Annotated in this window: 42 protein-coding genes and 1 tRNA gene; 19 read left to right on the top strand and 24 right to left on the bottom strand. The window is 59.9% G+C overall.

All coding sequences use genetic code 11. The features are described from left to right. Position 1: 1 nt before the first annotated feature. A tRNA-Met gene (locus AB3X55_11020) sits at positions 2 to 78 on the bottom strand. A 186-nt stretch (positions 79 to 264) separates the two neighbouring features. Here AB3X55_11020 and AB3X55_11015 point away from each other — a divergent pair. Genes AB3X55_11015 through glpK form a run of 3 tightly spaced genes read left to right on the top strand, consistent with a single transcriptional unit; the run spans position 265 to position 2,938 of the window. Beyond that, the gene (locus tag AB3X55_11015) at positions 265 to 903 is read left to right on the top strand and encodes a MarC family protein (GenBank protein MEX0504116.1); all 639 of its coding nucleotides are present in this window, start codon (positions 265 to 267) and stop codon (positions 901 to 903) included. A 59-nt stretch (positions 904 to 962) separates the two neighbouring features. Further along, the gene (locus AB3X55_11010) at positions 963 to 1,424 is read left to right on the top strand and encodes a DUF2721 domain-containing protein (protein MEX0504115.1); all 462 of its coding nucleotides are present in this window, start codon (positions 963 to 965) and stop codon (positions 1,422 to 1,424) included. Between the two features lie 23 nt (positions 1,425 to 1,447). Next, the gene (gene glpK / locus AB3X55_11005) at positions 1,448 to 2,938 is read left to right on the top strand and encodes a glycerol kinase GlpK (GenBank protein MEX0504114.1); all 1,491 of its coding nucleotides are present in this window, start codon (positions 1,448 to 1,450) and stop codon (positions 2,936 to 2,938) included. On the opposite strand, the gene AB3X55_11000 is transcribed toward glpK, so the two are convergent. Next, positions 2,939 to 4,225, bottom strand: coding sequence for an O-antigen ligase family protein (locus tag AB3X55_11000; GenBank protein ID MEX0504113.1), 1,287 nt, complete (start codon positions 4,223 to 4,225; stop codon positions 2,939 to 2,941). It lies immediately after the preceding gene. A 222-nt stretch (positions 4,226 to 4,447) separates the two neighbouring features. On the opposite strand from AB3X55_11000, the gene AB3X55_10995 reads away from it, so the two are divergent. Further along, positions 4,448 to 6,565 carry a hypothetical protein gene (locus AB3X55_10995; protein ID MEX0504112.1) on the top strand — a complete coding sequence of 706 codons (2,118 nt, stop codon included), beginning with the start codon at positions 4,448 to 4,450 and terminating at the stop codon, positions 6,563 to 6,565. Here AB3X55_10995 and AB3X55_10990 read toward each other — a convergent pair. From AB3X55_10990 to epsC, 5 genes are all read right to left on the bottom strand, one after another. Next, on the bottom strand, positions 6,560 to 8,179 hold the full coding sequence (locus AB3X55_10990) for a long-chain-fatty-acid--CoA ligase (GenBank protein ID MEX0504111.1): 1,620 nt from the start codon (positions 8,177 to 8,179) through the stop codon (positions 6,560 to 6,562). The genes AB3X55_10995 and AB3X55_10990 overlap by 6 nt on opposite strands. A gap of 70 nt (positions 8,180 to 8,249) precedes the next feature. After that, positions 8,250 to 9,473 (bottom strand): tRNA 2-thiouridine(34) synthase MnmA, encoded by a 1,224-nt coding sequence (gene mnmA, locus AB3X55_10985; GenBank protein MEX0504110.1) that lies wholly within the window; start codon positions 9,471 to 9,473, stop codon positions 8,250 to 8,252. Positions 9,474 to 9,544: 71 nt separating this feature from the next. Next, the gene (locus tag AB3X55_10980; protein MEX0504109.1) at positions 9,545 to 9,859 is read right to left on the bottom strand and encodes a 2Fe-2S iron-sulfur cluster-binding protein; all 315 of its coding nucleotides are present in this window, start codon (positions 9,857 to 9,859) and stop codon (positions 9,545 to 9,547) included. 121 nt (positions 9,860 to 9,980) lie between these two features. Then, complete coding sequence (locus AB3X55_10975; GenBank protein ID MEX0504108.1) at positions 9,981 to 11,075, bottom strand: cysteine desulfurase family protein; 1,095 nt, start codon at positions 11,073 to 11,075, stop codon at positions 9,981 to 9,983. Between the two features lie 9 nt (positions 11,076 to 11,084). Beyond that, positions 11,085 to 11,849: a serine O-acetyltransferase EpsC gene (gene epsC / locus AB3X55_10970; protein MEX0504107.1), complete on the bottom strand. Its 765-nt coding sequence runs from the start codon at positions 11,847 to 11,849 to the stop codon at positions 11,085 to 11,087. Between the two features lie 129 nt (positions 11,850 to 11,978). Here epsC and AB3X55_10965 point away from each other — a divergent pair, with 129 nt between their 5' ends. Together AB3X55_10965 and tyrS are read left to right on the top strand one after the other, a co-directional pair. Continuing rightward, positions 11,979 to 12,641 (top strand): alpha/beta hydrolase, encoded by a 663-nt coding sequence (locus AB3X55_10965; protein ID MEX0504106.1) that lies wholly within the window; start codon positions 11,979 to 11,981, stop codon positions 12,639 to 12,641. 18 nt (positions 12,642 to 12,659) lie between these two features. Then, positions 12,660 to 13,904 (top strand): tyrosine--tRNA ligase, encoded by a 1,245-nt coding sequence (tyrS, locus tag AB3X55_10960; protein ID MEX0504105.1) that lies wholly within the window; start codon positions 12,660 to 12,662, stop codon positions 13,902 to 13,904. 15 nt (positions 13,905 to 13,919) lie between these two features. Here tyrS and AB3X55_10955 read toward each other — a convergent pair whose 3' ends face one another. After that, a complete protein-coding gene (locus tag AB3X55_10955; protein MEX0504104.1) occupies positions 13,920 to 17,966 on the bottom strand; it encodes a DUF3971 domain-containing protein in 4,047 nt (1,348 codons plus the stop codon). A gap of 204 nt (positions 17,967 to 18,170) precedes the next feature. Here AB3X55_10955 and AB3X55_10950 point away from each other — a divergent pair, with 204 nt between their 5' ends. Continuing rightward, entirely contained in the window at positions 18,171 to 18,629 is a 459-nt protein-coding gene (locus AB3X55_10950) for a peroxiredoxin (GenBank protein MEX0504103.1), read from the top strand. 9 nt (positions 18,630 to 18,638) lie between these two features. Here the strand turns inward: AB3X55_10950 and prfB are convergent, their stop codons facing one another. From prfB to AB3X55_10935, 3 genes are all read right to left on the bottom strand, one after another. Next, entirely contained in the window at positions 18,639 to 19,751 is a 1,113-nt protein-coding gene (gene prfB, locus AB3X55_10945) for a peptide chain release factor 2 (GenBank protein ID MEX0504102.1), read from the bottom strand. 136 nt (positions 19,752 to 19,887) lie between these two features. Further along, positions 19,888 to 22,425, bottom strand: a complete 2,538-nt coding sequence (locus AB3X55_10940; protein MEX0504101.1) for a penicillin-binding protein 1A — start codon at positions 22,423 to 22,425, stop codon at positions 19,888 to 19,890. 8 nt (positions 22,426 to 22,433) lie between these two features. Further along, the gene (locus AB3X55_10935) at positions 22,434 to 23,747 is read right to left on the bottom strand and encodes an N-acetylmuramoyl-L-alanine amidase (protein ID MEX0504100.1); all 1,314 of its coding nucleotides are present in this window, start codon (positions 23,745 to 23,747) and stop codon (positions 22,434 to 22,436) included. 497 nt (positions 23,748 to 24,244) lie between these two features. Between AB3X55_10935 and AB3X55_10930 the strand changes: the two genes are divergently transcribed. Next, positions 24,245 to 26,761 carry an Rne/Rng family ribonuclease gene (locus tag AB3X55_10930; protein ID MEX0504099.1) on the top strand — a complete coding sequence of 839 codons (2,517 nt, stop codon included), beginning with the start codon at positions 24,245 to 24,247 and terminating at the stop codon, positions 26,759 to 26,761. A gap of 14 nt (positions 26,762 to 26,775) precedes the next feature. Here the strand turns inward: AB3X55_10930 and AB3X55_10925 are convergent, their stop codons facing one another. Beyond that, entirely contained in the window at positions 26,776 to 28,110 is a 1,335-nt protein-coding gene (locus tag AB3X55_10925) for a pyridoxal phosphate-dependent aminotransferase (protein ID MEX0504098.1), read from the bottom strand. Here AB3X55_10925 and AB3X55_10920 point away from each other — a divergent pair. The 6 genes from AB3X55_10920 (at position 28,073) to aat (ending at position 33,317) form a co-directional block, all read left to right on the top strand. Then, complete coding sequence (locus AB3X55_10920) at positions 28,073 to 29,458, top strand: M48 family metalloprotease (protein MEX0504097.1); 1,386 nt, start codon at positions 28,073 to 28,075, stop codon at positions 29,456 to 29,458. The genes AB3X55_10925 and AB3X55_10920 overlap by 38 nt on opposite strands. Positions 29,459 to 29,543: 85 nt before the next feature. After that, the gene (locus AB3X55_10915) at positions 29,544 to 30,278 is read left to right on the top strand and encodes a DsbA family protein (protein ID MEX0504096.1); all 735 of its coding nucleotides are present in this window, start codon (positions 29,544 to 29,546) and stop codon (positions 30,276 to 30,278) included. Positions 30,279 to 30,321: 43 nt separating this feature from the next. Beyond that, on the top strand, positions 30,322 to 30,762 hold the full coding sequence (gene aroQ, locus AB3X55_10910) for a type II 3-dehydroquinate dehydratase (protein MEX0504095.1): 441 nt from the start codon (positions 30,322 to 30,324) through the stop codon (positions 30,760 to 30,762). Continuing rightward, the gene (accB, locus tag AB3X55_10905) at positions 30,763 to 31,248 is read left to right on the top strand and encodes an acetyl-CoA carboxylase biotin carboxyl carrier protein (protein MEX0504094.1); all 486 of its coding nucleotides are present in this window, start codon (positions 30,763 to 30,765) and stop codon (positions 31,246 to 31,248) included. Further along, positions 31,248 to 32,597: an acetyl-CoA carboxylase biotin carboxylase subunit gene (accC, locus tag AB3X55_10900; protein ID MEX0504093.1), complete on the top strand. Its 1,350-nt coding sequence runs from the start codon at positions 31,248 to 31,250 to the stop codon at positions 32,595 to 32,597. Before accB ends, accC begins: the two co-directional genes overlap by 1 nt. Positions 32,598 to 32,636: 39 nt before the next feature. Next, positions 32,637 to 33,317 (top strand): leucyl/phenylalanyl-tRNA--protein transferase, encoded by a 681-nt coding sequence (gene aat, locus AB3X55_10895; GenBank protein MEX0504092.1) that lies wholly within the window; start codon positions 32,637 to 32,639, stop codon positions 33,315 to 33,317. 6 nt (positions 33,318 to 33,323) lie between these two features. Here aat and AB3X55_10890 read toward each other — a convergent pair whose 3' ends face one another. The 3 genes from AB3X55_10890 to AB3X55_10880 all read right to left on the bottom strand — a co-directional run bounded on the left by AB3X55_10890 (position 33,324) and on the right by AB3X55_10880 (position 34,748). Next, positions 33,324 to 33,743 carry a DUF2155 domain-containing protein gene (locus AB3X55_10890; GenBank protein ID MEX0504091.1) on the bottom strand — a complete coding sequence of 140 codons (420 nt, stop codon included), beginning with the start codon at positions 33,741 to 33,743 and terminating at the stop codon, positions 33,324 to 33,326. Then, complete coding sequence (gene mlaD, locus AB3X55_10885; protein ID MEX0504090.1) at positions 33,730 to 34,182, bottom strand: outer membrane lipid asymmetry maintenance protein MlaD; 453 nt, start codon at positions 34,180 to 34,182, stop codon at positions 33,730 to 33,732. Before mlaD ends, AB3X55_10890 begins: the two co-directional genes overlap by 14 nt. 62 nt (positions 34,183 to 34,244) lie before the next feature. Next, positions 34,245 to 34,748 carry an NADH:ubiquinone oxidoreductase subunit NDUFA12 gene (locus tag AB3X55_10880; GenBank protein ID MEX0504089.1) on the bottom strand — a complete coding sequence of 168 codons (504 nt, stop codon included), beginning with the start codon at positions 34,746 to 34,748 and terminating at the stop codon, positions 34,245 to 34,247. Between the two features lie 243 nt (positions 34,749 to 34,991). Here AB3X55_10880 and AB3X55_10875 point away from each other — a divergent pair, with 243 nt between their 5' ends. The 4 genes from AB3X55_10875 (at position 34,992) to AB3X55_10860 (ending at position 41,138) form a co-directional block, all read left to right on the top strand. Continuing rightward, positions 34,992 to 38,627: a vitamin B12-dependent ribonucleotide reductase gene (locus AB3X55_10875; protein MEX0504088.1), complete on the top strand. Its 3,636-nt coding sequence runs from the start codon at positions 34,992 to 34,994 to the stop codon at positions 38,625 to 38,627. Positions 38,628 to 39,073: 446 nt separating this feature from the next. Beyond that, the gene (locus AB3X55_10870; protein ID MEX0504087.1) at positions 39,074 to 39,322 is read left to right on the top strand and encodes a hypothetical protein; all 249 of its coding nucleotides are present in this window, start codon (positions 39,074 to 39,076) and stop codon (positions 39,320 to 39,322) included. 110 nt (positions 39,323 to 39,432) lie between these two features. Then, positions 39,433 to 39,900, top strand: a complete 468-nt coding sequence (locus AB3X55_10865) for a RidA family protein (GenBank protein MEX0504086.1) — start codon at positions 39,433 to 39,435, stop codon at positions 39,898 to 39,900. 29 nt (positions 39,901 to 39,929) lie between these two features. Further along, positions 39,930 to 41,138 carry a GNAT family N-acetyltransferase gene (locus AB3X55_10860; protein ID MEX0504085.1) on the top strand — a complete coding sequence of 403 codons (1,209 nt, stop codon included), beginning with the start codon at positions 39,930 to 39,932 and terminating at the stop codon, positions 41,136 to 41,138. 12 nt (positions 41,139 to 41,150) lie between these two features. Here the strand turns inward: AB3X55_10860 and AB3X55_10855 are convergent, their stop codons facing one another. From AB3X55_10855 to clpS, 3 genes are all read right to left on the bottom strand, one after another. Continuing rightward, positions 41,151 to 41,420: a hypothetical protein gene (locus tag AB3X55_10855; protein MEX0504084.1), complete on the bottom strand. Its 270-nt coding sequence runs from the start codon at positions 41,418 to 41,420 to the stop codon at positions 41,151 to 41,153. Positions 41,421 to 41,602: 182 nt separating this feature from the next. Beyond that, positions 41,603 to 43,894, bottom strand: coding sequence for an ATP-dependent Clp protease ATP-binding subunit ClpA (gene clpA, locus AB3X55_10850; GenBank protein MEX0504083.1), 2,292 nt, complete (start codon positions 43,892 to 43,894; stop codon positions 41,603 to 41,605). Between the two features lie 5 nt (positions 43,895 to 43,899). After that, positions 43,900 to 44,223, bottom strand: a complete 324-nt coding sequence (gene clpS / locus AB3X55_10845; GenBank protein MEX0504082.1) for an ATP-dependent Clp protease adapter ClpS — start codon at positions 44,221 to 44,223, stop codon at positions 43,900 to 43,902. Between the two features lie 344 nt (positions 44,224 to 44,567). On the opposite strand from clpS, the gene AB3X55_10840 reads away from it, so the two are divergent. Further along, positions 44,568 to 45,941, top strand: coding sequence for a D-alanyl-D-alanine carboxypeptidase family protein (locus AB3X55_10840; protein MEX0504081.1), 1,374 nt, complete (start codon positions 44,568 to 44,570; stop codon positions 45,939 to 45,941). A 29-nt stretch (positions 45,942 to 45,970) separates the two neighbouring features. On the opposite strand, the gene AB3X55_10835 is transcribed toward AB3X55_10840, so the two are convergent. The 6 genes from AB3X55_10835 to AB3X55_10810 form a co-directional block, all read right to left on the bottom strand. Beyond that, the gene (locus AB3X55_10835; GenBank protein MEX0504080.1) at positions 45,971 to 46,396 is read right to left on the bottom strand and encodes a GFA family protein; all 426 of its coding nucleotides are present in this window, start codon (positions 46,394 to 46,396) and stop codon (positions 45,971 to 45,973) included. A 96-nt stretch (positions 46,397 to 46,492) separates the two neighbouring features. After that, positions 46,493 to 49,642: an error-prone DNA polymerase gene (locus tag AB3X55_10830; GenBank protein MEX0504079.1), complete on the bottom strand. Its 3,150-nt coding sequence runs from the start codon at positions 49,640 to 49,642 to the stop codon at positions 46,493 to 46,495. Continuing rightward, entirely contained in the window at positions 49,642 to 51,231 is a 1,590-nt protein-coding gene (locus AB3X55_10825; protein ID MEX0504078.1) for a DNA polymerase Y family protein, read from the bottom strand. Before AB3X55_10825 ends, AB3X55_10830 begins: the two co-directional genes overlap by 1 nt. A 19-nt stretch (positions 51,232 to 51,250) precedes the next feature. Continuing rightward, positions 51,251 to 52,342, bottom strand: a complete 1,092-nt coding sequence (locus tag AB3X55_10820; GenBank protein MEX0504077.1) for an ImuA family protein — start codon at positions 52,340 to 52,342, stop codon at positions 51,251 to 51,253. A 244-nt stretch (positions 52,343 to 52,586) separates the two neighbouring features. Continuing rightward, a complete protein-coding gene (locus AB3X55_10815) occupies positions 52,587 to 56,486 on the bottom strand; it encodes a triple tyrosine motif-containing protein (protein ID MEX0504076.1) in 3,900 nt (1,299 codons plus the stop codon). Positions 56,487 to 56,675: 189 nt separating this feature from the next. Beyond that, on the bottom strand, positions 56,676 to 57,376 hold a 701-nt coding region (locus AB3X55_10810), incomplete at its 5' end, for a hypothetical protein (protein ID MEX0504075.1).

The raw sequence follows: 57,376 nt of genomic DNA, 5'->3' as shown, positions 1-57,376 counted from the left end.
ATGGTAGCGGAGGAGGGACTCGAACCCCCGACACGCGGATTATGATTCCGCTGCTCTAACCAGCTGAGCTACTCCGCCCAAATAAGGCGCGCCGGGCGTGGCCCGCGCGACGCTCTGATATAGGGGAAATCACGGTCACCGGTCAAGCCCGTTCATCGTCGATACGGTCAAAATTCCGTGGGGACCATTCGGCGCATTTATCTCACATGTTTGTGAGCCGATCGGCACTGGACGCCGTCGCCTGCGCAGCCATATCATCGCGTCATGCTTGAAGCCTTCATCACCGCTTTCATCATCTATTTCGTTGTCATCGACCCGGTCGGCAACGCGCCGATCTTTCTTGCCGTCACCCAGCATCAGGATCGCGCCCGCAAGCTTCGCACCGCGCTCGAAGGCACCGCCGTCGCCACCGCCATCATGCTGTTCTTTGCGCTGTGTGGCGGCTGGATTTTGGCCTATCTGAATATCAGCGAGGCCGCCTTCCGCATTGCCGGCGGCATCATCCTGTTCCTGGTCGCCCTCGACATGCTGGCGGCAAAACGCCAGCAGCGAAAGCGCGAAGCCTCAACCGGCGATGACGCTTCGGTTGAGGCTGACAATGTCGCCATCTACCCCCTCGCCATCCCACTTCTGGCCGGACCATCCGCCATCATGTCGGTGATTGTCGTCACAAGCGGCTTTGCCAGTGGTGGGTTTGGGGCGGTTCTGACAGGCTATGCGGCGCTGCTGGCGGTGATGGTGGCGACAGGCACCATCCTCGGCCTGACCGTTCTTGCCGAAGGCTGGATGAACGAGAAAATCACCATGGTATTTTCGCGAATCACCGCCATCATCCTTGCCGGACTGTCAGTGCAATATATCATCGACGGGTTGGCCACCATCGGCCTGATAACACGCTCTTGACGTGCTAGTGGCTGACAAGCCGGGCCAGTGCGCTATGATGATGGCAGGAGGGCACAACCATGCAGCAGGACATTCTGATCATCGGCGTGTTGTTTCCGGCGATTCCGCTGATGATGGTCAATTTCGGCAATCGCTATACGGTGCTGGCGACCCTGATCCGGCATCTGCATGATGAAGTGATCCGCGACAATGTCTCGCCAACCGATGCCGAGCGGTTCCTGCTGCAGATCAATCGGCTTCGCGATCGATTGCGCCTGATCGGCATCACCCAGTCATGTGCCGCCATTGCGTTTGTTCTGGCCCTTGCCGCGATGATCGGTGCCTATTTCGGCCATATGGAGGCCGCCAGCTGGCTGTTCCTGGGCTCGATTTTCCTGATGATGGGATCGATGCTGCTCTTCACCCGGGAAATCCAGATCGCCAACACCGCGCTGGATGTTCACCTGTCAGATCTGGAATCGCATCAGGAATGGGAGCAGTATCTGAAACCCAAACGGCGCAAGGCAGCAGGGAAGACATAGGATCGCATGGGGACTGAGGAACGATGTCACAGCCAAGAACCATCATCGCCATTGATCAGGGCACCACAAGTTCGCGCGCCATCCTGTTTGACGAGGCAGGCACCATACTGGCTCAGAAATCCGCCGAATTCCCGCAACATTTCCCGGCTGATGGATGGGTCGAGCATGACCCGGAAGATATCTGGCAGACAACCATCGACGTGACCGCCGCAATGGTTGCCGCGGCCCGTGCGCGGGGCAACCTGCCGATCGCGGTTGGTATCACCAACCAGCGCGAGACAGCGATTATCTGGGACCGCGTCACCGGCAAACCCATCCACAACGCCATCGTCTGGCAGGACCGTCGCACCGCCGATATCTGCGCGGTGATGAAGCGCGCCGGCCATGAAACAATGGTAACCGAAAAGACGGGCCTGCTTCTCGACCCCTATTTCACGGCGACAAAGCTGTCCTGGATCCTTGACCGTGTCGAGGGCGCACGTGAGCGCGCCGAAGCTGGCGAGCTGTGTTATGGCACTGTTGACAGTTTCCTGATCTGGCGGCTGACCGGCGGCAAGGTTCACGCCACCGATGCCACCAATGCCAGCCGGACCAGCCTCTATAACATCCATGACAATGACTGGGATGACGATCTGCTGAAGCTGTTCGACCTGCCGCGCGCCGGCCTTCCCACCGTGATGGATTGCGCTGCCGAATTCGGCGTCTGTGACGAGGCGCTGTTTGATGCGGCGCTGCCAATCCGCGGTGTGGCCGGCGACCAGCAGGCCGCCGCCATCGGTCAGGGCTGCTTTACCCCCGGGGCGTTGAAATCAACCTATGGCACCGGCTGCTTTGTCATCATCAACACTGGTGACGAGGCGGTTGCCTCGAAAAACCGGCTTTTGACGACGATTGGCTATCGGCTTGGTGGGCGAACCACCTACGCGCTGGAAGGCTCGATCTTTGTCTCCGGCGCCATTGTGCAGTGGCTTCGCGACGGGATGAAGCTGATCGGCGCTGCCAGCGAAACCGAAGGCATCGCCAGCGCCATGGACGGCAATAACGGTGTTTATATGGTCCCTGCCCTGACCGGGCTTGGCGCGCCGCATTGGGCGCCGAACGCACGCGGCGCTGTCTATGGCATCACCCGCGATACCGGCCCGGCGGATTTTGTGCGCGCGGCGCTGGAATCGGTTGCCTATCAGACGAATGACCTGTTCACCGCGATTGCCGGTGACGGCATTCCGGTGTCGGCCGTGCGGGTCGATGGCGGCATGACCGAGAATGACTGGCTGATGCAGTTCCTGGCGGATATCATCAATCTGCCTGTCGACCGGCCTGTGGTGCGTGAGACAACCGCTCTCGGCGCGGCCATGCTGGCGCTGATGCAAAGTGATCCATCAATCACCCTTGATGATCTTGCCGCACGTTGGCAGCGCGATGCCGGGTTTCAGCCGGCGATGGATGCGGCAACGCGCAAAGACCTCGTCGCAGGCTGGAACGCAGCCATGAAGAGGACGTTGCTGGAAAGCTGACTAGCTGTCCGCAAGAGCCCGGTTTGAGCCGCCTATTTGCGAGCCGGCAATGGCGATGGCAATCGCGCTCCACATGAAGATGTTGTTCCACTGACCAAAGAAATCGGCCGTGGACGAGATCGGCCAGAACAGACCAAACGGCACAATCCACATCGTCGCGACAATCACATTTTCACGGTTTCGGATCGCCGGCACCGCACAGACCCAGATAATCGACCCAAGAAACAGAACGCCCGTCACCAGACCAAGGAGCCCTGCCTCACCAGCCATCTGGATATAGTAGTTATGTGGATGTGGATGGCAGTCGAAATCGGGCGATCCGGCAATTACATCATTACATAGGTAACGCAGATTCCCCGGCCCGATGCCAAGAATGGGGGCCTGATCAAAGGCCAGAACACCAGGCCCCATGGCCTTATAATACGCACTTTCAACATGGGTTGGCATTTGCTCAACAAATTTGTCGACATATCTGTTGCCTAGGTCAGGTCGTGTTTTCATCACCACGACAACAGCAATCAGTTCCACCGCAACAATCAGCAGAACACGCCAGATTTTCGGCTTCCAGACGATCGCCGCGATCATGCCCGAACAGGCGCGGATCAGGAAATTGATCCTCTCGCCCGTCATCACCGACAGGATTATCGATGCCAGAGCAACAATGGCGCCAAGACTGGCGAGTCTGCTCCTGTACGAAGTCGCGATCGCAACCGCAACAACAAAGGCAGGCAGGCCCACCTTGGCAAGGTAATTGCCGGGCACTAGATCCCCATAAGGCCAGGACAACCTGCCACCTTGCGGGCCGACAATCAGGATTTCCGCTGTCAGAATCCCGCACATGGCAACCATTGCGATGCCAGTTGTCAGGATCATGAGATATAAAAGCCGCTCATCCCGGCCCAGCCAGAACGCTGTCGCCATGGCGAATAGTGGAAACCGGAACCAGGCAAACGCCTCACCCAATGAATATACCGGCAGCGGCGACAATGCTGCGGCCAGAAGACAAACCGCCCAGAACGCGAACGCCGCCTGTACCCAGAATTTTTTAAGCCACCAGCCCTCTCTGCGAACAACAGACCGCACAGCAAAGGTCAGCGCCAGAACAGACAGCCATAGATCGGCAGGTGAACGTTCGATCAGCAGGATGAAAGGGCCAGCCAGCCAGAAGATATGCAGGTAACGTTCCCATCTTGGCAGTTCTGCCAGTGCGGCTCTGGCATCAGCAGTCAGTCTGGAGAGATGCGCGGTCACGCCGCCGGTCATTGTCGGTGAATTGTTACCTGACATGTTCACATCAACGCTCTTTTCCGTCTTTCATGAGACGACTCCGGTTAGCGGGTCACTAGACCCACCATGCGTTCTGACCACATTCTGAACGAATGTCATAACAGGCTTTTATTCTTAGTAAAGCGATTAGCTATTTCAGGATAACATGCTGCCATAATGCGGCAGATACACCGCCAGCATAGGCCAGATGATATTTTTTTAAGCAAGAATGGACATGTTCTTATGTTTCGATTGATTGGGGTTGCGGCGAGACATGCCCAGCAGTGGCACGAACGAACCGTGATCCCGCGCTGGCCTCGTCACCTGCCCCCGACAAGGTTTCTGCTGTTTCTTGTCATGGTATTTGGCGCAGTTGCCATTCTTCTGAACGTGCAGGTTCGTCACGCACAGCTTCAGACATGGGCCGGGTTGCACGGCGCTGACGGTGCCTCGCTGTTTTCAACGGCTGATGCACCCTATTTCCTGTATCACGCCGGCTTGATCAAAAAAGGTCTTGGCGTCGAAAGCTATGATGGAATCCGTTCCTATCCAAATCTTGCCAGAGATGAAACCGAGCCAAACACTGGATCACCATCATTTCGTTCACGGCCACTGCTTTCAGTCGCGGTCGCCCATATCGCCAGCAGCGCGGACCCAGCGCAGCTCATAGAATCCGGCAACAGGACCGTCCTGTTAACCTCGGCACTCACAGCGGTGATGATCATTGTGTGCTTTGGCGCTGCCGGCTATTGGATGGAAGGAAGCGTTGCCGGTCTTGGCGGCGGGCTGTCGCTGGCCTATCTCACACGGTCCTCAATCGGCCGGATCGACACGGATCAGCTGAATCTCGGCTTCATGTATCTGCTGTTCGGGCTGGTTGTCTTCGCCGGCAGGGCCAGTTCACGCTTCAGATGTCTGATCTGGTGCGGCATCGCGGGCATCACGGCACATTTGTTCATGTGGTGGTATGGCAAGCCGGAGCTGATCGTTATGGCCGCCATAGCCCTGGCATGGATGCTGCTGTGCCTGCAGAAAAATCTGGTCACCGCCATCACCGGTTCAGTTCTGTTTCTGGCCCTTGCCGATATCACGCTGTTCAATCCATTTGGCTCCACCTACCTGCAGAACGCCATATCATTCGAAAAATTTGTTTTTCCACATACCTTTCAAACCATTACAGAAATCAGACAGCTTTCCCTTCACGCCATCCTTGCCGCCATTTCAGGTTCAGTTGCGCTGGGGCTGGTCGGTCTTTGCGGGTTGGTGATGTTTGCCGTTCGCCACCCTGTGATGGCTGTTGCATTTGGACCGCTTGTTGCCTTTGGCTTGCTCAATTTTGTGATCGGCAACCGCGCGATCTTCTATTCGGCACCAATCCTATGGTTCGGCGTGGCCTTCTTGATGACCACCCTTGCACGGTTCATTGCCGCTCGCCTCGGCGGCGCAACAATGCGGCGTGACCATATCGCAGCAACAATTGGCTCCTGTATTGCGATGCTCATGGCCTGGGTCAATTCACCAACAAATTACGTACCGCAACCAAGCTTTCCCGGACCCGCTCTTGAAGGTCTCGCGTCCTTGAAAGACACCGCCGATCCTGACAACAGCGTTGTTGCGACATGGTGGGATTATGGGTACGCCTCGATGTTCCTGAACGAGTTGCCAACACTTCACGATGGCGGATCACAGACAACACCGACAACGCATTTTGTGGCGCGTGGACTTCTTGGCCCAACCTCGTCACAAAGCATCGGCACCCTCAAGTTCCTCAGCAGCAGAGGCCATAAAGGCATCGCAGCGCATGATAATATTGAAGAGATAGAGGCAGCGTTTCAGGCTGCCACCACGTCTGCCTCACCCGACCTTTATCTTGTTGTCACCGGCCAGATGGCAGGTTGGATGGGATCGATCTCGAAGATCGCCAACTGGGACATTGAACAGGGACAGCCGATCCCGCTTCCAGACAATCCTGAAGGTGCAGAGGTGCATTACAGGCCCATCAACTGCCGTTTCAATGCCTATCCCCGGCACCTCACCTGCGGCGGACGGCGCATTGATTTGGAGCGCGGCCTGATTGACGGGGCACCATTGCTGGCTGGCTGGACACATGCAAAGGACGGCGCAATCCTGCGCCGCCGCAGCTTCACGCATGACGCGAACCACGCCTTCCAGATCATCCAGAATGATGGCCGCATCACCGCCTATCTGCTGCATCGCCAGCTATATGAAAGCACCTTCAACAGGCTCTATTACCTCGGCGATATCGACCATCCGGCACTCAGCCTTCATTATGACGACTATCCGCATATCCGGATCTACCGGATCGATGGCAGACCGGTCACCGGGGCCGCAGACTCATGACAGGGCCGTGCGAATGGCTTTCTTGTCGATCTTGCCGACACTTGTCTTGGCAATCCGGTCAACAAACCTGATTTCATCCGGCATCGCCCATTTTGACAGGCTGCCTGCGGCAATGGCTGATTTGATGGCGGCGCTGATGCCGGCCGATACAGCCTGCCGATCCACCACATCATCCGCCACGACCAGCAGCATGGGCCGCTCGCCCCATTTCGGGTCAGGAACACCGATGGCTGCCACCTCGACAACGCCCTTCACCGCCGAGGACATGCTCTCAAGTTCCAGCGACGATATCCATTCACCACCGGATTTGATGACATCCTTCATCCGGTCGGTGATCATCAGGCTGCCAGCCGGATCAATATGCCCGACATCGCCTGTATGCATATAGCCGCCTCGCCATAATGCCTCTGTGGCTTCGGGGCTTTTCAGATAGGCCGCATTCAGCCACGGCGCACGAACAACCACTTCGCCGGTGCTGGCACCGTCACGCGGCTGCTCGGTCATGGCTTCATCCATGATTTTCAGATCGACAAGCGGCAAGGGCCGCCCGGTCATCACCCGCGCATCAAGACTGTCCGGGTCATCCGGGTCAATATGCGCAAAGGTCAGCACCGGACATGTCTCGGACAGCCCGTAACCGGCATAGATGTTGATCCCCCGTTCCATCGCCGCCGCCGCAACGCCTTGTGGCAGTGCCGAGCCGCCGGTTACCATCTTCAGCTTGCCAAGATCGGTATCGGCGGCTTCCGGCGCGCCAAGCATCATCTGCAGGATTGTCGGCACACAGTGGGTGAAGGTCACTTTTTCCGCGGCGATCAACCGCAACAGGTTCGCCGGCACATAGCGTCCCGGATAGACCTGTTTGATCCCAAGCAGTGCCGCTACATAGGGAAACCCCCAGGCATGAACATGGAACATCGGCGTCAGCGGCATGTAGACATCGCCGCGATGAAGACGGTTATCGGTCGCGACCGGACCAAACCCGGCAAGCACCCCCATGGTGTGCAGGACAAGCTGGCGGTGGGTATAGGCAACGGCCTTTGGCTCGCCGGTCGTGCCGGTTGTGTAAAAGGTGGTGGCGCGGGCTGCCTCGTCGAAATCGGGAAAGACAAAGCTGTCGGCAGCTGTCGCCAGCATCTCGTCATAGCTGGTGATGAAATCGAAAATCGTGTCCTGTGTCTGCTGTGGATCATCGCGTAGCAGGATCAGGCGGACTTTGCGGGTGACAAGCGGCATCACCTCGGCAAGCAATGGCAGGAAATCCGTATGGACGAGGATCACGTCATCTTCAGCATGATCGATGGTATAGGCGATCTGCGCCGGCGCCAGCCGGATATTGATCGTATGCAGGACCGCGCCAAGCATCGGCACCGCGAAAAACGCCTCGAAATAGCGGTGCGTGTCCCAATCCATTACCGCAACGACATCGCCCTGCTTCACGCCCTGCGCCGCCAGACCGGCACCAAATCGGCGCAGCCTGTCCTCAAGATCGGCATAGCTGTAGCGGGCCAGCCCGTCACTGACGATCTCGACATCTCGCGCGATTTGCAGCGGTGTGCGAAGCAGAGTTTTGATCAGCAGCGGAAAGTCTGCCGGTGATTGCGGATCGACCATGACCATCTTTCCCGACTTGTCTGTTCGGATCTCTCGGACGGTATCAGCGATGGCACCGGATGAACAGATCTCAGGCAAACGCGGCTGACGGTGCCTCGGCGATCCAGCCACCGCCAAGCACACGATCTGGCTGGGCGGGGTCATACAGCACTGCGGCCTGTCCGGCTGAAATGCCAAATTGTGGCTCATCAAGACGGATCGAGACCCGGTCACCCGTCACATCGCCAATTGTGGCCGGCAGGGACGGCGCGGTGTTGCGAAGCCGCGCCAACACCGCCATGCCAGCAGCCGGCGCGCCATCGCGCGATACCCAGCTGGTCTCGGTCAGACGAACCTCATGACAGGCCAGCGCGCTCTGCGGGCCTACGATCACCTGGCGGCTGGTGGCGTCAATCGCCACCACATAGAGCGGCCCTTCGGAATCATCGGCATCCTTTCGCCCTCCAATGCCAAGGCCGCGGCGCTGCCCGATGGTGTAGTCAATGACGCCGTTGTGATGCCCCAGAACGGTCCCATCAAGATGCACGATCTCACCGGCTTCGACAGCCCCGGGGCGCAGACGCCGCACCACGTCGCCATAGCGCCCATTCGGCACAAAACAGATGTCCTGGCTGTCCGGCTTGTCGGCAACGGCAAGGCCATGACGATGCGCCAGTTCGCGCGTTTCATCCTTGCTCATGCCGCCCAGCGGGAAGCGCAGGTAGTCAAGCTGGTCCGGCGTTGTGGCAAACAGGAAATAGCTCTGGTCCTTGCCAGGATCGATGCCACGGTGAAGTTCGGCCCCACTGGCCGCCTCGACACGGCGCACATAATGACCGGTGGCGAGACAGTCGGCGCCAAGTTCACGCGCTGTTGCCAGAAGATCGGTGAATTTCACCGTCTGGTTACAGCGCACGCAGGGAATGGGGGTCTCACCCCTCAGATAGCTGTCGGCAAAATCCTGCATCACCTGGTCGGCAAAGCGGTTTTCATAGTCGAGAACGTAATGCGGAATGCCAAGACGACCGGCAACACTGCGCGCGTCATGGATATCGGCACCGGCACAACAGGCACCCTTTGCCTGAATGGCAACACCATGATCATAGAGTTGCAGCGTGATGCCGATAACCTCATAGCCCTGCTCGTGAAGCAGCGCCGCCGTGACTGACGAATCGACACCGCCCGACATGGCCACAACGACGCGGGTGTCTGCCGGCGGTTTGGCAAAGCCAAGCGAGTTGAGCGCGGCGTCGTGCGAGGCGGCGGCTGCTCCAGTCGTCGATGCAGTTGTCGATGCGGGCGCGGCGGTTGTCATCATCCTTGTCTTTCCGGATTTCCCCAGAGCGGACACCCCCAGAGCAGAAATTTCCAGAGCGGATGTTACCGCTAGAAATCCTCAGGAATGGTCAGACGCACCCCGTTCAGTTCAGGGGACATCACAATCTGGCATCCAAGCCGCGAGGTTTCGGACAGTCCAAAGGCAAGATCAAGCATGTCTTCCTCATCCTCGCTTGGACCGCCGGTCTTTGCATACCATTCCGGATCGACAATCACATGGCAGGTCGCGCAGGACAGGCAGCCGCCACATGTGCCCTCAATACCAAGACCGGCATCACGGCCGGCTTCCATCGCGGTGACGCCCTCATCGACCTCGACATTATGTTCCTTGCCATCGGCGGTGATAAAAATAATCGTTGGCATGGTGCTACAAACTCCAGTTGTTCTTTTGCGATGTCACAGCGGGTGATGTCATTCGCCAGCAGCGGTGATCTGTTTGCATTCCTGTCGCCCGGAACCCATTACCCGGAACGGCTTCCAGCTTTTACAAGCCAAGCACCAGTTCCGCAAGCCTTTCAAAATCCGACTCTCCGGTGTCCCAGCCCCCTGAAATCCGGATGGCACGGCTGGCATCCTCGCCGGCATTCATCGCCTTCAGAACATGACTTTCGTGAACCTTGCCTGATGAACAGGCCGACCCGGCACTGATCGCCGCGCCGGCAAGATCAAACGCCATCACCAATGTCTCGGCGCTTTTCTCATTTATCGCCAGACAGCTGGTATTGCCGATCCGGTTCACACCGGCACCAAACAGGCGTACGTCGTTGCGACCTTTGATCAGGCGCGTCTCCAGCCTGTCACGCCACGCCGCCATAGCGCGGAAATGCGCCACATCGTCAAAGGCTGATTTTGCCGCCGCACCAAAGCCGACAATGCCGAGGACATTTTCCGTTCCCGACCGACGCCCCTGTTCCTGACCACCGCCACGAAGAAGGCTTGTCATCCGCAGACCGGGCCTGACCAGCAGCGCGCCAACGCCTGTCGGCCCGCCGATCTTGTGCGCCGACAGGCTGGCATAATCGAGGCCGGAGGCCGCAAAATCCAGATGCTGCTTGCCCAGCATCTGCACCATGTCGCTATGCACCGCAACGCCCGCCTCGCGCGCCAGCGCCACCACCTCGTCGATTGGCTGGATCACGCCTGTCTCGTTATTGGCATACATCACCGAAACCAGTGTGCGCCGGCGTCTGTCGTCCGGCAGATCCCCCAGCACCTGACCCAGATGGGCAAGATCAATCCGGCCATCTGAATCGACGCCGATCACAGTGGCGTCCGACGCCGCGCGCAGCACCGAATCATGCTCCACCGCACTGGTGATGACATGATCAAACACCGACAGGGCAAGATTGTTTGCTTCGGTTCCACCGCTGGTGAAAACAATGTCGGCACCGCGGCATCCGGTAAGCATCGCGACATCGGCACGGGCCTGTTCAACGGCCATGCGTGCCGCGCGGCCATACCCGTGAACCGAGGATGGATTGGCGGGCGGGCCCATCATCGCCTGCATTGCGGCAATGGCTTCGGGGCGAAGCGGTGCGGTGGCGTTATTGTCGAAATAGAGCTGCGGCTGGCGCGCCATGATGTCGGCTCAGCTTTTGCGTTCTGGCAGGTCGAGCCCGTCCGTATCGCCAATCGCCTTCTTGCCGGCCTTGTCATGGAGCTTGGTCGGAGACAGCCTGTCCTCCATGTCGTTCAGGCGGGCCCGCAGGGTCTGCACCTCGGCGACAAGCGCTTCGATGGTGCGCGCCCGCGGATCGACTTCATCCGGGTTTGACACGCCATAGGCGGCAAAAGGGCGTTCTTCGGCAACAGCTGACCGTTTGGCCGCCAGCTGCCGCGCCGGCACGCCGACAACAGTGGCACCGGCAGGCACATCGCGGGTGACAACCGAATTGCCGCCGACACGCGCGCCCTGATGAACTGTTAGATCACCGAGGATCTGCGCCCCCGAACCGACAATGACATCGTCTTCGAGCGTCGGATGCCGCTTTACCGATCTCTGGGCTTCGGCGTCAACCGCCGGCAGCACCCCCCCAAGAGTGACACCCTGATAGAGCGTCACGTTGCGACCAATGACAGCTGTTTCGCCAATCACGACGCCGGAACCATGATCCACGAAAAACCCGCATCCGATCGTGGCACCTGGATGAATCTCGATGCCGGTGAACCAGCGGGCAAACTGCATGATGAACCTGGCCGGGAATTTCACACCCGCGCGCCACAGCGGATTGGCAATCCGATAGGCAAGCATGACCTGGAAACTGGGATACAGAAACATCGCCGCGAGTCTGCCGCCGGCAGCGGGATCGCGTTCGAGGATGGCGGTAAGGTCGCGGTTCAGTTTTGCGAACATGGCTCCAGACTCCATGGTCGGTTTCTGTTGATACCTGAAAATCAGCACCGTACTGTGCAAGCCGGGTTGGCCTGCCGATCTGTTTAAGATATAAGCCGATTTCACAAAATCACAAGGTAACGGATAAATATGCCCGAGGTCATCATCAACGGACCCGAGGGACGCCTTGAATGCCGGTACATGCCAGCAGAGGCCCCCGACGCGCCAACCGCCCTGATTCTGCATCCCGAACCCGACAAGGGCGGCACCATGAACAACCGCGTGACCTACGCGCTCTACCAGCATTTCCAGTCTCGCGGATTTGCCGTCATGCGGTTCAATTTCCGCGGTGTCGGCAGAAGCCAGGGCACCTATGACAACGGGGATGGCGAGTTGTCTGATGCGGCCACGGCAATGGACTGGCTGCAGTCGCAGACCCCGGCATCAAGCCAGTGCTGGATTGCCGGCTTTTCCTTCGGGTCATGGATTGGCATGCAGCTGATGATGCGCCGCCCTGAAATTCAGGGTTTTATTGCCGTTACCCCGCCAGCCACCACACATGACTTCACGTTCCTTGCGCCCTGCCCGGCATCGGGCCTGATCGTACATGGCGAACAGGACACAGCCGTCCCACCGGAGACTGTCCACAAGCTTGTCGACAAGCTGTCGATCCAGAAAGGTGTCGAGATCAAGGTCGATATCGTTCCGGGCGCGAATCATTTCTTTACGGATCATCTCGATCCGCTGATCGAGCATGTGTCCGACTATCTTGACGAGGCGCTGCCAAAGACCCCGGAAGCGCAGCTTTTCTAGAGTACAGAGGGACGATAGATGACATACCGGTCGGATCTCATCACGCTGTTCTCGGAACGCGGCTACATCCACCAGGCGACAAATATCGAAGGGTTGGACGAACGGGCCACCCAGCAGATCATTCCTGCCTATATCGGGTTTGACTGCACCGCGGACAGCCTTCATGTCGGCTCGCTGGTGCAGATCATGATGCTGCGCGCGCTTCAGAAGACCGGCCACAAACCGATTGTCCTGATGGGTGGCGGCACCACCAAGGTTGGCGACCCCTCTGGCAAGGACACCGCACGGCCGCTTCTGTCCGAACATGATATCGAGCAGAACAAGAAGGGCATATTTCAGGTTTTTGAAAAATACCTGACCTTTGGTGATGGACCGACCGATGCGATCATGGTCGACAATGCCTCGTGGCTGGACAATCTTGCCTATATCCGGTTCCTGCGGGACTTCGGACCGCATTTTTCCGTCAACCGCATGCTGTCGATGGATTCGGTGAAGCTGCGCCTTGACCGTGAACAGCCACTGTCATTTCTGGAATTCAACTACGCCATTCTCCAGGCCTATGACTTTCTCGAGCTGCGGCGTCGGTACGGATGCCTGTTGCAGATGGGCGGCTCGGACCAGTGGGGCAACATCGTCAGCGGCATTGATCTGACACGCCGTGTCGACAGTCAGGAAATCTTTGGCCTGACATCGCCACTGATCACCACGGCGTCAGGCGCGAAGATGGGCAAATCAGCTGATGGTGCCATCTGGCTGAACGAGGACCGGCTGTCCACATTCAGTTTCTGGCAATTCTGGCGCAACACCGAGGATGCCGATGTGGCCCGGTTCCTGGCGCTTTTCACCGAACTCCCAATGGATGAGGTGGCGAGGCTTGGTGAACTCGAGGGCGCCGAGATCAATGAAGCCAAGATCATCCTTGCCAATGAGGCAACCAAGCTGTGCCACGGTGCCGACGCTGCCGGGGCGGCCATGGAAACCGCCCAGCAGACATTCGCCGGTGCCGGCGTCAGTGAAGGGCTTCCCCAGCAGACCGTATCCACCGACGAGGTGAATGGCATGGGTATGATTGCGGCGCTTGTAAAGGTCGGCTTTGCAACATCCAATGGCGAAGCGCGGCGGTTGATCCGGGGTGGCGGGGCGCGTCTGAATGATGTTGCCATCACCGACGAGGATCATCTGCTGACAGACGCCGATTTCACTGACGGACGTGCCAAGATTTCAGCTGGCAAGAAACGACACGCGCTGCTGGTTCTGTCCTAGCATCCGGCCACCGGGCTAGTTGCTGGCAGCGCCGTCCGCTGTGCTGTCGGTTTGCGGCCCCAGAATGCGTTCGCCTTCGCGACGTATCCATGACGGGCTGAACAGATCGCGAAGCACACCCGGAACGATTGACGCCGGCGTCACCGAGGTGTCCGGATCGTCGACGTCACCTTCCAGGCTGAACTGCGTGACAAAGAGACCGGATTTGTCAATTCCGGTCAGAATCTCGCCAACCAGCGGAATCACACCGACAATCTGGCTGAGGAAACTTGCCGGGACCAGATTGCCACTGACATCCATGACCCGCGTGGACCGGTCATATTTACCGACAAAGGCTACCGACACCGCCTGACCGCGACCGGTCACCTGCCTCAGGATCACCTCGCTGCCACGCTTTTCAATCTCGGCCTCGCCCCAGGCAAATCCGGTGCCCTCGCCCTCGACAAGATTATACAGTCCGATTGGTGCCAGTACCGAAAAGGCGCGGATGGCAGCCGGTGCCTCGACAACCGAAAAGTTGGTGATCCGGATATTGGTGTCGAAATTTTCATATCCGTCGATGAACCGCGTCTTCAGGACCATCTCACCAGACCGGATGGCATCGGTGATGCGCAGACCTTTCAGCGTGCCGCCCCCATTTTCCGACGCAAGCGTCAGTTCGGGAACTTCGCCATCCGCCGCCATATAGGTCAACCTTGTCTCGGCACCGCCCAGAACACCGGCACCCTTTACAAAGTCACCTCCCTTGCCAAAGCTCAGCTGCAGTTCACTTTCATTGATCAGCGGTGTGTTGTTGTAGTTGAGATTGCCCGCAAATGCCGCCTCACCGCCGCCACTGCCAGCCTTGTTGCCACTCAGGTGGCCACTCAGCGAAATGCCATCTCCGACAAAAATCTGGTCTGCAAGAATATCAAAGCTGACCGATCGACCCTCGCCAATGCCCCGATTGCGACGAAGCGGAACCAGATCGATCTGCACGGCTTCGGCCTCGATTGCCCAGTTTCCGTTCCCATCGCGCGACAGCGACATGGTGTTGATATCGTTGCCGGGCCATGTCAGGCGCTCGAACACCGCCCGTGTCAGCCCGTAGCTGTCGTCGCTGCGCTTGCCGAAATCAATCCGGCCAGTGGCCTCAAGACTGCCGGCGGCAAGATCGATATCCTCAATCGATACAAGCCTGCCGCCGCGCAGGATCAGCCGCGTTGTCACGCGCCCCGCTTCGGCAGGCAGCTTGACCCATGCCAACGCCGGCACATCTATCGAAGCCTCGGCAAGATCAAGCGCAAGCTCAACCTCGAAATCCGAAAGATCGCGCCCTGTGGCCAGCTCTATATGACCGCCAAGGGCACCGCCAATCTGCAGCCCCGACAGGCGCGAGGCCAGCGTCGCGATGCCAGTCGTATTCGGGGCGTCGGCCTTGACCTGTAAAAGATCCTCGTCGCGGTCATCCGTCACCGCGAAATCGACCGGCGCGCCGAAGAGGGTGGCGGTTCCCGAAATTTCGGTCCTCGCCCTGGAGAAGGACATCACCAAATCAGCGTCCTGCGCCGAACCGACCAGCGGCAGCCCGTCAAAATTACCATCCTGGACGATAATGTCGGTCTCGATCTCGATGTCGGATCGCTGCAGGGTCCGGCCGGATGGAAACCGCGCCTTCAGTTCGACATTGGCACGCCCGGACATGTCCAGCGTCGTCAGGTCAATCCCTTCACCGCCGTTGAAGCCAATGGCAAGCGCAGCCTGTTTCACCTGTGCAAGGCTGCTGTCGACCGTCGATACATCAAGCGTTGTCCATCCCTTGCCAGCAGCGCCACTTCGCTGATAGGCAATTTTCGACGGCAGACCAAACAGGGTTGCATCGCCGCGGATCAGGAACCGGGACCGGTCAGCCGCAAAGCTGATATTGGCGTCTCGCGCTTCCGCGCCCAGCGGCAGATTGCCAAAGGTGGCATCGGTGACGGTGCCTTCAACCGCAAGCTGGATGTCCTGCGGCGTCAGCTTGCGGCGCACCGGGAAGCTTGTTCGAAGCGCAAATTCGCTGTTCCCGACGGCCTCAAGTTCCGACAACTTCATACCACTGCCGGCAAAGCCCAGCCCCGATGCAACACGGATCACGTCGCCAACATCACCTGCCAGACGCAGATCGGTGCTTCCCATTGCCGGGTTTCCACCAACAACCGGGGCGATTTCAACCTTGCCGGTCGCCAGTTTCAGCCCCTCGACCCGACCCTCGGTCAGGATGATCTCACCACGATTATCGGCAATCGTGAGGCGGCCATCGATGTTGGTGAAGACCGGCAATTTGGGGCTCAGCCGAAGATCCGTGTCGCGCATCGTCACTGTTCCCTGAAGGCGCGTGATCTGTGGCCGCTCATCCGCGACCCCGCTGGCAATCTCCAGGCGGATATCCTCGACGCGTCCCCGCAGCATCTTCTGCCCGACCCAGGACCGTGTCTTGCTGGCAAGCCATTCCGGCCAGATGGCGTGAAAACTGCCAACATCCATGCCATTGGCCGCTATCTTCAGGTCGGTTCCCGAAATGCCCCATTTGCTGCTGAGGAACAGGGCGCCATCAATGCCGATGCTGCCGCCATCACCCAGAACAAGGCTGACATCCTCAAGCAGCACCCGGTCACCCTGCAATGTCACGCTCACCTGGGCGCGATCCAGCGGCAGAGACGTATCATGATCGACGATCTTCAGACTGCCGTCACTGACCCCGACCGACAGCGCAAACGCCTGGACCAGCCCGCGCGCACCAAGACGCAGCGCGACAGTGCCATCCGCAATGCCGGTCAGCTGTTCATATTGCTGCGTACCTACATCAACAGCCACACCGCGAACTGCCGACTTCAGATCAAGCTGCACGATTTGCAGGGCTGCCTCGGAACGCTGAAAGCCGCCACTTATTTCCAGTTCGAAATTCTCAAGCTGGCCGCCGGTGGCGCGTTGCATCAACGCCGCGCGTAATTCCGGTGCCAGCCTTTCGGGCCAGTCGTCATAAATCCGGTCAACCGGCCATCTGTTGCCGCGAAAGCGGAACGCCAGCTGCGGCATATCCGTGTGAAGATCGCGCAGATTGCCGGACAGGGCGATTGTCCGCCCGTCTGTCAGCGCCAGCTCTCCTTGCGCCAGTGACAACGCGCCGTCCCGATGATTGTAACCGATGACAACCGACGCCGTGTCGTATGCCAGCGCGGAGAAACCGACAACGGCAAGGTCAAGGCCCCCTTCGACAGCCACAATGTCCATGTCCGCCGCATCAAGATCCCCGGCCGTGATCGCCAGACTTGCCGTCCCGGATATCAGGCCGGCATCGGCAAGCAGCGTCGGCAGGACCGGCGACATGGTGGCAAGGCCCGTGGTGGCCAGTTCATTCATGGTTATGTCGATCCGGAAATCCTTGCGGGTCAGGTCACCGATAGCCGATATCGACAGATTGCCTGCCGACGCACCTTTCTCCAGACGATCCCCCTTGAACAGACCGACGAATGTGCCGTCTGCCGCAGCGGCAAATTCAGCCTCGATATTTTCAATACGTACGGGCTGAGCCTGCCCCTTATGGTCGCGCAGGGTCAGGCTGGCCGAAGCGATGGTGATCTGACGCCCCGGCAAGGTATCGTCTGCCCCGGCGGGAACAGGCGCGGCGATGCTTGCCGCCACCACACCAAGCGGTGATTTGCGCCAGCTTTCCGGATCCAGCGTCAGATCAAGGTCAAGGCCGCCAAGAACAATGTCCGACGGTGCCCAGATCAGAAGGGAGCGCGGTGTCAGCCCAACGCTGGAACGAGGAACGGTCAGTGAGCCACCGTCAAGCGTCAGGCCAACATTGTCTGCAGTGACTGTCAGTTGCAAGGATGACAGATCAAACCCCAGATCGACATCACCGACAACGACCTGTGCGCCGCCAAGTCGACGGCTCAGCTCGGTCTGCATCAATCCGGCCAGTCCACCGGCGCTGGAAATATAGATGAATGGCGCAGCGACAAGCGCCAGGACAGCAATCAGCAGAGACAGCAGCACCAACCGCAACACGCGGCGCGGCGGCTTTGCCTCGGTCATTTCTGGCTGTTCCTCTTGCACCATACCGGCCCTGTCAGCGCCCGTTTATCGAGGCGTTTGTAACATGTCGATCGTTGACTGTCTTGCGATCATTGAAACCCATCCCATCTACCAGACATGCACAGCTGTCCCGCCGCGATCAAAGCTGGCGGCACACGCAAACCGACATCAACCCGACCGACGACACACAGAAGGACCATCACCATGCTGGAACCAGGCCAAAAGGCACCTTCCTTTTCCATCCCGACAGATACCGGCACGTTCACAATGGCAGACAAGGCCGGCAAAAATGTGGTCGTCTTTTTCTTCCCCCGCGCCGACACCAGCGGCTGCACAAAGGAAGCTGTCGGTTTTTCAACGCTGTTGCCGGAATTCACCGCTGCCACCTGCGAGGTGATCGGGATTTCAAAGGACAACCCGACAAAACAGGCCAAATTCCGTGCCAAGCATGGATTGACCTGCGAGCTTGGCGCCGATGATGCGACAGATATTTGCGAGCAGTTCGGTGTCTGGGTCGAAAAATCGATGTATGGCCGCACCTATATGGGCATCCAGCGCGCCACCTTCCTGATCGATGGCTCGGGAACCATTGTCGATGTATGGCCCAAGGTAAAGGTGGCCGGCCACGCTGAAGAGGTGCTGGCGCGCGTCAACGCGCTGTAGCAGCCGCGCCTAGCCGGCGCGCTGCGCGCCGACCCTGGCGGCCAGGCTGGCTTCGACGAAGTCATCCAGATCCCCGTCAAGAACCGCCCCGGCATTGCCCTTTTCGATGTTGGTGCGAAGGTCTTTGACCATCTGATAGGGGTGCAGCACATAGGATCTGATCTGGTTACCCCAGCCGATATCGGTCTTCGCCGATGCCGCGTCATTCGCCGCCTCTTCGCGCTTCTGCAACTCCAGCTCATAGAGGCGCGCCTTCAGCATGTTGAGCGCGGTGGCGCGGTTGCGGTGCTGCGAGCGGTCATTCTGGCACTGCACGACGATGTTGGTCGGGATATGGGTGATCCGGATCGCCGAGTCTGTCTTGTTGACATGCTGTCCACCAGCGCCGGACGCCCGGTAGGTATCGACCCGCAGATCCTTGTCCTCGATCTCGATCTCGATATTGTCATCGACAACCGGATAGACCCACGCACTGGCAAAGCTGGTATGGCGGCGCGCCGAACTGTCATAGGGTGAAATCCTGACAAGCCTGTGAACACCTGACTCGGTCTTCAGCCAGCCATAGGCATTGTCGCCTTCAATACGCATGGTGACCGACTTGATGCCAGCTTCCTCGCCAGCGCTTTCTTCGATCATCTGCAGTTTGAACCCGCGACGCTCGCACCAGCGGCTATACATCCGCATCAGCATCGCGGCCCAGTCCTGGGCCTCGGTGCCGCCGGCCCCGGCATGGATTTCGAGGAAACAGTCATTGCCGTCAGCCTCGCCCGACAGCAGACTTTCAAGCTGCCGCTTTTCCGCGATCGTCACCAGTGCCGCCACCGCAGCTTCAGCCTCGGCAACAACCTCTGCATCACCTTCCATCTCGCCAAGCTCGATCAGGCCTGTCGCGTCATCAAGCTCCGACTGCAGCGAGCTGATGACCTCGATCTGGCGCTGCAGCCGGTTTTTCTCGCGCATGGCTTCCTGCGCGGCGGCCTGATCATTCCAGAAATCACCATCGGCGCTGAGCGCCTCAAGCTCGGCAAGACGCGCTGTCGCGACATCGAAATCGACATGCTTTCTCAGCAAATCGATGGCGGTGGTGATAATGTCGATCTGGGCTTGCGTTTCAGCTTGCATGTCCTGTCCATTCATTGCCGACCCATGCCAGAAGCGACCGGGCCGGAGCGGCTAGAAGTAGCGCGCCAGCCGGTGGCTGACAAGATTTAAGCCATTTGCGATATCCGGCCCCGGCCACCCTGGCGGGTCAGACGGCTCAGAACAGGCCTGGTGTCGTGATTTCGTCATCGGGGGCCGCACGCACAGAACTTCCCGGCACATCGATCAATGTGCCGCCGGGGCGCTGGCCTGGCTTGAACACCTCGAAAATGGCGTTCTCCTGGTTGGGAAGCGCGCGTTCACCGGTCTCGACATTCACCGGAATGATGGTGATACCGCTTGGGCGACGGAACGGAATGACGGGTTTGCCGGCCTGTGCAGCGGCAATGAAATCACCAAAGATCGGCACCGCGACGGTTGATCCCGTCTCGCTCTTGCCAAGCTGGCGCGGTGTGTCATAGCCGACAAACACCCCGACCGCGAGATCCGGTGTGAATCCGATGAACCAGCCATTGGTATTGTCATTTGTGGTTCCCGTCTTGCCGGCAATGGTCAGGTTCAGATCGGCAATACGTCGTCCTGTGCCGCGTTTGATAACCCCTTCCAGCATCGACACCATCTGAAAGGCGGATGCCGGCGATGTCAGCTGTTCGCGCGTATCGGCAAGCGTTGGAATATCCTGGCCTGCCCAGCCTGTATCGACACGGCACGCATCGCACTCCCGCGCGTCATGCCGGTAGATTGTCTGGCCGTGACGGTTCTGGATCCGGTCGATCAGACTTGGGGTGATCTTCTTGCCGCCATTGACAAGCATGCCATAGGCCGAGGTCAGCCTGAGCAATGTCGTCTCTCCGGCTCCCAGCGACATCGACAGCAATGGTGGCAGATCCTGGTTCAGCCCGAATTTCCGGGCGTAGGTCTGGATCTCCTCCATGCCAAGGCTCATCGCGAGGCGCGCTGTCATCAGGTTGCGCGATTTCTCGATGCCAACGCGCATGATCGACGGTCCGTAGAACCGGCGTGTATAGTTGGCCGGCTTCCATTTCGGCTTGCCGGCCCCCTGATCAACCACAAGCGGGGCGTCAAGAATACGGGTCGTCGGGTTATAGCCCTGATCCAGCGCCGCCAGATAGACAAAGGGCTTGAATGCCGATCCCGGCTGGCGGTTCGCCTGCACCGCCCTGTTGAATTCCGAGTCGCCGTAACTGTATCCGCCACTCATCGCCAGCAGCCGCCCGGTATGCGGGTCAAGGGCGACAATGGCCCCTTCGACAAGCGGCCGCTGCGACAGCGACATGTCGCCGGGCCCGGGTTCAAACCCGTCGCGGATCAAATCCGGTGTGGCTGTCGGCGGCTGCACCATCACGATATCCCCGGCGGCCAGCGCATCGCGCAGATCCTTCAGCGGCGGCGGCCTTACACCATCCTCGCGCCGCGGGGGATAGGCCCAGAAGGCCAGCTCAAAGGGAATGCGGGCCTGCCGCCCATCGACATAGATGTCGGCATGCCGGTTGGTGACCGCGGTTACCAGCGCGGCGAAATGATTGTCCGGCATTTTGCTCTGATGCCCGGCAAGGATCTCGTCGATGTCACCTTCGCCGGCATGGCTGCCAATCGGGCCGCGCCATCCCTGGCGTCGGTCAAGCGCCTCGAGGCCGCGTTCAAGCGCCATCCGCGCCGCCATCTGCAACTCCGGATCGAGCGTTGTGCGCACCGACAATCCGCCGGTGTAGAGCATCTCCTCGCCAAACATCGCGACCACCTCGCGCCGCACTTCCTCGGCAAAATAGGGCGCGTCGGTGGAATCAAATCCACCTTGCCGGGCGACTGTCAAAGGCACGGCAACAGCCTGTATCCGCTCGGCTTCGGTGATAAAGCCATTCTGCTGCATTTCACCGAGAACCCAGTCCCGGCGGATGGTGGCCGACCGGGTGCGACGTGTCGGATGATAATTCGACGGCGCCTTTGGCAGCGCCGCGAGATAGGCCATCTCTTCGAGTGTCAACTGATCAAGCGGCTTGTCGAAATAGTTCAGCGCCGCCGCCGCCACACCATAGCTTCCCTGGCCAAGATAGATTTCGTTCAGATACAGCGCCAGGATCTGATCCTTGGTAAAGGCCCGTTCCATCCGCAGGGACAGGATGGCCTCCTTGATCTTGCGGTCGATCGATACCTCATTGGTCAGCAGGAAATTCTTCGCCACCTGCTGGGTAATCGTCGACGCGCCAATCGGACGACGTCCGGTGCCGTAATTCATCACATTGGTTACAACGGCCCGAAGCAGGGCCCGCGGATCAACCCCGAAATGCGCGTAAAAGGCCTTGTCCTCGGCCGACAGAAACGCCTGGATAAGACGCGGTGGCATGGCTTCGACAGGCATGAAAACACGCTTCTCACGGGCATGTTCGGCGATCAGCGCGCCATTGCCGGCATGAATGCGGGTGGCAACCGGTGGTTCATATTCGGCCAGCTGATGATAATCGGGAAGACCCTTGCCATAGGTCCAGAAGACCCACAGCACACCCCCCGTCGCCGCAACCGTGCCAAGAAACAGCAGGCTGAACAGCACCGACACCAAGCCGATAAACCGTCTGTAGAAAGGCTTGCGACGCTTGGCTTGCACCGTATCGGTCAGGGCAATCGCCGCACCGTCATCATGGCTGCCTGCGGCATCATCCGGTCTGTTGTCGGTCACCTTTTCCGTCATTCCCGCGGACCATACTCATCAAGATAGGCGACAATCGCCTTGGCCAGTCTCTTTGCCAGTTTGGTACGATATTCGGCCGTCTTCAGATTTGCCTCGTCCCGCCGGTTCGTGATGAATCCCATTTCAACCAGAACCGAGGGCATGTCGGGAGCCTTTAACACGGCAAATCCGGCAAAACGATGGCCCCTTCTGTCGCCGCCCGGCATATCGCGGACCTGTTGCAGGATGGCGCTTGCCAGATAGGTCGACTGATTCATCGATTCACGTTGAAACATGCGCAGCAATTCATCGCCAACTTCCGGATCCTCGACAGCCAGATCCGGCCCCCCGATGAGGTCGGCCCGGTTTTCATTCCTTGCCAGCAATTCAGCTTCCTTGTCCGACGCCGTATCGGACAAGGTGAAGACGGAAATGCCATTCGCCTTGCTGGATGGCGCGGCATCGGCATGCAGTGAAATGAATATATCCGCCTGCTGCTGGCGTGCGAGATTGATCCGCTGGCGAAGCTTCAGATACCGGTCATCCGCCCGCGACAGGATTGGCCGGACCACCCCGGTCGCCTCCAGCTGCCGCGCCAGTTCCTTGGCAGCGGCAAGTGTGATCTGCTTTTCCGGCGTTCTGGTTGTGCCGATAGCGCCGGGATCCTTGCCGCCATGGCCGGCATCAATGAACACCGTCCATGCCGGTCCGCCGGACGGCTTGGCGGCCTTTGACGGTGCCTGTGACCTTGTCGGTTGCGATGATGCGGCGGGCGCTGCCGTCACCGATGGCGGCTTGCTGCCGGACACCGCTGATGAGGATGCATCGTCGTAATTGTGAAACCCCTCGCGCGCCAGCGTCTTTGCCGCCACCTGAAATCCTGTCAGCCCCGTATCGGCAAGGTCAAAGACAAGCCTGTGGCCACGTCCATTATCAGCCGCAAGCGCGAAGCGCCGAACCGGCGCGGCGGGGGCGCTCAACTCGACAACCACCCTGCCCGTCTGCGGGTCGGGCCTGCCAAAGCGATAGGCTGTTGCCGGCGCGCTGCCGACTTTGCCGCTTGTTGGTACACCGTCCACGCGCCAGCCGGCATCGGGGATGTCGACGACAAATCTATAGGGATCAGCCAGCAGGGTCAGGCGCGCCGGCACCGGCCTGTCGGTTTCGATCACCACACGAAGCGCCTGCTGGCCGTTTATCTCCACGCCACCGATCCGCAGGCCGGTGATGGCAGTGTCCGCAGCCTGAACAACGGATGACACCAGAAGCAGGGCGGTAAAAACCGCAAGGCCCAGCAGGCGTGAGATATGGCAGAAGCTGTTTAACGTCACTCTGGTCTCAGCTCCCGGTCGCGCGCTCAATGGCAGGTGCCCCGATGGCACCAGGGGGCATAATGTATCTTATTGGCATTTTGCTTTTTGGGTGTATATAGTCAACCTAGCAGTGAACGGATTCACTGGCGCGCGACCTTACCAGCACTGGAAACGCTGATCAGGTCCTCGAGAGCAAACACGGCGCCCAGTTACCCGGTCACATCGCGACAGAAGTATCCCTCGGGCTATACCGCCCCGAGCAGCTATGCCAGACCAGATCAAAAGTCCCGCGGCTGCCGGCTTGTGCGACAGGTGCCCGTACCAGTTTATGAACCTTTCGTGGGACCACACCATGACCTATCCAACCCCGCAAACCCTGTCGATGGCTTCATGCCGGACAGGAATTCTGCGTGAGGGTGGCCATGATATGCCCGCGATGCAACATTCCCCACATCGTCAGAAAGTGATGCGCTCTTTGCGATCTCTGGCAATTGGGGCCGAAAAGAGACCTATACATGACCAAGCGATTACTTATCGATGCCAGGCAGTCCGAAGAAACACGGGTTGTCCTGCTCAGCGGCACCCGGATTGAGGATTTTGACTACGAGACCGAAAACCGCAAGCAACTTAAAGGCAATGTGTATCTGGCGCGCGTGACGCGCGTCGAACCCTCGCTGCAGGCGGCGTTCGTCGAATATGGCGGCAATCGCCAGGGCTTTCTGGCCTTCAGCGAAATTCATCCCGATTATTATCGGATCCCGATCGAGGACCGCGAGGCCATCGTCCAGGCCGAACGTGACACCGACAGCGACGAGGATGGCGCGCAGGAATCCGACGGCGCGCCCGAAACCGTTGGCGGCGAGGATGCGGACGAAGAAGAGATCAGGCCACGCCGCCAGGTCCGCAGATACAAAATCCAGGAAGTTGTGTCGCGCAAGCAGATCATGCTGGTGCAGGTCGTCAAGGAGGAACGTGGCAACAAGGGCGCCGCGCTGACGACCTATCTGTCGCTGGCCGGTCGGTACTGTGTGCTGATGCCAAACTCGACACGCCGCGGCGGCGTCAGTCGCAAGATCACCAATGTCGCCGACCGAAAGCGACTGAAGACCATCGTTGGCGGGCTGGACGTTCAGGATGGCGTTGCCGTCATCGTGCGCACAGCCGGCGCCAAACGGACCAAGACCGAGATTGCCCGCGACTATGCCTATCTGTCGAAATTGTGGGATGACATCCGCACCACGACGATGGAATCGCAGGCTCCAAGCCTGATCCATGAGGAAGGCGATCTGGTGAAGCGCTCGATCCGCGACCTGTATACGAGCGAGGTTGACGAAGTGCTTGTCGAGGGCGAGGACGCCTATAAACAGGCCCGCGCCCAGATGAAGATGCTGATCCCAAGCCATGTGAAACGTGTGCAGAAATATGAAGACACCCTGCCGATCTTCCAGCGCTATCAGGTCGAACAGCAGATGGACACGATCCACAGCCCGCAGGTGACGTTGAAATCCGGCGGCTATCTTGTCATCAACCAGACCGAAGCGCTTGTCGCCATCGATGTCAATTCGGGACGGTCCACGCGCGAGCGCAATATCGAGGAAACCGCGCTGAAGACAAACCTCGAGGCAGCCGATGAACTGGCGCGCCAGCTTCGTCTTCGCGATCTGTCGGGCCTTATTGTCGTCGATTTCATCGACATGGAAGACAACAAGAACCAGCAGGCTGTCGAACGCCGGATGAAGGATGCGATGCGCAATGACCGGGCGCGGATCCAGATCGGATCAATCAGCCATTTCGGTCTGCTGGAAATGTCACGCCAGCGGTTGCGGATCAGTTTCAATGAATCGATCAGTTCGGTATGTCCGCATTGCGAAGGCTCCGGCAGGGTCAGATCAGTCGAAACTGCCGCATTGCAGATGCTGCGGGTAATCGAGGACGAAGCCTCCAAGGGCCGGATGGATGAACTTCGGATCACCATCAACAGCGATGTCGCGCTGTATATTCTGAACCACAAACGCGATGCGATCAGCGCCTTGGAAGCCCAGTTCGGAATGCGGATCGTGATCCTGGCCGGCGACAGAATGATCGCCACCGAACATGAAGCTGAGCGGATCGGCTTTCAGGGCAACAACAATAACAACAACAACCGGAAGGTGGTAAAGCCCGTCAAGAAGGACACTGCCCAGGCCGAAAGTGACGACGAGGACGCACCCGAGGGGTCCGACGAGGACACAACCGAGGATGATCAGCCGAAACGTCGCAAGCGGGGTCGTCGTGGTGGCCGCCGGCGGCGGCGGCGTGGTGGCGAGGCTGGCGACAATGCCGTCGAGGCGGGATCGCCGGACGAGGCTGCCGGCACTCCGGCCAATGATGACGACCCTGCGTCTGCAGACGGCGTAGATGCCGGATCCGATGCGTCGTCCGAGGATGGCGACAGCAACACAGGCGACAGCAACACCGGCGACAGCAACACCGGCGACAGCAAAACCGACGACAGCAACACCGGCGACAAGGCCCAGACCGAGACCAGAGGCAGGTCACGCGGCAGGTCGCGAGGACGCCGCAAGGCCAACGCCGTCGCGGTTGAGGCCGGGAATGGTGAAGACGCCGCCGCTGCCGCATCGGAAAACACATCTGATGACGCCGCGCCGGAAGACACCGATGCACAGGCCAAGCCAAAGCGGCGCACGCGCAAGAAGGCTGCCAAACCGGATGAGACGCCGGCCGAGGACATCGCGGCAGACGAGACAGACAGCGCCGCAACTGCGGAGTCGTCTCCGGCCAAGAAGACCACGCGCGCAAAAGCCGCAAAGTCGGCTGGCACCGCCAAGAAAAAGACCGCCAAGAAAGCTGCCAAGAAGGCGGCCAAGCCGAAGGCATCTGCGGCAAAGGCATCTGCCGACGAGACATCTGCCGACGAGAAACCGGTCATCGAGACACCGCGGGCGGCGATCAGCTCGGCCCCGCAGGATGTCATCGAGGTTGGCGAGGCCGACCCGTCAACCAAGCGCAAGGGATGGTGGAACCGCGGCTGACAAGGCCACCCTTTTTATTGCGATGCAAGAAACCCTGGAAGCCAGTCGTTGATCCTGCGGCTGGCTTCTTTCATATCTTCGGTGCTGCCGGCAAAGGACAGGCGAAGATGCCGGTGGCCCTGTTCCTGGTCGAAATCAACGCCCGGCGTGCAGGCCACATGCGCCTCGCGCAGCATGGCGTCTGCCAGCACCATCGAGTCCGGCGTTTTCATGCCAAGGTTGCTGATATCCGCATACAGGTAGAACGCGCCCTCCGACGGCGCCGGATTGCCAAGCAATTCATCCGGAAGACCACGGATCAGCACGTCGCGGTTCACTCTGTAACGTTCGACATGCCGGTCAAGCAGGGCATAATCGTCAAAGGCGGCCATCGCCCCTGCCTGCATCGGGCGTGGCGGGCTGATATAGAGATTCTGCGCCAGACGTTCGACCGTTTCCAGCAGATCCTGCGGAAATACCGCCCAGCCGACGCGCCAGCCTGTCATGCAGAAATATTTCGAGAAGGAATTCACGATGATCGCACTGTCACTGTATGACAGGGCCGTTCCCGGCCGCGCCCCGAAGGTCAACCCGTGATAGATCTCGTCCATGATCAGACGAACACCGTTCTGATGACACCATTCACAGACCGCCTTCACCTCGTCATCGGACATCACCACGCCGGTTGGATTGGCCGGACTGGCAAGCAGGATGCCGTCGGGAAGCGGTGCCCCGGTCGCCGCCAGCGCGTCAAGACTGGGAATCCAGCCATCATCGGCACGCGCCGGAAGCAGCATCGGCTCAATCCCCAAGGCCAGCATCAGATTGCGATATGCCGGATAGCCGGGCGTTGCCAGGGCGATGCGGTCACTCCGGTCGAAGGCGGCCAGAAACGCCAGCGCAAAGCCAAGCGATGATCCCGGGGTGACAACAACCCGATCCGGATCAGCCTCGACGCCGTAAAAATCCCTATAATGCGCCGCAATGCGGCGGCGCAGGGACAGATCGCCAAGCGCCAGCGAATAGCCGTGGGTCGAGGTCTGTGACAGGGCTGTTGTCAGCGCCCGGTTCACCGCGGCGGATGGTGGTGTCGACGGCTGACCCACCTCGAGATGGATCACATCCGCCCCGGTCGCCTCGACCTGGCTTGCGGCGTTCATGACGGCCATGGCCAGAAATGCGGGAACCGAATTTGTCGAGGTCGTCTTCAGCGGCATGTCGTGGCCATCCATACTGGCGTGAACGTGATGCAGCGTGATATCAGATACGCCGTCAAAGTGCCACAAATGTGCGATAATGACGGCACCAGTTGGAAGCGAAGGATGGAAACCCATGGTCAGCCTGTTCAGAACCGGAAGGGCAAACGCCATTGCCCGGCGTCTGAAAGGCCGTGCCGTCGATATGTTAACCATTGCTGTTGTGGCGACGGGACTTGCCATTCTGGGCAGCACCCCCGGATCGGCAGGCATGATCCGCGATACCGAGATCGAGGCCGGGCTGCGTGATCTTCTGGAACCACTTGAGGTTGCGGCGGGCTATCAGGCGGGCAGCGTCGATGTGCGTGTCATACTCGACCCCAGCTACAACGCATTCGTTGCCGGCAGGAAATTGATCTATTTTCATTCCGGGCTGATCGTCGACGCATCCTCGCCGCTTGAAGTCATCGGCGTGATGGCGCACGAGCTTGGCCACATCACGGAAGGCCATGTTCAACGGATCAGCGATGAACTGCAGCAGGCCAGTGGCGCTGCGGCGCTTGCCACAGTGGCAGCCATTGCCGTTGCCGCGGGTGGTGGCGGTGATGCCGCCGCCGGCGTTCTGATCGGGGGAAATGACCACGCCGCGCGCGGCTTTCTTGCCGCACGTCGCCGGGCCGAGGCTGTCGCCGATGAGATCGGCATGCAATTGCTGGAGGATACCGGCATGTCTGCGGTCGGCCTTCGCGATCTGATGCAGCGCCTTGCCCGTCAACGAAGTCTTCCCGAAAGCCGTCAATCATCCTATTACACCACGCATCCCGGTGCCGCAGAGCGGTTGCAGGCCTTTCAGGACCATGTAAACCAGTCACCGCATAGCGATAATGTGGCACCCCCGGATGCCGTCGCGCTGTTTGAACGTGTCAAAGCCAAGATGATTGCCTGGACCGAAACCCCGCAACGGGTAAAGTCACTGGCGGCCGATCAGGCTCCGGATGAAACTATTGCTTCCTATATGCGCGCCATCGCTGATTACCGCCGCGGCGATCTTCCATCAGCCCTGTCGACCATGGACGCCTTGATCGCCGTACAGCCTGACGATCCGTATTTCCACGAATTCCGGGGGGACATCCTGTTTGCGCTGGCCCGCCCCGGCGATGCCGCGATGGCCTATGAACAGGCGCTGCAACGCCGACCGGCAAGCGCGCTGATTCTGGTCAATCTGGGACGGGCGCTGATTGCGCGTGGCGGTGAAACCGATCTTCAGCGCGCCATTACAGCACTGAAGGCCGCCCAGGATGAGGAATCGGACTGGGCCTTTCTGCACCGTCAATATGGCATTGCGCTTGGCAGATCGGGACGTATTGCCGAAGCTGACCTCGCCCTTGCCAACGAAGCCATTCTCCTGAATGACGGCGCGCGAGCCACACAGCTTGCACGCCGCGTCATGGACATGGAAGGACTTGATCCGGTGTTGCACCGACGCGCCAGTGATATTGTCTTCCGCTATGGCAAGGACTAACCGCAGGAAAGCGTCCTTGGCGCTAGGCAAAGCTGTCGACGGTTGGTATATGTTGCCGCGACGCCACACCGGGAGCTGTATCGACATGATCCGTCATCTAGCCAGACTGACCGTCCGCCTCATGGCCGCGCTCTGCGTTACCTTCGCAGCCAGCCTGCCAGCCACAGCGGACATCAAGGATGTCGACCGCGCGACGCTGAACGAGATGATCGGCGACTATATTCGCGCCAATCCGGAAGTTGTTCGCGAAGCCCTGCTTGCGCTTGCCGAGCGGGAGGATGCGGCGCGGCGCGAACAGGCGATGTTCATTCTGAAAAGCGACGATGGCGATCCGTTCATCGGTAACCCGGACGCCAGCTTTGTGATCTATGAATTCAGCGATTACAATTGTGGCTATTGCAAGCGGGTTTTCAAACCGTTGCAGGACCTTGTGGCCGAGGATGGTGACATCAAGCTTGTCATCAAGGAATTCCCGATCCTGAGCGAGTCATCATTGCTGGCCGCGCAGGCCGGCATCGCAGCACAGGCCCAGGGCGTGTTCGAGGATTTCCACATCGCCATGATGACAGCCCGCGGCGCGATCTCGATGGACAGCATTCTGGCGGCGGCAAAATCGGCAGGTGCCGATCTGGACAGGCTGCAGGCAGATATGAAAGGGCCGGCGGTGGAAGCAATCATCACGCGAACCCGTGCCGCCGCGCAGCAGCTTGAAATCTCCGGCACACCGGGCCTTGTGATTGGCCGTCAGGTTATCCCGGGGGCGATCAGCCTCGATCAGATGCGTGATATCGTTGCCGCCGAACGCGCTGCGGACAGTTGAAACGCGCGCCACGCATAGCAGGAATTTTACAATGACGGATCCGATGAACATTCTGGTCATTAACGGGCCAAACCTGAACATGCTGGGCACGCGCGAGCCCGAGATCTATGGCTCCGACACGCTGGCCGACATGGAGGCAACATGCCGCGCGATCTGCGAGGCTGAAGGGGCTGGATTGGACTGGATGCGGTCAAACAGCGAAGCCGAAATCGTGACCACGATCCACCAGGCTGTCGGCACCGCCGACTGGATCGTGATCAACGCCGGCGCGCTGACCCATACCTCGGTCGCGCTGCGCGACGCGCTGGGACTGTTCCCAGGTCGGAAGATCGAGGTACACCTTTCTAATATTCACAAGCGCGAAAGCTTCCGGCATCATTCGATGATCTCGGCGGTGGTTGACGGCGTTGTGCTTGGCTTTGGTCGCATGTCATATGTCATGGCGATCAGGGGCATTCTGGAAATGACTAGGGAGACTGGATAGATGGCAAAGGGCCCAAAGACAGCGGGCACGGGTGATACGGCGCTCGTCAAGGCACTGGCGGATATTTTGGATGAGGCCGGGCTGGCTGAACTCGAATATGAAACGGCCGACCTTTCGGTCAGGCTTTCGCGGGTTGCCGGCGCGTCCGCTCCCGCCCCGGCCGTTGCGCCCGTCGCGCCCGTTGCCGCCCCGGCAGCAGCAGCACCCGCAGCTGCGCCAGCCGCCGCACCGGCTGCCGATCCGGCATCGCATCCGGGTGCCGTGACCTCGCCGATGGTTGGCACGGCCTATATCGCGCCGGAACCCGATGCGCCAGCCTTTGTCAGCGTTGGTGACGCCGTCAAGAAAGGCCAGACGATCCTGATCGTGGAAGCCATGAAGGTGATGAATCCGATCACCGCACCGGCGGACGGCAAGGTAACCCAGATCATGGTTCAGAACGGCCAGCCGGTTGAATTCGGCGAAGTGCTGGTCGTTATCGAGTGATGTTCAAGAAAATCCTCATAGCCAACCGGGGTGATGTGGCACTTCGCGTTCTGCGTGCCTGCCAGGAACTGCAAATCCCCAATGTCGTTGTGCATTCGACAGCCGACGCCGATTCGATGCCGGTCCGGCTTGCCGACGAATCCGTCTGTATCGGGCCGCCCTCGAGCGCCGATTCCTATCTCAACATTGCCTCGATCATCACGGCCGCCGGAATCACCGGCGCAGATGCCGTTCATCCCGGTGTCGGCTTTCTTGCCGAGAACGCCGATTTCGCCGAGATTGTTGCCGCACATGGCCTGACCTTTATCGGACCCGAACCGCGCCACATCAGATCAATGGGCGACAAGGTCGAGGCCAAGATCACGGCTGCCGAAGCCGGCTTGCCGCTTGTTCCCGGATCCCCCGGTGCGGTGCCGACGATTGACGAAGCGCGCCGTATCGGCGCCACTGTCGGATATCCATTGCTGGTCAAAGCCGCGTCAGGCGGCGGTGGTCGCGGGATGAAGGTGGCCGAAACCGAAGCCAATCTTGCCGAAGCCTTCAGTTCGGCCCGGTCCGAAGCCAAGGCGGCCTTTGGCGACGACACGGTCTATCTTGAACGCTATCTTGGCCAGCCGCGCCATATCGAAGTGCAGGTGATTGCCGACAGCCACGGCAATGTCGTGCATCTTGGCGAACGGGAATGTTCGATCCAGCGACGCCACCAGAAGCTGTTCGAGGAAGCGCCTTCACCGGCGCTCAGTCATGAACAGCGGGCGGAAATCGGTGGCATCGCGGCCGAAGCCACCCGCCGCATGGGCTATCTCGGCGTCGGGACGATGGAATTCCTTTATGAGAATGGCGAATTCTTCTTCATCGAGATGAATACCCGCCTGCAGGTTGAACATCCCATCACCGAAGCCATCACCGGTGTCGATCTTGTCCGCGAGCAGATCAGAATCGCCGCCGGCATGCCGTTGTCCTTCACGCAGGAAGACATCACATTCACCGGCCATGCCATCGAATGCCGGATCAATGCCGAACATCCGGAAACCTTCATGCCGACACCGGGGCGGGTCACCGCCTATCATGCTGCCGGCGGGCCCGGGATTCGCGTTGATTCCTGTCTTTATGCCGGCTATTCCGTACCCCCCTATTATGACAGCCTGATTGCGAAGCTGATCGTCTATGGCGATGACCGGGCGCACTGCCTGTCGCGACTGAAACGGGCCTTGCAGGAATTTGTGGTCGAGCCGATCCCGACGACGCTGACGCTGCATGGACGGCTTGTCGATGCGCCGGCAGTCATTGACGGCAGCTATAATATCCGGTGGCTTGAGGAGCATTTCCTGGGTGATGGGGACAGCTGACACCGCTTGCGGCCCCCACAACCATCAGGCGAGATGACAATGGCTGAACGCTTCGCCTTCTCACCCGAAACGCTGATCAAGGCCTATTCGCTCGGCGTCTTTCCGATGGCCGACAGTGCCGACAGCAAGGACATCAAATTCTACGACCCAGATGTGCGGGCGCTGATTCCCCTGGCCTGGCACGAAGGCGCGCGCCACGAATTCCATCTGCCGCGTCGCCTTGCCCGAACGGTGCGACAGCGGCGTTTCACGGTCACCATCGATACAGATTTCCCGGCAGTGATCGATCAATGTGCCGCGCTGGGGGATGGCCGCAGGGAAACCTGGATCAACCGCGACATCCGGCAACTCTATATCGCGCTTCATCGACTCGGCTTTGCACATTCGATCGAGGTGTGGCGGGATGAAAAGCTGGTTGGCGGGCTGTATGGTGTGGCGCTGCGGGCCGCCTTCTTCGGCGAATCGATGTTCTCGCGCCAGACAGATGCCTCGAAAGTTGCTCTGGTACATCTGGTCGCGCGGCTTCGTGCCGGTGGCTTCCACCTTCTCGACGCGCAATTCACGAATGACCATCTGCAGCAGTTCGGCATTCATGAGATCAGCCGCGACCAGTTCCAGCGCCGACTGCAGCGCGCCCTTGGTGCCGCCGCGACATTGCAGCTGGACACGCCAAGCGATGTTCTTGTGGCCAGGATGCTGGATCCGGAAGACGCGGACTGACCGCCGCTACGGATCGGATTTGCAGCTGAGCAGCGTCAGGTCATAAACCGGATGTTCCATCGCCGACACCGCCGGGCTGGACGCAAACATCCAGCCCGTGAACACAGCGCGTGGTGCCCTGTCCCGGTCATGGCCATTATCCACCACCTCCAGAAATGCCGCATCCTCCGGCGGCTCCTCCGGCGGGTGAAAGGCGCATCGCCGGACCGTCACGCTCAGCGTGCCGAAATCAACAGCTTCATCAAGCGGAACGCGCAAAGTCGAGATTCGCGCGGTGATCTTGTCGAGAGCCTGGATTGTCGCCACCCGGCCCTCTACCCAGCTGGCCGCGGCAGTTCCGGTCAAAGCAACAACCCATAGGGCAACAACCGATAGGGCAACAACCCATACCGCAACAAGGGCTGTGAACCGGTCAGGACGGGTCATTGCCCCCCGCAAATACAGCCTTGCCAAGAAGGTCGGTCAGGCTGACCGGATCGCGCGTATCATAGATAATCTCGCCGGGCTGGAGCATCTCTTCATCAGCACCCGGCATCAATTCCAGATAATTGCCGCCAAGCAGCGAGGCCGCGGTAATCCGCGCGCTGCTGTCGGCCGGGATCTGGATTCGCTTGTCTAGCGACATCACGATTCGCGCGGCATAGGTCACGGGATCGAGTTCCTGGCGGGTGATTCGCCCAACCTTGATTCCGGATATGCGCACATCATCACCAACCGCCAGCCCGCCGGTAGCGCCAAATTCGGCTTCGATTTCATAGCCGTCACCACCTTGTATATCGGCTGCCTCATAGGCCACGGACATAAAGACAACAGCTGTCAGAAGCACCACGGCTCCCATGATAATTTCAAGCGTGTTTCTTTGCATCCCGGCCTCTCGTCAATCTGCGTCGGTCCAATCTGCGTCGCTCAGGGGCGTCAAGCCGCCACTCAAACCGGACTCCACGGTTCGTAGTCGCCGGTCGCCGGCGCGCGTTTGCCGCCCTTCAGCACATGCCCTGCGGGACGATGCGCAAATTTCGTGCCGGTGGTGTTCGGCATGTGATCCTGCTGCCAGTCATGGCGATGATAGCCGCCTTCGGGCGGTGGGCTGTCCTCGGTATGGTGAAGCCAGCCATGCCAGTCGGCCGGCACCTTCGATGCCTCGACCATCCCATTATACCGAACATAGCGGCGCGGCGGTTTGCCGGGGCGCGCCTTGCGTTCTTCATAATACCGATTGCCGAATTCATCGGCTCCGATGAACCGCGCCTTGAAATGGAGGTGAAGTCTTGTGACGATATCCATGCTCTGGAAACTTTCTCGTGTGGCACCCGGCCCTCGTCGCCACCATCCCGCAGCGGGAACCATGACAGGGCATGGACGGTAATATAGGCCCGCGCCATGCCCCTCGTCCAGTGGCAGCAGAGCGGAATCGGTCGCGGGATGCGTCATGCCGTCACAACCTGTGCGCGAAACACCTGCAATTCATATTCTCAAGATTCTGGCAAGGCAATTTTTTGACCAAATGACAAATTTGTGACTTGTTCCCACACTTCAACATCATGTAGCTTAACCCGGTCGACACCACAAAATCTGGTAAATTTTACCGTCGACGCCCAAAAAAACGATCGAAATCAACCACTAACCGTCAACCCCTGAGATGGTTCGCAAAGACAGATTCTAGAGGCCATATAAATGCAGTTCCAAAGACGTTTCACCATTTCCGGGTCCGCCCCCTTCGCCGCCATCGAATTCCGTTTTGCCTCGAGTGAAATCCGCAATCCTGACGGTACCATCGTTTTCCAGGCCGAGAATGTCGAGGTGCCCGTGCAGTTCTCGCAGGTGGCGACGGACATCATGGCGCAGAAATATTTCCGCAAGGCCGGCATTCCCGCGAAACTGAAGCGCGTCGAGGAAAGCTCCGTTCCGTCCTGGCTGTGGCGCTCCGTTCCTGACGACAAGGCGCTTGCCAAGCTGCCCGAGGAAGAGCGGTTTGTCGGCGAAACATCGACCAAGCAGGTCTTCAACCGTCTTGCCGGCACCTGGACCTATTGGGGATGGAAGGGTGGTTATTTCACCACCGAGGAAGATGCCCGCACCTATTATGACGAGATGTGCCACATGCTGGCGGCGCAGATGGCCGCGCCGAACTCGCCACAATGGTTCAACACCGGTCTGCATTGGGCCTATGGCATCGACGGGCCGAGCCAGGGACATTTCTATGTCGATTTCGAAACCGGCAAGCTGACCCGTTCGACAGGCGCCTACGAGCATCCGCAGCCGCATGCCTGCTTCATCCAGTCGGTAAATGACGATCTGGTGAATGAGGGCGGCATCATGGATCTGTGGGTTCGCGAGGCACGTTTGTTCAAATATGGCTCCGGCACCGGTTCGAACTTCAGCCGCATTCGCGGTGAAGGCGAGAGCCTGTCGGGCGGTGGCAAGTCTTCGGGCCTGATGAGCTTCCTGCGGATCGGTGATCGCGCCGCCGGGGCCATCAAGTCGGGCGGCACGACCCGCCGCGCGGCAAAGATGGTCACCGTCGATGTCGACCATCCGGATATCGAGAATTATGTCGACTGGAAGGTCATCGAAGAGCAGAAGGTGGCGGCTCTTGTCGCCGGCTCAAAGCTGGCGCAGCGCCACATGGGCGAAGTCATGGCTGCCTGCCAGGACGAAACGCTGGATGGTGACGACAGGTTCGACCCGCGCCAGAACAAGGCGCTGAAGAAAGCCATTTTCGCCGCCCGCGCGGTGATGATTCCCGAAAACTATGTCCAGCGCGTGATCCAGTTTGCGCGTCAGGGCTACACCGAAATCGAATTCAAGACCTATGACACCGACTGGGACTCCGAAGCCTATCTGACAGTTGCCGGCCAGAATTCGAACAATTCGGTCCGCGTCAGCAATGAATATCTGCAGGCGGTTCTTGACCAGGGCGACTGGGAACTGATCCAGCGCCGCGACAATGGCGTTGCCAAGCGGATCAAGGCTGCCGATCTGTGGGAAAAGATCGCCTATGCCGCATGGGCCTGTGCCGATCCGGGGCTGCAATATGACAGCACCATCAATGAATGGCACACCTGCCCGGAAGGCGGACGAATCAACGCCTCCAACCCCTGCTCGGAATATATGTTCCTTGACGACACGGCCTGCAATCTTGCGTCGCTGAACCTGATGCAGTTCCGCAACGCCGATGGCAGTTTCGACATTCCGGCATTCGAGCATGCCTGCCGGTTCTGGACCCTGACCCTGGAAATCTCGGTTTTGATGGCCCAGTTCCCGTCGCGTGAAATTGCCCAGCTGTCCTATGAATACCGGACACTTGGCCTCGGCTTTGCCAATATCGGCGGTCTGCTGATGGCGCAGGGTCATTCCTATGACAGTGACGAGGGGCGCGCGATCTGTGGCGCAATCTCGGCCATCATGACCGGCATTTCCTATGCCACATCGGCCGAAATCGCGAGTGAGGTTGGCCCGTTCCCGCAATACAAGAAAAACGCCAAGCACATGCTGCGGGTGATGAAGAACCATCGCCTTGCCGCGCATGGCAAGACAACAGGCTATCGCGGCCTTACCATCCTGCCGGTGCCGCTTGACCCGACCCCCTGCCCCGACGCCGGCCTGATCGACGCCGCCAAGGCAGCCTGGGACAGCGCGGTCGAGCTTGGCACCAAGCACGGCTATCGCAACGCCCAGTCCACCGTTATCGCGCCGACAGGCACGATCGGTCTGGTCATGGATTGTGACACCACCGGCATCGAGCCTGATTTTGCCATCGTCAAGTTCAAGAAGCTTGCCGGCGGTGGATATTTCAAGATCATCAACCGCGTGGTGCCAGAGGCGCTTGCCAATCTTGGCTACGCACAGGACCAGATCGACGACATCATCAATTATGCCGTCGGGGCCGGAAGCCTGAAGACATGCCAGTCCATCTCGATGAACGCGCTTCGCGACAAGGGATTTGGCGATGCCGAACTCGGCAAGGTCGAGGCCGCGATGGAAAGCGCCTTCGACGTGAAGTTCGCCTTCAACCGGTTCACCCTTGGCGATGATTTCTGTAAGGACACGCTCGGCTTCACCGATGAGCAGCTGAACGATTTCAGCTTCAACATGCTCGAGGCGCTTGGCTTTGACAAGGAGGCCGTCGAGGCTGCCAACCTGCATGTCTGCGGGTCGATGACACTCGAAGGTGCGCCGCATCTGAAAGACGAGCATCTGCCGGTGTTCGACTGCGCGAATGTCTGTGGCCGTCTCGGCAAGCGGTTCCTGTCGGTCGACAGCCACATCACCATGATGGCGGCGGCACAGCCTTTCATCTCCGGGGCGATCTCGAAGACGATCAACATGCCGAACAACGCCACTGTCGAGGAATGCGGCGAGGCCTATATGCTGTCCTGGCGTCTCGGCCTGAAAGCCAACGCGCTGTACCGCGATGGATCGAAGCTCAGCCAGCCCCTGTCTTCGGGTCTTGTCGACGACCTTGAGGAAGACGAGGACACAGCCGCCGCCCTCAACACACCGGTCGCCGCCGCTGCGCCTCAGGTGATCGAAAAGATCGTCGAGCGGATTGTCCATACAGCGGAACGCGAAAAGCTGCCACACCGCCGCAAGGGCTATACCCAGAAGGCAACGGTTGGTGGGCACAAGGTCTATCTGCGGACCGGCGAATATGAGGATGGCCGCATCGGCGAGGTCTTCATCGACATGCACAAGGAAGGCGCGGCCTTCCGGTCACTGATGAACAACTTTGCCATCGCGGTGTCGATCGGCCTGCAATATGGCGTGCCGCTGGAGGAATTTGTCGAGGCCTTCACCTTTACCCGCTTCGAGCCGCAGGGAATCGTCACCGGCAACGACGCCATCAAGATGTCGACCTCGATTCTCGACTACACCTTCCGCGAACTGGCGATCTCCTATCTTGACCGGCATGATCTTGGTCATGTCGATCGTGAAGACCTCGATGTCACGACCACCGGCACCGGCGAAGGCCAGTCCGACCTCGTGAACAAGGTCACCAGCCGCGGCTTCATCCGCAAACAGGGTCTGGTTGTCTATTCCAATGCCGGGTCGGCGGCCACCGCCGCCGCCGCCGCACCAGCCGAAGAACCGGTTGTCACAATGCGCGCCGAAACGCCCGCACCGCAGACGACAGAGGTTGCGGAAACGGCCATCGCCAGCAGCGAGTCACTGGTTGCCGAACGCGTGCAACAGGCGCGGATGCAGGGCTATGAGGGCGAAGCCTGCCCCGAATGCCAGAACTTCACGCTGGTCCGCAACGGCACCTGCCTGAAATGCAACACCTGTGGCGGCACCACGGGCTGCAGCTGATCTCTCCCTGCAGAGCAACCTGCAGACTGGCCCCGCGCTCCGGCGCGGGGCTTTTTCTTTGGGCGGGTTGTGGCGGCAGGGCACACACGGCCAGACACCCAGGGACTTTTCCGTTAACAGGCCGCCGCCACTTGAGTATCATCATACTCCGTTAAGACCGGTATGCTTGTTGTGTTGCACAAAAGCCTCTGGAATCATTCATGTTTTCAGGCTGACAGCTCTCGATTTGCAAAGGTCGGGGGTGCTGTCTATGGTGTGTGTGTCATCACGCAAAAGCCCGCGAAAGCGACCGCTTGTCGGGTCGCTCGCTGAATAGAACACCCTTCCGGGAAATAGGCGGGACTTCGCTTTCGCGCAGTTGTGTGATGACCGGCCTGACGCCAGGCCGGCCATGACCGTGCCCTGTGTTTTGCCAGAATTCGATCAACGAGCCGGAGGGGGATGCCATGCATCCTGCCGCGACATGCCTGTGGATGACCGCCATGCTTGTGCTGTGCGGCTGTGCGAATGACACCGCAATCCATGACGCGATGAGGGACGAGGTTCCTGTTTGTATTTTTACCGATCCGTGGACCGCGCCACCATGCGGTGTCGATGGGGACAGCGCGGCCCAGATGCAGCTGTTGATGGACAGCATCAGATGGCATCGTGAGGCCATTGATCGTGAGGCGCTGTGGCCGTTCATGGGGCCATAGGCCGGTGATCAACCATCGCGAATTTGGTTTGAATAGCTGAAACCGCTGTGCCAGTCTGACGCCGAAGCCAGTCTTCTGTGGACCAGTCTTTTGTGGAAAGGACATCACCTATGGCCAACAAAATCGACGCCCGCCTTGCCGAGCTGGGAATCACCATCCCCGACGCGCCCGCGCCAGCGGCCAATTACCTGCCCTTTACGGTTACCGGCAATCTGGTCTTTGTGTCGGGACAGGTGCCTTTCGTCGATGGCAAGCTGACGGCGACAGGCCATGTCGGCGGCACCGCAACGGTCGAGGACGGGTACGCGCAGGCACGGATCTGCGCCATCAACCTGATCGCCCAGGTCAAGGTGGCCTGTGGCGGCGATCTGGACCGCGTGCGGCAGGTTGTGAAACTTGGCGGCTTTGTTGCCTCGGCCGCGGATTTCACCGGCCAGCCCGGGGTGATCAACGGTGCCTCCGATCTGATGGTCGAGGTCTTTGGCGATGCCGGCAAGCATGCCAGATTTGCCGTCGGCACCAACACGCTGCCGCTTGGCTGTCTTGTCGAGATCGACGGCATCTTTGAAATCGACTGACGACCTTCTGTCATCATCCTGCCTGGAAAATGTCGCGCCCCCTTGCCAGCGGGGCAGCGATGCGCCATCTCTGGGGGATGGATGGTGACGCTTATACCCTTGACCTTACGCCCTCGATCAGCGCCCTTCCGGCAGCCGACTGGGATCGTCTTGCCGGACCATCCAACCCGTTTGTCAGCCACGCCTTTCTGACGGCGCTCGAAGATGGCGGCGCGGTCGGCGGCGACAGCGGCTGGGACCCGATGCATCTGGTGCTTCGCGATGCCGGGGGCCGCATGATGGCGGCGATGCCGCATTATCTGAAGCATCACTCATATGGTGAATATATCTTCGACCATAGCTGGGCCAACGCCTTCATGCGGGCTGGCGGGACCTATTACCCGAAGATGCTGTCGGCGATCCCCTTTACACCGGCGACCGGGCCCCGGTTCCTGACCGGGGATGCCGCGCCCGATCTGGCGGCCCGGCTTCGCAGCGCGCTGGCCAGCGGCATGACGCAGTATCTGGACAGGTTTGACCTGTCGTCGGCGCATATCAACTTTCTTCCCGAAACTGATACAGCGGCGCTGGCATCCCAGGGCTGGATGATCCGGTCCTCGATCCAGTTTCACTGGCACAATAACGGCTATGACAGCTTTGATGATTTCCTTGCCGCCCTGTCATCACGAAAGCGCAAGAACATCCGCAAGGAGCGCCGTACCGTCGCCGAGGCGGGTGTTCGCCTGCTCAGGCTCAGCGGTGATGACATCACGCCAGCCCATATCGACGATTTCTACCGGTTCTATCTGTCGACCATCGACCGGAAATGGGGCGGTGCCTATCTGACCCGTGATGTGTTCCATCACCTTCGTGACAGCATCGCCGACAGGATGCTGCTGGTGATGGCGGAACATGATGGCCGGATCATTGGCGGGGCGCTGAATTTCATTGGCGGGGACACGCTGTTCGGGCGCAACTGGGGCGCGGATATCGACATTCCCTGCCTGCATTTCGAGGCTTGCTATTATCAGGCCATCGAGTTCGCGATCGAACGGAAACTCGCTGTTGTCGAAGCCGGGGCGCAAGGGTTCCACAAGGTCCAGCGCGGCTATATGCCGATCACCACCTGGTCGGCCCACTGGATCGCGCATGACGGGTTCCGTGCCGCTGTCGAGCGGTTTCTGGATGCCGAACGCCGCGGCATCGACGACGAGAAAAACGCCATCGCGCTGGAAGCCAGCCCGTTCAGGAAAAAATGAGGAATGGCGACGTTATTTGACGATCGCCAGTTTGATTTCGGCCAGATCGGACCTGATGCCGGAAATGTCCCTGTCGAGCGCCTTCACATCACGGTCAAGTGACTTCAAATCCTGGTCCAGCGACTTCAAATCCTGATCCAGCGACTTCAAATCCTGGTCAAGAGACCGCACATCCAGATAAAGCGCCTTCATGTCACGGCTCATGGTTGCCGCCCACCAGATAGCGGCACCAACAAACAGGAACATCGGCCAGACATCCACCAAAGCTTCTATGAACATCATTTCAATGATCCTTTCGGGACCAGTTTCAATGCCGCACAATGGCAATGGCAATGGCAATGGCAATGGCAATGGCAATGGCCATCGCACGCCCATTGATCATACAAAGGGATCATACAAAGGCCACCGGCATTGTGTCAAACCCATGTTTTATTAACGCATTGTAAAAAATACGTTAATTTTGTCTAACGCTCTTCCGGGGCCGGCAATGCCGTGCGCTTGCCGGGAAGCGCGCGTGGCGGTGCTGCCTTGCAGCTGACGGCAATCTTGCCATCCTCGACATCGACAAGCGCCAAACCACCGGAGGCCAGATCGCCAAACAGCAACATGTCGGCCAACGGCTTTTTGATATGTTCCTGCACCACGCGGGCCAGCGGGCGGGCGCCATAATTGCGGTCATAGCCCCGCTCGGCCAGCCAGTCACGGGCCGCGTCCGTCAACTCGATCTCGACATTGCGTTCGGCAAGCTGGGCATCGAGCTGCATGATGAACTTGTCGACAACAAGCCGGATCACGTCGGTGCCAAGAGACGCGAAGGGAATGATGGCGTCGAGACGGTTCCGGAATTCCGGCGTGAACATCTTTTCGATCGCCTCGGCGTCGGCACCCTCGCGATTGTCGCGGTTGAAACCGATTGCCTTTTTCGACAGCTCCTGCGCGCCGGCATTGGTTGTCATGATCAGGATGACATTGCGGAAATCGACAACCTTGCCGTTATTGTCCGTCAGCTTGCCGTGATCCATCACCTGAAGAAGGATATTGAACAGGTCCGGATGCGCCTTTTCGATCTCGTCAAGAAGCAACACCGCATGCGGTGTCTGGTCGACAGCGTCGGTCAGCAATCCGCCCTGGTCAAAACCAACATAGCCCGGCGGTGCGCCGATCAACCGCGACACGGTATGGCGCTCCATATATTCGGACATGTCGAAGCGCATCAGCTTGATGCCAAGCGCCTCGGCAAGCTGGCGTGCCACTTCGGTCTTGCCAACACCGGTCGGGCCGGAGAACAGATAATTGCCGACCGGCTTTTCCGGTTCGCGAAGCCCGGCCCTGGCCAGCTTGATCGCCGAAGCCAGCGCGGTGATTGCCGCGTCCTGGCCAAAGACCAGACGCTTCAGATCATCCTCGAGCGAGGCCAGCGCCACCTTGTCGTCACGGCTGACATGTTTTGGCGGGATCCGCGCCATCGTCGCAATGGTGGCTTCGATCTCTTTCTGCCCGATGGTTACCTTGCGGCGCGAAGGTGGCAGCAGGTTCTGCGCCGCCGCAGCCTCGTCAATGACATCGATGGCCTTGTCGGGAAGCTTGCGATCATTGATATAGCGGGCCGACAGATCGACAGCCGTTTTCAGCGCCGCGCTGGTGAAACGGATCTTGTGATGATCTTCATAGCGGCTCTTCAGGCCGGCCAGAATCTTGATCGTATCCGCGATTGTCGGCTCTATCACATCGATTTTCTGGAACCGGCGCACCAGCGCACGATCCTTTTCAAAATACCCGCGATATTCCTTGTATGTGGTCGATCCGATGCAGCGAAGCGTGCCCTCCTGAAGCGCCGGCTTCAACAGGTTGGAGGCGTCCATCGCGCCGCCGGATGTGGCACCGGCGCCAATGACGGTATGAATTTCGTCGATGAACAGAATGGCATTGTCGTCATCCTGAACCGCCTTTACCACGGCCTTCAGCCGCTCTTCAAAATCGCCGCGATAGCGCGTGCCGGCCAGAAGCTGCCCCATATCAAGGGCGTAGATGACGGCGTTCGACAACACATCCGGCACCTCGCCATTATGGATTCGCAGCGCAAGCCCTTCGGCAATTGCGGTCTTGCCAACGCCCGGATCGCCAACATAGAGCGGGTTGTTCTTGGTCCGGCGGCACAGCACCTGAATGGTCCGGTCGACTTCGCGGTCGCGTCCAATCAGCGGGTCGATGCGTCCTGCCGAGGCCTTGGCAATAAGATCGACGGCATACTGGCTGAGCGGATCCTGACCTTCGGCCTCACCGCCCTCGACCTCTTTGGACTCCTGCGTGCCGCTGCCACCATTGCCCTCGGCGCCGTGGCTGATGAAGGTCACCGCATCAAGGCGGGTCATATTCATCGATTTCAGGAACCAGACAGCATGGCTTTCCCGTTCCGAGAAAATCGCCACAAGAACATTGGCGCCGGTTGCCACTTCGCGCCCGGATGACTGGGTATGGATGATGGCGCGCTGGATGACGCGCTGGAAGCTGGCGGTCGGTTGAACATCAGCCTGGCCATTCGCGCTGACGATCGAGGCAAGTTCATTTTCTATGAAATCCGACAGGCGGGTCCGAAGCTCGTCAATATCCACATTACAGGCCGACAGCACCTCGAGCGCGTCACTGTCCTCGGTCAAGGCAAACAGCAGATGTTCCAGAGTGGCGAATTCGTGGCTGTGCGATGTGGCCGTACTCATCGCCCGGCGCAGCGTTTCCTCAAGCTCACGTGACAACATCTCGTCTATTCCTTTTCAATCTGCAGTTGAAGCGGATGTTCATTCTGGCGGGCGTAATCCATCACCTGGGTGGCTTTCGCCTCGGCAACCTCATAGCTGTAGACACCGCACACGCCGACGCCGCGCTGATGCACATTCAGCATGATCGCCGTGGCCTGTGAGTTCGACATGTTGAAGAACCGTTGCAGCACATAGACAACGAATTCCATCGGTGTGTAGTCATCATTCAGCATGATCACCTTGTACATCGACGGTTTCTTGGTCCGCTGGCGCGTCTCCAGTATGACCTGCGACTGGCCACCATCCTTGTCTGTCTTCCTGTCAGTCATCGCCTGTCTTCGGTTTACCTGTTTCCGATCCCGTTGGATCACGATCCTGTCAATTCACCGGGATATTGTTCAAGAAATAACCAGCGAAAGCAATATACCGACACCAGTTGGGCCGACACCGGTTGGGCCGAAACCGTATAGCGGCGGCATATGCGTTCGATACCCACTTGATATTGGCGGTCCGGCCCAGCGTCGAAAGGGGCCTTGTGACAAAAAAGATCACAATGCGTCAAAAAGGGGCAGCCACCTGCAAAAAGACCACCGGCAAGGTTGAAGAAATGATTAATGATATTATGATGACCATCAATGCGGTGAACTGGACACTATAGCTGGAGCCCTGATCGATGCTGCATAGCGTCACGACCGTTCTTGTCATGTTTGTCAGTCTCATGTTTGTCAGTCGTTATCGCCGCTTTCGCTCCCCGGTCCCATTGTCCCGTGTCGCGGCCTTTCTGATCATCTGTCTTGGGTTTGTCGGCATGTTCGGCGCCACCGCGCCGTCGGCCAAGGCGGCCAAATACGCGGCCATCGTCATCGAGGAATCCACCGGCCGCGTGTTGTTTGCACGCAATGCCGACAAGTCACGCTATCCGGCATCGCTGACCAAGATCATGACCCTCTATCTGCTGTTCGAGGAACTTGAATCCGGGCGTGTCTCGATGTCCACGAAGATGCCTGTATCACGTGTGGCGGCAAGCCGATCACCTTCGAAGCTGTATCTTCGGACCGGGCAGACCATCACGGTCAAGGACGCCATATTGGCGCTGATCACGAAATCGGCAAATGACGTTGCCACCGTTGTGGCCGAACAATTGTCGGGATCCGAGCGTGAATTCGGCGAGCGGATGACGCGCAAGGCGCGCGCCCTTGGCATGACACGGACGACCTTTCGCAATGCCTCCGGCCTGCCAAACCGCCAGCAGCGGTCAACGGCGCGTGACATGGCCCGGCTTGCCATCGCCATCCGCCGCGACTTTCCGCAATATTTCGGCATGTTCTCGACCACCTCGTTCCGCTGGAAGGGGCAGCGATTTGGCAACCACAACAAGCTTCTGACAAACTATTCGGGAACAGACGGCATCAAGACAGGTTACATCAACGCCTCCGGCTTCAATCTGGTGGCGACGGTGGAACGCGCCGGTGTCAGGCTGATCGGCGTTGTGTTCGGTGGCCGCACAGGCCGGACACGCGATGCCCATATGGTCGAGATCCTCGACAAGTCCTTCAAGCGGGTCAAACCGGCCGATATCCGCACGCAACTGACCCCGGTGCGAAGCGGGGCCGTTGCGGCACTTCCAAAGACTTTGCCGGTGCCACCGCCGGTGCCGGGCGCGATGCCGGTGGCACCGCCACCGCGACAGGTCAAGCATGGCAGCATCGATGTCGCGCTTGCGGGCGAGTCCGCCTATCTGGAAGGCACGCCGTCACGCGCCAGCGCGACAGGTGATGACGGGCCGACGCAGTGGAGCGTGCAGATCGGCAGCTTTGCCAAGCGCGCCAATGCGCACAAGGCCGCGGCGCAGGCACGGCGCGCCACCGACGGGGTGCTTGCGGCCACCCCGGCCCGCCTGACCATGGTGACCCGCGGCAGCATTCCGATGTGGCGTGTCAGATTCCACAATCTTGACGAAACCCAGGCCAGGTCCGCCTGTGCGGCGCTGTTTGCCAAGGGACGGCCCTGCATGGCGATCGAGGAAGACAGACGGCGCGCGGGCTGATCCGCGCGGCGTCATGGCGGCGGCGACAGCTATTTCGGATAGGTCTTGTCGAGATCCTCGAAATCTGCGCCAATTGGACCCCAAGAGGGGTGCGAATCCACATATATCTGGCCCGATACCCTCAGCATCCCGCTATCGTCGAAGGCGCCGGGCGCAATACTGATCAGCGGCAGGTCACGGCGGCGGTAGAACATCTGCGAGCCGCAGGTCGGGCAGAAGCCGCGCTCCGCCCATTTTGAACTGCCATACCAGCGCGGCCGCCCGTCACCGAGCCAGGAAAAGCCGTCGGCATGCACGGCCGAGGCACCCCAGCTAATGCCGGTGATCTTCAGACAATCCGAACAGTGGCAGATCAGAATTTTGCGAAGCGGGCCGGTGGCGCGAAAGCGCACCTCCCCGCAATGGCATCCGCCTTCGAAATCCTTCCCGGCGGTGGCGGCAATCGGCCTGTCCATGACGACATCTCCCCTGCAAATCCGGTTCCGTCAAACCTACACACATCAAACCTACACACATCAAACCTACACACAGGCAAGATCCAGACGAAAACCCTATCTGAAATCGCGGCTTCGCATACGGGTGCCGCGCTGATCGCGGGCCGCTTCCTCGTCGAGATGGCGGAGATATCCATTCAGGTTGAACAGAGATTCGGCGATGAAATGCAGCACCGCCTTTTCCCGCTGGATACGCCCGACAACGCCCAGGATCTGTGATCGCAGCATCGGGTCACGATAGGTTTCGGTCAGCTTTGGCCAGATGATCACATTCAGCGAATGCAACCCGTCCTCAAGCGTCAGAAACACCGTCCCGCCGGCGGTGCCGGGGCGCTGGCGCATCGTTACCAGACCGGCAAGACGCAGCCGCTGTCCGTCACGCGCCTCATGTGCGATCGCACAGCTCTGCCAGCCATCGGCGGCAAGCGGGGCTTCCAGAAGACGCAGCGGATGTGCCTTCAATGACAGCCCCAGACTGCGGTAATCGGCGGCCACGTCCTCGCCGGGCCCTGCGCGCGGCAGGGCAACAGGCGGTTCCACACCGGCAAGATCGTGATGCCGACGGGTGGCATGCGCGAACAGCGGCAGTTCCTGCCACCGCTGGCCAGCCAGCGCGCGCACCTCCCACAAGGCTGTACGGCGCTCGAGACCCAGACTGCCAAACGCATCACCGCGCGCCAGCGATTCGAGCGCGCGTGCCGACACATCGGCACGTCGCATGATGTCGGACAAATTGGCATAGGGCGGCATGCGGCTGGCCACAATCCGCGTGCCCTCGCCCTCGGCAAGCCCCTTGACCAGCCGCAGCCCCAGCCGCAGGGCGTAATGGCCCTGCCGGTTCCGCGAATCGGCTTCAAGCGTGCTGTCCCAGTCGGAATGCCCGACATCAACCGGACGCACCTCAATGCCGCTTCGCTTTGCCTCGGCGACAAGCTGTGAAGAGGAATAGAATCCCATCGGCTGGGCATTCAGCAGCGCGCAGATAAAGACATCCGGATAATGGTTCTTGATCCAGGCCGAGACATAGACAAGCAACGCAAAGCTGGCGGCGTGCGATTCCGGAAACCCGTAGGTGCCAAACCCCTCGATCTGGCGGAAACAGCGTTCGGCAAATTCGGCATCATAACCACGCTCGACCATGCCACGGATCATCTTGTCGTGGAATCTGGCGACATCACCATGCTTCTTGAAGGTGGCCATGGCGCGGCGAAGCTGGTCCGCCTCGCTGCCGGTAAACCCGGCGCCGACAATCGCAATCTGCATCGCCTGTTCCTGAAACAGCGGCACGCCGAGCGTACGCTCCAGCACATCGCGAAGCGCCTCGGACGGATAAGTGACCTTTTCCAGCCCGGCACGCCGGCGAAGATAGGGATGCACCATATCGCCCTGGATCGGCCCCGGGCGCACGATCGCCACCTGCACCACCAGATCATGAAAACAGCGTGGCTGAAGGCGCGGCAACATCGCCATCTGGGCCCGCGATTCCACCTGAAAGACACCAACCGAACGCCCCTCGCACAGCATGTCATAGGTGGCGGCGTCCTCGGGCGGCACCGAGGCCAGCGTCAATGGCCGGTTATAATGCTGCCGCAGCATGTCGAAAGCACGGCGCACACAACTCAGCATGCCAAGCGCCAGGACATCGACCTTCAACAGGCCCAGCGCGTCCAGATCATCCTTGTCCCATTCGATCACCGTCCGACCCGCCATCGCCGCCGGGCTGATCGGGCAGAGATGGTCGAGCCGCCCGCGGGTGATGACAAAGCCGCCGACATGCTGCGACAGGTGGCGGGGAAAGCGGGCAATCTCGCCAACCAGCCGCCGCACCAGCGCGATCCGGCGGTCTGCCGGGTCGATGCCGACAGCACGAAGCGCCTCGTCATCAGGCCCGCCCGCCTCGCGTCCCCAGGCCTGTCCGGACAGCGCCGCCTGAACATCGCTGCTGAGTCCAAACACCTTTGCCACCTCGCGAAGCGCGCTGCGTGTCCGATAGGTGATCACCGCCGCCGTCAGCCCGGCACGGGTGCGGCCATATTTGGCATAGATGTACTGGATCACCTCCTCGCGGCGCTCATGCTCGAAATCAACATCGATATCGGGTGGCTCGCCACGCGCCTCGCTGATGAAACGTTCGAACAATGGCTGCGAACGGTCCGGATCGACCGAGGTGATACCAAGACAGTAGCAGACTGCCGAATTGGCTGCCGAACCGCGCCCCTGACACAGAATCCCGCGGCTGCGGGCAAAACGGACAATATCGAAAACGGTCAGGAAATACGGCGCAAAGGCCATTTTGGCGATCAGGGCTATTTCCCGATTCAGATAGGCTTCGACCTTTGCCGGCACGCCGTCGGGATAGCGCTGGGCGGCACCATTCCATGTCTGATATTCAAGTTCGGCCATCGCGTCGCGCCCACCCGGCGACACCTCGTCGGGATATTCATAGGACAGATCATCCATCGAAAATCCGCACATGGCGGCAAGCTCGCCGGCATGGTCCAGCGCCTGTGGCAGGTGACGCCAGCGCCGCGCCATCTCGGCAGGTGTCAGAATGTGACGTTCGGCATTGCGCGACAGCAGGGCTCCGGCCTGATCAAGCTGCTGTTTTTCACGAATACAGCTCAGAACATCGGCAAGCGGCCGGCGTGCCGGCAGGTGATAGAGCGCGTCACCGGCCGCCGCCAGCGGCAGGTCCAGCGCCGCCGCCATCTCGGCAAGCATCGCGAGGCGCGTCTCGTCACCGCCATCACGATACAACGCCGCGCCGGCAAAGACCCGGCCGGACGCGCTGTCGCGGATTCGTGTCAGATGCGTCGCATGGCCGGAATCCGGATGACGCGGCGGCATCACCAGCAGCGCGGTACTGGCAGCAAGCCGCGCGAAGTCGGCAAGATGCAGCACCGGTGCCGCCTTGCTGCCGCGAAGATTACCCTCGCTGAGCAGCACCGACAGCGATTCATAGCCCGTCCGGTCGGTCGGATGGACAATCACCTCCGGCCCGTCGACAGGCCTCAGCCGCGCCCCGACAACCAGCCGGATGCCATGTTCGCGGGCGGCGACATGGGCCCGTACAATTCCGGCAAGCGAATTCACATCGGCAATACCGATGGCAGGCCATCCCAGCGCCGCCGCCGTTTCAACCATCTCCTGCGGATGCGAGGCACCGGCAAGAAAGCTGAAATTGCTGTAACATCCCAGCAACGCCATCAGGCGAAGAAACCGTGCAGGAACCAGCCCGGATCCTCGCCGCGTTCGGGCAGGCCCTCGCGATAGACCCAGAACGCGGCCCCGCGATCATCCTGAAGGCGGAAATAGTCGCGCGTGCGGGTGCCGGCGGCGGCATGCCACCATTGCGGCGCGATTCGTTCGGGACCGCTGGCACGCATAATCCTGTGCGTGCGTTTCTGCCAGACGAACTGTGCCGGTGGATGGTCCGGAAGCAGCGCCACCACCGCCAGCCGGTGCGGATGCGCCAGCAGCCTGATCGGGCGCGGGGCGGCGGTCGGACAATGCGCCGGGGCATTCATCCGGTCGTCGAAACCGGCCTGTTCCATATCGGGATAGGCCATATATTGCGCCGCTTCCGGTTGCCAGCAATCGCGCGGCTTCATACGCAGCACCGCACCATGTCCAAGCCGCGCCACCAGCCTGTCGATCAGGCTTGCCTGGCTTTCGGCAACCGACACCCCGTCATCAAACGCCGCCGATACAGGTGCCTGGGGGGTGCAGCCATGCGCCTCCATCCACATCCGTTCGATCCCGAATTCCGGATTGATGGCCTCGCCGGCATCAGCCAGCAGACGGCGGAACGCGGTGGCATCGCGGCTTGGGCGCGACAGATGGACATCATGGCCCCGCACCACACCATCAACCCGCTGCCAGCCGAGATGCAGCCGTCTGGCCCCCACCTCGTTCTGCTGCAGGATCAGGCTCAGCTCGTCGATCAGCTGCCCGATCGTCGCATGGATATCGGCCGGCGCGGCGACGGGTTCGGCAAAATTCAGCATCGCCAGACGCGGGCGCACCGGCGCGATCGGGGTGAAACTTTCATTCACATGCCCAAGCGCCGCATCAAGGCGTGCTGTCACAATCATCCCGAACCGCGCGGCAAGCGGGGCCCGCGGCAGCGGCATGACATCGCCAATCCGGCGCAGACCGGACGCCGCCATCGCCGTGCAGATGCTGCCGTCAAGCCGCAGCGCGGCCAGCGGCAGATCGGCCATCATCCCTGCCAGCTGGCGCGGTGCCGGCGACTCCAGCCGCGCACAGCCATAGCGCTGCACCGCCGTGCCGTACCGGGCCAGCGCCCAGGCAGCACCACAGGTTGGCGCGACAGCCATACGCGCCGTCAGCCCGGCCCGCCGCAACCGCCACGCCATATCGGCCAGCAGCGGGCGAACACCACCATGAAGATGCGCCGCCCCGGCAATATCCAGCCACAACCCGTTGCCATCATGCGCAATGGCGGCACCGGTGCCGACGGATTCGACCGGGGCCGGTGCGGTCAACGGACAATAGCGACGCGCCCATCTTGCCAGATGCAGCAGGTCATCCGCATCGGCACCGGCATCACTGTCACGCGAAACAAGGTTCGGGTGCAGGGCCCGGGCATCGGCAAGCCGCATACCGGCATGAAGACCGCTTCGCCGCGCCAGACGGCAAACCGACTCCACCATATCGGTGCCTCTGTGCGTCGTGGTCAGGACCAGCGGCACGCCATTCGGCACCGCCCCGGCCCGGCGCAGCCTGTCAGCCGCCAGATGCGGAAACCAGACATGAATGATGCGCCGCGACATGCCACGCTGCCCCACCGCACTAGCCGGCCAGACGCGCCGCCGGCAGGGCCGCCGAACGATGCCCGGCACCCCGGCGGTGTGGCAGCCCGCCCGGCGATGCAGCAAACGGCGCAGCAAGCGGTAATGATGACGTGCCAAGCGGCAATGACGCCACGGAACCACCTGTCTGGACCGAAGACGGGCCAAGATCACGAAAGCTGTTGTCACGCGCCCGCCAGCACAGCCTTGTTGCATGCGCACGTCCCCCGCGCGCCTGCAACAGATCGACCTGCCAGCAAGGATTCCAGCGGGACGACCAGTCGGATGACGGGCCCGTGACGGCAGATGCAGCAGACGGGGCAATCCGCCATCGTGTTTCGAACCCGCTTGCCGTCACCGGCCAGCCGGTCAGGAACCCGGTAACACCGCTTGCCTCGGCCGCCAGCTGTGCGCGTCGTGCCAGCCGCATCCAGTATTCGCCGGACTGGACGGCACCGTCATATTCCATGACGACGGCGGCAAGCCCGGATGTGCGCAGGATGTCCTCCAGCGCCGCCAGCCTTTGTCCGGGGCTTGGCGAATCGACGATCAGCAACCGCCCCGGATCGAGCCCGAGCGCCGCCAGCCCGGCGGCATACAGCATTCCCGCACCGCCGGTCGCGGCGGCCGGACACCAGACCACCGGTGCCGATCTGTCGGCCCGCGAATCCTCCTGCCGGGCCAGCAGCCGACGCAGCATCGCGACGGTGAATCCGCTCAGCGCCCCGTCATGCCCGGGACGACCGGACAGAAGATGCACCCGCCCCAGCGCCAACCCGCCGGCAAGCGCCGAATCGAGCGGCCCGACGCCAAGCGGCAGCCGCGCCGTGCCGGACCGCCCCTCCAGACGGGCAGCCTCGCGCCGCAGCGTCCGGAAGTGTTCGGCGCGATCCCCAGATTCGCCGGGTAATTCACCGGGCAATTCGCCAACCCGCGATTCGCCGGGTAATTCACCGGGCAATTCGCCAACCCGCGATTCACCGGGCAATTCACCGGGCGACGCCGCGGCAAGATCATGCGGGAACACGTCATGGTGAGGCTGAGTGCATGTGGCAAGATCATGGTCCGACATGTCACTTTGCACCGTCATCATGATCCGCCTCCTGCCGTTTGGTTCCATCCCGGGACCGCTTTGGACCGCTTTTTGTTCCCGTTTTGTTCTATAAGCGGACAGGCCCAGAGTCAATGAAAAGAGTCACTGAAAAGAGTCACTGCGGGAGTCGATGAAAAGAATCGGTAGGGGAGTCGGTGCGGGAGCCTGTCGATGTGCCGCCCCGGCCCGCCGGGTGGCCGGATTTCGGAACCGCCCGGCGAACCGGGCGGCGCACAGACACCGATCAGAGAATCTCGATGATCTGTCCGCTGTTGACGGAGGTTCCGTCAACATGGATGAAATCATCTTGCGAGAAGGTGCCGTCAAAATCCACGATGCGGGCGATCTTATGGGCTTCGGATGTCGGTGTCGCGGTATTATACAGCTCGATGACCCTTATCGTTTCTGCCGCCCCTCCAACCTCGGTGGACTCTCTTGTCTCGCTGATTTCCTTCCACCAATATGTGCGGTTCTCCCCCACATCGAGCATGATCTTGTCCCGGCCATCCTCGAAATTCGTGATTCTGGCCGGCTCGTTGTTCTTGATCTGCGCGCCGCTGATAACACGGTCGTAATGAGGGTTGAAATAATCGGTGACGAAATTCACGCCTTCAAGCGGTTGCAAGATGTAATTGGGCTCGTCTCGACCGGTTGCCGAATTGAAAACCGACTCGAATTTGCTTATGTCAAAATGCTTTCGTTCAACCGGAATCATATGCAGATTTGGCCTGTTGCCTCCCACGTTCAGGAACAGGTCGGCTGTTGGCGCGACAAACACCAGCCCGCCATCTTCCTCATGGATGTAACCGTCAAGCACCGCCAGCACATTGTTCGCCTGAACCGTGTCAGAGCTGTAGAAGACGAGTTTGTAGCTGGGGCTTTCCCCGAACCCTCCGGCATCATATTTCACCTGCCAGTAGATGTCGCTTCCCGTGAAGACCAGCGCATCCCCTTCCGCCGGGCGGAAATTGGTGATCTTGACCGCACCGTCCTCATCACTTGGCGTCGTGTCGATCACAAAGGCTTCGTTGCGGTTTTCACTGTTGCTGAGGCTGTTGCCCTCAAACAGATAATAGGCCTTTGTGACGGTCGTGCTGTCCCCCGACCGGGTAGTGAAATAGCTGTCCTTGTTGGAATAGCCAACATTGAGGAACACACTCGGGAAATTGACCGTGTCCACGGAGTTGACCATGAAGGCGAGGTGGTTGTCTTCAAGAGACAGGTCATGCGAACTGTATATGCCGAGCACCGAGATATTTTCAATGCTATCGACGGTTCGTGAATAACTCTTCAGCCATACATAATCCAGATCGATCCTGATCTTGTCGCCGGATTCCAGATTGTTGATCCGGTCGGCGCTGGCCGCATTGCCGGGCGTGGTATCCACCTCGCGGGTATCGGGCGATCCTGTCTGGCCGTCATGCGTGTCGGGTGTTTCAGGCGTGGTGGGCCTGTCTTGCGCCGCCGGCAGGCCGGGCACAGGCGCCGCCGCCACGTTCAGCGTCACTTCGATGCCTTCGCTTTTAAGTGTGCCGTGATTGCCATTTTCCCGCCCCTGTATGGTCAGGGTCACGCTACGGCCGGCGAGATCGGACAGGTCCTGCCCGGCCTTCACCATCAGCTTGTATTTCTTCTGGCCCGGCGTGGAGCGTGGTGGCAAAACGTAGCTGGTGTCCCGAACAAGCTCGAAGACGTCGACACTAACGGCAACGCCGTCGATCTTGACTATCAGCGGCAGCATTTGAACGTCCTGAACCGGCACGCCATCCAGATTGTCGGGATCGCTCAGGATGAAGACAATGCCCGTGTCGAACGGTGTGTCTTCAGTGCGCAACGGCAATTCGCTCGGGGCGTCAGGACTGACATGCTTTTCCAGGCGCGGCGCTTCCTCCGTGTTATTGATCGTCACGGTGAAGGATACGGGGTTCGGGAGAGTGCCGTCACCGGTGGTCCGGTCGGTAAGACCCACCGCAACCTCACGCGTTCCGGTCGCCAGCCTGTCGATCACCTGCCCGGCCTTCAGCATCAGTTCGGTGCCGTTTCTGATTTCGAACAGGTCTTTTGCCCAGGCCGACTGGATTTCCAGGACGTTGGTGCCGATCCCGTCATCGCTGATGTGGATATCGGCGATCTTGCGCTCAGTGGTGGGTTCCAGTTCATTGATGGTAATGCCGGTGAAAGCGAGCGAGGCATCATCAGGGGCCTTCAGCGCTATCCCGGTCGGCTTCTCATCCTTATTCCGGATCGTCACCAGGAAGGGTTGGTTGCCGGGGGTATCCGGATCGCTGTCCAGCGTGTGTTTAATGCCGTTCCTGTCGGTGAAGATGATGGTGACGGCGATCTTGCCGTCCGCATTTCCGGCTTCCTCTTCCCGGACGTCCTTCTCGAAATTGAAGGTCGCGCCCTGTCTGGCATAAAGAAAAAATCGATAATGGCCGGCGGTCTCTTCAACAAATTCCAGCATGAATCGTCCATCGCTGGTGTCGTGCTGGCGAGTTGTGAATGTCAGGTAAGACGGGTTCAATTCCCCAGTCCGGCCTTCTATAACGGTAACGGTTCCGTCTGGACCTCTGGTTCCCAGAAAATTCGTCGGCAACAGATCCTTTTTTATCTGGATATTGTGACCTGTATGTACCTTGTTGCCTTGTCTTCCGGCCCCGACATTTTCCACGAACGGGGGAGCCCCGACCGAGGTCTGGAAACTCATCTTGAAATCCGGAACAGCCGGATCCAGGGCGGATCCGGACTGCGTCGACCCCCCCACCGATGGCGCGCTTCCGGCCACGACGTTGATATCGAGTGTTTTGAAATCCGTGGCGACCCCGGAAACGGTATCGGTCACCGTGACCAGCAAGCGGTAGGTGCCGGCCTCGTCCGGGGTATAGCTGGCGCTCGTCGCGCCGGTGATAGCCTTCCATACCTCGTTCACCTTCTGCCACCACTGATATTTCAGCGTCAGGCCCATTGCCGGAGGCCGCACGCCCCCTGCCGGGGTCGGCAGGACGACACTGTTCGGATCGCTGAACGGCGTGGTTTGGATGAATGACAGCTCGGTCCCGGTATTCACCTCCTGATCCCGGTCCACGGCGACTCCCTTGATGGCGGCGGCGATCGCGCCTTCGGTCGGTCTGTCGATGGCCACATCCACGGTGAACTTGCGCTCCGTTTTGTATTCGTCGGTGAAAGTAAAAGTTAGCTCGATAATGCCATTGAGCGTGAGGTTGTTATCATCACCGAACTCATCGGTTCTGTCGGCATCGAATTTTAAAGGGCCCCTGATCATGAACAAAAGGAGGGTGAATTTGTGATAATTTTCATCACTCTCGTTGAATTTCAGAGCGAACCTTGGGTCGTTTGTTCCGTACGCGGTGCTGGAGGATCTCACGATGTTTTGACTCAAAACCTGTATGCCGGTCCCCAGAGCTAGGCCGCCGACCGCGTCGAGTTTGCTAGACAGGAAGTCGGCGGGTAGCAGGTTTTTGGCTATGTGAATCTCGTATCCGGCATCAACAGGATTAGTGGGGGACGGTTTGCTATTTTCGGTGATCCTGGAAACCCTTTTAATCACCTTGAAATTCTCAATACTCGGCTCCTTCACTTCGATTTCGGGACTGACGAACTGCGCCTCGTCGTCGTCGGAAAATTTCACGTCCGACACCAGCATTACCGCCCGGTAGATGCCGGCCTCGGAAGGTGTGTAGTCATTGTTCGATGGAGGTCTACCGGGGGCTGGCTCCCAGGTTCCATCTGCCTTCTTCCGCTCCCAATCAGTGTTGATGGTGCCTACTATGTCCTGATCTGTGGCTGACCGATCAACGCTCAGTGTGACGCCCTTAAACGCCTCCTTCGCCTCTTTACCGTTGACGAGAATGGATATAATGCCTGTAGTCGGGTCGTTGCCGTCGGTCAGCTGGACGGTGACCTCTTTCTTGACCTCATTGCCGGCGGAATCCTCGGCGGTGATTTCCAGCGTGATCACGCCGTTCGGGTTGTCTTCATGTTCAAAGTCGAATGTCTGACCCGCCTTGGCGATCAGCTTGCCGCCCGACACCTCGAACCTGTCGTCGAGGACGAAGTTTCCGTCTTTCGTCTTCCGTTTGATCACCAGCGGGCGCAGATCGCCGTCGGGATCACGCGCCTCCACCTCGATGCCGGTATCGATGGGGCTGGTTGTTTTGGTGTCTCCGACGGTCTCGTTGAAAGTTGTCCGGGCGGCGGGCTGTGTGATCGTCAGCGTCGGTGGTTGCCCGGCTTCAAGGACGGTGAAGGTGATCCTATCGGTGCCGGTAAGGCCGGCGTTGTTGCCGTCGGTGGCGGTCAGCGTCAGGGTGATCTACTCGCCCAATCTGAAGCTGACGCCGCTTTTGGCGAGGATTTTGCCGTTTTCGATCTTGAAACGATTGTCGCCTGACAGGGTGAAACTCGGCCCCCTATACCCGGTCTCGCCGCTGTCCTTGTCGGTCGCGATGAAGGTCAGCCCGGTGTCGGTATCGCCGGTCACCGTGCCTTCCTTGACAGACGCCGTGCCGCGAATCTCCGGCACCGGCGCAAACTGAACATCGCTGACGGTGAAGGTGATCGGCACGGTATTGGTGAGGCCGGCGTTGTTGCCGTCGGTGGCGGTCAGCGTCAGGGTGATCTCCTCGCCCGATCTGAAGCTGGCACCGGCTTTGGCGAAGATTTTGCCGTTTTCGATCTTGAAACGATTGTCGCCTGACAGGACGACATCCGGCTCCTCATACCCGGTCTCGCCGCTGTTCACATCCGTGACCCGGACCCGCAGCCCGGTATCGGTTTTGCCGGTCACCGTGCCTTCCTTGACAACCGCCGTGCCAAACATCGCCAGCACGGGCGCATGCTGGGCATCGGGATTGGCCATGACCTGTTTGATGCTATTCTCAAGTTCGGAAAGAATTTTGCTTTCGTCTTCTGAAAGCTGAGGGGTTTCGCCGCTCTCGGACTTCCGCTTGATCACGTCACGGTTCTTTTCCACAAGGTTTGTAATGGTGGGCAGAACCTTGCGCACCTTCTCGA

The organism is Alphaproteobacteria bacterium LSUCC0719 (genome assembly GCA_040839025.1).
GTDB lineage: Bacteria > Pseudomonadota > Alphaproteobacteria > Puniceispirillales > Puniceispirillaceae > UBA8309.
This window is presented reverse-complemented; position numbering and strand designations above follow the sequence as displayed.

Coding starts and splice junctions, on each gene's coding strand:
- AB3X55_11015 (MEX0504116.1), top strand. CDS start 265: ATGCTTGAAGCCTTCATCACCGCTTTCATCATCTATTTCGTTGTCATC.
- AB3X55_11010 (MEX0504115.1), top strand. CDS start 963: ATGCAGCAGGACATTCTGATCATCGGCGTGTTGTTTCCGGCGATTCCG.
- glpK (MEX0504114.1), top strand. CDS start 1,448: ATGTCACAGCCAAGAACCATCATCGCCATTGATCAGGGCACCACAAGT.
- AB3X55_11000 (MEX0504113.1), bottom strand. CDS start 4,225: ATGTCAGGTAACAATTCACCGACAATGACCGGCGGCGTGACCGCGCAT.
- AB3X55_10995 (MEX0504112.1), top strand. CDS start 4,448: ATGTTTCGATTGATTGGGGTTGCGGCGAGACATGCCCAGCAGTGGCAC.
- AB3X55_10990 (MEX0504111.1), bottom strand. CDS start 8,179: ATGGTCGATCCGCAATCACCGGCAGACTTTCCGCTGCTGATCAAAACT.
- mnmA (MEX0504110.1), bottom strand. CDS start 9,473: ATGACAACCGCCGCGCCCGCATCGACAACTGCATCGACGACTGGAGCA.
- AB3X55_10980 (MEX0504109.1), bottom strand. CDS start 9,859: ATGCCAACGATTATTTTTATCACCGCCGATGGCAAGGAACATAATGTC.
- AB3X55_10975 (MEX0504108.1), bottom strand. CDS start 11,075: ATGGCGCGCCAGCCGCAGCTCTATTTCGACAATAACGCCACCGCACCG.
- epsC (MEX0504107.1), bottom strand. CDS start 11,849: ATGTTCGCAAAACTGAACCGCGACCTTACCGCCATCCTCGAACGCGAT.
- AB3X55_10965 (MEX0504106.1), top strand. CDS start 11,979: ATGCCCGAGGTCATCATCAACGGACCCGAGGGACGCCTTGAATGCCGG.
- tyrS (MEX0504105.1), top strand. CDS start 12,660: ATGACATACCGGTCGGATCTCATCACGCTGTTCTCGGAACGCGGCTAC.
- AB3X55_10955 (MEX0504104.1), bottom strand. CDS start 17,966: ATGACCGAGGCAAAGCCGCCGCGCCGCGTGTTGCGGTTGGTGCTGCTG.
- AB3X55_10950 (MEX0504103.1), top strand. CDS start 18,171: ATGCTGGAACCAGGCCAAAAGGCACCTTCCTTTTCCATCCCGACAGAT.
- prfB (MEX0504102.1), bottom strand. CDS start 19,751: ATGCAAGCTGAAACGCAAGCCCAGATCGACATTATCACCACCGCCATC.
- AB3X55_10930 (MEX0504099.1), top strand. CDS start 24,245: ATGACCAAGCGATTACTTATCGATGCCAGGCAGTCCGAAGAAACACGG.
- AB3X55_10920 (MEX0504097.1), top strand. CDS start 28,073: ATGGTCAGCCTGTTCAGAACCGGAAGGGCAAACGCCATTGCCCGGCGT.
- AB3X55_10925 (MEX0504098.1), bottom strand. CDS start 28,110: ATGGCGTTTGCCCTTCCGGTTCTGAACAGGCTGACCATGGGTTTCCAT.
- AB3X55_10915 (MEX0504096.1), top strand. CDS start 29,544: ATGATCCGTCATCTAGCCAGACTGACCGTCCGCCTCATGGCCGCGCTC.
- aroQ (MEX0504095.1), top strand. CDS start 30,322: ATGAACATTCTGGTCATTAACGGGCCAAACCTGAACATGCTGGGCACG.
- accB (MEX0504094.1), top strand. CDS start 30,763: ATGGCAAAGGGCCCAAAGACAGCGGGCACGGGTGATACGGCGCTCGTC.
- accC (MEX0504093.1), top strand. CDS start 31,248: ATGTTCAAGAAAATCCTCATAGCCAACCGGGGTGATGTGGCACTTCGC.
- aat (MEX0504092.1), top strand. CDS start 32,637: ATGGCTGAACGCTTCGCCTTCTCACCCGAAACGCTGATCAAGGCCTAT.
- AB3X55_10890 (MEX0504091.1), bottom strand. CDS start 33,743: ATGACCCGTCCTGACCGGTTCACAGCCCTTGTTGCGGTATGGGTTGTT.
- mlaD (MEX0504090.1), bottom strand. CDS start 34,182: ATGCAAAGAAACACGCTTGAAATTATCATGGGAGCCGTGGTGCTTCTG.
- AB3X55_10880 (MEX0504089.1), bottom strand. CDS start 34,748: ATGACGCATCCCGCGACCGATTCCGCTCTGCTGCCACTGGACGAGGGG.
- AB3X55_10875 (MEX0504088.1), top strand. CDS start 34,992: ATGCAGTTCCAAAGACGTTTCACCATTTCCGGGTCCGCCCCCTTCGCC.
- AB3X55_10870 (MEX0504087.1), top strand. CDS start 39,074: ATGCATCCTGCCGCGACATGCCTGTGGATGACCGCCATGCTTGTGCTG.
- AB3X55_10865 (MEX0504086.1), top strand. CDS start 39,433: ATGGCCAACAAAATCGACGCCCGCCTTGCCGAGCTGGGAATCACCATC.
- AB3X55_10860 (MEX0504085.1), top strand. CDS start 39,930: ATGTCGCGCCCCCTTGCCAGCGGGGCAGCGATGCGCCATCTCTGGGGG.
- AB3X55_10855 (MEX0504084.1), bottom strand. CDS start 41,420: ATGATGTTCATAGAAGCTTTGGTGGATGTCTGGCCGATGTTCCTGTTT.
- clpA (MEX0504083.1), bottom strand. CDS start 43,894: ATGTTGTCACGTGAGCTTGAGGAAACGCTGCGCCGGGCGATGAGTACG.
- clpS (MEX0504082.1), bottom strand. CDS start 44,223: ATGACTGACAGGAAGACAGACAAGGATGGTGGCCAGTCGCAGGTCATA.
- AB3X55_10840 (MEX0504081.1), top strand. CDS start 44,568: ATGCTGCATAGCGTCACGACCGTTCTTGTCATGTTTGTCAGTCTCATG.
- AB3X55_10835 (MEX0504080.1), bottom strand. CDS start 46,396: ATGGACAGGCCGATTGCCGCCACCGCCGGGAAGGATTTCGAAGGCGGA.
- AB3X55_10830 (MEX0504079.1), bottom strand. CDS start 49,642: ATGGCGTTGCTGGGATGTTACAGCAATTTCAGCTTTCTTGCCGGTGCC.
- AB3X55_10825 (MEX0504078.1), bottom strand. CDS start 51,231: ATGTCGCGGCGCATCATTCATGTCTGGTTTCCGCATCTGGCGGCTGAC.
- AB3X55_10820 (MEX0504077.1), bottom strand. CDS start 52,342: ATGATGACGGTGCAAAGTGACATGTCGGACCATGATCTTGCCACATGC.